A 55,824-nucleotide genomic window follows, 5' to 3' on the forward strand; every position below is an offset into this window, starting at 1 on the left:
GCGCCGCAGGCTGCGGCACAACCGGCACGGCGTGCCGCGCCGGCGTCGCATGCGGCCACGTCGGCGGCGGCGGGCGCAGCGGGCGCAAGCCAACCGAAGCGCGCGGCGGACCCCGATGCGCGTACGCAGAAGGAAGCACCCGCGTCCCGGGGCGCCGCTGCAGGCGGCTACGGGCCGCGTCTCGCGAAGTCGGCCGCCGCCCCGGCGGACAAGCCGGCCGCGAAGCCCGCGCTCGTGCGCCCCGCGCTGAACGGCGAGAAGCCGGCGCTGGCCGCGGCCGGCACGTCCGACGACGACTGGGAGACCTTCTAAGCCATGCCGAACGCGCGCGCGCCGTTTCGACCCGATGCACCGGATGCCTCGCCTCGCGCGGGCGAGCCGGGGCGCGACTTCGCGTTTACCGGCGCGGATTTCGCCCGCATCCGCGCGCTGATCCACCAACGCGCGGGGATCTCGCTGTCCGAGCACAAGCGCGACATGGCGTACAGCCGTCTCGCGCGGCGGCTGCGCGCGCGCGGCCTCGACACGTTCCGCGACTACCTCGACCTGCTCGAGCAGGAAGACGATCCGCTCGAGTGGGAAGCGTTCACCAACGCGCTGACGACCAACCTGACCGCGTTCTTCCGCGAGTCGCATCACTTCCCGATCCTGTCGGCGTTCGTGAAGGGGCGGCCGGCGCCCGTATCGGTATGGTGCTCGGCGGCGTCGACCGGCGAGGAGCCGTACTCGATCGCGATCACGCTGATCGAGGCGCTCGGCGAATCGGCGGCGCGCGGCGCGTCGATCCTCGCGACCGATCTCGACACGCAGGTGCTCGCGAAGGCGGAAGCCGGCATCTATACGTACGACCAGGTCAAGCACCTGGCGCCCGAGCGGCTGAAGCGCTTTTTCCTGAAGGGCACGGGCGCGCAGGCCGGCCGCGTGAAGGTGCGCCCCGAGCTGCGCGCGATGATCCGCTTCGAGCAGCTGAACCTGACCGATGCGGACTACGGGATCGCGAAGCCGTTCGACGCGATCTTCTGCCGCAACGTGATGATCTATTTCGACAAGCCGACGCAGGGGCAGGTGCTGTCGCGTTTCGAGCCGCTCGTGAAGCCGGGCGGGCTGCTGTTCGCCGGCCATTCGGAAAACTTCACGTACGTCACGCAGGCGTTCCGCCTGCGCGGGCAGACGGTGTACGAACTGACTCGCGACGCCGCGCAGGGTGCGCGGCCGCGTGGCGCGCAGGCGCCTGCGGCGGCCGCCATGCCGTCGCGCGTGCCCGCACGGGCCGCGGACGCCGCGCCCGCCTATGGAGATCGCGGATGAGCGCACTGCCGATCGCGACCAATCGCTATTTCGACAACCACTTCGGCCGTCCCGGCGTGAAGCTGTTGCCGAACGAGTTCTACACGACGTCCGAGGACATGGTGCTGATGACCGTGCTCGGCTCGTGCGTCGCCGCGTGCCTGCACGACCCGTACGCGGGCATCGGCGGGATGAACCACTTCATGCTGCCCGACGACGGCGCCGATCCGGGCGCGGCCGCGTCGGAATCGATGCGCTACGGCGCGTACGCGATGGAAGTGCTGATCAACGAGCTGATCAAGGCCGGCGGGCGCCGCGAGCGCATCGAGGCGAAGGTGTTCGGCGGCGCGGCCGTGCTGGCCGGGATGACGACCATCAACATCGGCGATCGCAACGCGGATTTCGTGCGCCGCTACCTCGCGCTCGAACGCATCCGCATCACGGCGGAAGACCTGCAGGGCGTGCACCCGCGCAAGGTCGCGTTCATGCCGCACACGGGGCGCGCGATGGTGAAGAAGCTGCGGCTGCAGGTGCCGGGCGTCACCGAGCGCGAAGCCGCGCTCGCGCGCGAGGCCGAGCGCGCCGCACGGTCGCGCGCGCACGTCGAGCTGTTCGCGGCGAAGCGGCCGGCCGCGCCGCAGCCGGCGCGCCCGCGCATCGAGCTGTTCGGCGCGCGCGGCGCGAGCCCGGGCGGCACCGGCAGCGCGGGCAGTGCCGCCGGCGTGCGGGCGGCGAACCCGTATGCCGGGAGCCCGGGCGCCGGAAGCGCGTACGCGGGGAACCTATCGAAAAAGCAGGAGGCATGACCGCAGTGCAGAAGATCAAAGTATTGTGCGTCGACGATTCGGCGCTGATCCGCAGCCTGATGACGGAGATCATCAACAGCCAGCCCGACATGACGGTGTGCGCGACCGCGCCCGATCCGCTCGTCGCGCGCGAGCTCATCAAGCAGCACAACCCCGACGTGCTCACGCTCGACGTCGAAATGCCGCGCATGGACGGGCTCGACTTCCTCGAGAAGCTGATGCGCCTGCGGCCGATGCCGGTCGTGATGGTGTCGTCGCTGACCGAGCGCGGCTCGGAGATCACGCTGCGCGCGCTCGAACTCGGCGCGGTGGATTTCGTCACGAAGCCGCGCGTCGGGATTCGCGACGGGATGCTCGACTACGCGGAAAAGCTCGCCGACAAGATCCGCGCGGCGTCGCGCGCACGCGTGCGCCAGGCGCCGCAGCCGCAGGCCGCCGCGCGCACGGCGGACAGCCAGCCGGCCGCGCCGATGATCAACAACCCGCTCGTCAGTACCGAGAAGCTGATCATCATTGGCGCGTCGACGGGCGGCACCGAGGCGATCCGCGAGGTGCTGACGCCGCTGCCGCCGGATGCGCCGGCCGTGCTGATCGCTCAGCACATGCCGCCCGGCTTCACGAAATCGTTCGCGCAGCGGCTGAACGGCCTGTGCCGGATCTCGGTGAAGGAAGCCGAGCACGGCGAGCGCGTGCTGCCGGGCCACGCGTACATCGCGCCGGGCCATGCGCACCTGCTGCTCGCGAGAAGCGGCGCGAACTACATCGCGCAACTGTCGGACGAGCCGCCGGTGAACCGTCACCGCCCGTCGGTCGACGTGCTGTTCCGCTCGGCGGCGACGCACGCGGGCAAGAACGCGATCGGCGTGATCCTCACCGGGATGGGCCGCGACGGCGCGGCCGGCCTGCTGGAAATGAAACGCGCGGGCGCTTACACGTTCGCGCAGGATGAAGCGAGTTGTATCGTGTTCGGGATGCCGCGCGAGGCGATCGCGCTCGGCGGTGCGGACGAGGTTGTGCCGCTCGCCGACATGAGCCGCCGCGTGATGGCGCGACTGGCAACGATGGGCGATCGCGTGCAGCGCGTGTGAATGGAATGTCACGGGGCGCGTGCCACGATACGCGTCCCGACGGAAACGAATCTGGAAAGGAACGACGATGGACAAGAGCATGAAAATCCTGGTGGTGGACGATTTCCCGACGATGCGCCGGATCGTCCGCAATCTGCTCAAGGAACTGGGCTACACGAACGTCGACGAAGCGGAGGACGGTGCGGCCGGTCTCGCGCGGCTGCGCGGCGGCGGCTTCGAATTCGTGATCTCGGACTGGAACATGCCGAACCTCGACGGCCTCGCGATGCTGAAGGAAATCCGCGCGGACGCGACGCTCACGCACCTGCCGGTGCTGATGGTCACGGCCGAGTCGAAGAAGGAGAACATCATCGCGGCCGCGCAGGCGGGCGCGAGCGGCTACGTCGTGAAACCGTTCACGGCCGCGACGCTCGACGAGAAGCTGAACAAGATCATCGACAAGATGGCGAAGACCGGGAGCTGACGTGAACGAGCCGATCCATGCGGCGCTCGCCGGCGCGGGGTTCAGCGCCGACAGCCACCCCGAAGGCGCCGATCTCGCGAGCGACCGGATCCTGGCGCGCATCGGCCAGGTCACGCGCGCGCTGCGCGATTCGATGCGCGAGCTCGGGCTCGACAAGCATGTCGAGCGCGCGGCGGAAGCCGTGCCCGATGCGCGCGACCGGCTGCGCTACGTCGCGACGATGACCGAGCAGGCCGCCGTGCGCGTGCTGAACGCGATCGAGATCGCGAAGCCCATGCAGGAGCGCATCCAGAACGAGGCCGAGGCGCTCGACACGCGCTGGGCGCAGTGGTATGCGGCGCCGATCGAGCACGCGGAAGTGCGCGAGCTGATGGACGACACGCGCACGTTCCTGCGCACGTTGCCCGAGTCGGCGTCGGCGACCAGCGCGCAGCTGCTCGAGATCATGCTCGCGCAGGATTTCCAGGATCTGACCGGGCAGGTGATCAAGAAGATCATGGACATGGTCTACCTGATCGAGCAGCAGCTCCTCACCGTGCTCGTCGAGAACATTGCACCCGAGCGGCGCGAGCAGTTCGCGGCCACCGCGGCCGCGCTGGCGGCCGAGCAGATGAGCTCGACCGGCAGCCCCGAGTCGCTGCTGAACGGCCCGCAGATCGCGCCGGAAGGCAAGTCCGACGTGGTCCAGGACCAGGGGCAGGTCGACGACCTGCTCGCGAGCCTGGGCTTCTGAGCTTGCTGCAGTGCATCGGCGCGCTCCGTTCCGCGGGGCCGCCCGATGCGCGTCACGCCGTTCCCGCCACGTTTTCCCACGCTCGCCGCGCACGCGCGCGCTGTTCGGGCTGCGTCGAATTGACACTTAGACACACTCAGCAGGCATACTACGCGTCAGCAGTAATGGAGCGTCATTCGTACGAATTCATATGTTGACCGGTGGCGCGGGCACGATGGCTGCGCCGCCGGCAACGAAGCCAGTCCCTTGGGGGGGAACGTGAAGCTGAAACGCTTGGGCTGGGCCGTCGCACACGCGACGGCTGCAATGGGTGTGCTGTGGACCGTCCACGCACACGCGGAACTGGGCGGCGCGCCGATGTCGCCGCCGGCGGACGATCGGGCTGCAACCGTGCGCGCGATGCAGCGCGCGATGCGTTCGGCCGACGGCGTGCAGACGAGCACGGCCGCCTATACCGTTCGCGAGATCACGCTCGGATCGGGCACCGTCATCCACGAATACACGTCGGCCGCCGGCAGCGTGTTCGGCCTCGCATGGCGCGGGCCGACGATGCCGGATCTCGCATCGCTGCTCGGCAGCTATTTCCCGCAGTACACCGCCGGCGTCCAGGCGGCGCATGCGGCGCGCGGCTGGCGTGCGCCCGTGTCCGTCTACACCAGCGGCCTCGTGATCCGGACGGGCGGCCACATGGGCGCGTTCTCGGGCCAGGCGTGGCTGCCGGCGGCGCTGCCTGCCGGCCTCGCCGGCAACGACATCCAGTGACAGCGGGAGAGCGATCTTGAGAATTCCTCGTACATTCAAGCGCTGGCTCGGCGTGCTGGGCCTCGCGGCCGCGACGGCCGTGCTCGTGACGGCATGCGGCGGCGGCGATGACGGCGGCAGCTCCGGCAACAACGGCGGCAGTAACGGCAACGGTTCGACCGTGTCGGACGGCAATACCGCGAACACGGCCGTCATCACCGTCGGCACCGGCGTTGCGAACGTGATCAACATCCCGACCGTCAACGTGAAGGTCTGCGCGCCGGGCACGTCGAACTGCCAGGTGGTCAGCAACGTGCTCGTCGATACCGCGTCCTATGGGCTGCGGCTCGTCGGCAGCGCGGTGTCGGGCGTGCTCGGCAACCTGCCGCAGGTGACGAGCGGCGGCGCGCCGGTCGCCGAGTGCGGCAAGTTCGTGTCGAGCTACACGTGGGGCTCGGTGCGCACGGTCGACCTGTCGATCGGTACCGAACAGGCGAACTCGCTGCCCGTGCAGATCATCGGCGACCTCGGCACGACGAGCGTGCCGAGCTCGTGCACGAACGGCGGCGCGTCGGCCAACTCGGCGAGCGCGCTCGGCGCGAACGGGATCCTCGGCATCGGGCCGGCGCCGGTCGACTGCGGTACGACCTGCGCGACGTCGACGTCGTCGAACAACAACTACTACGCGTGCCCGAACGGCAATGCGAGTTGCGCGGTCGCGCTCGTGCCGGTCGCGCAGCAGGTGGCCAACCCGGTTCATCATTTCGCGACCGACAACAACGGCGTGATCGTGCAGATGCCGAACATCTCGAGCAGCGGGCAGGCCAGCGCGAAGGGCCTGCTGATCTTCGGGATCGGCACGCAGGGCAACAACGGGCTCGGTGCGTCGACCGTCATGACGTCGACCACGACGGGCGACGTCAGCGCGTCGTTCCTCGGCAGCACGGTGACGGCTTTCTTCGATACCGGCTCGAACGCGTATTTCTTCAACGATTCGTCGCAGACGGTCTGTTCGAGGAACTCGCAGTTCTACTGCCCGTCCTCGACGACCACCTATACGGCGACGCTGACCGGCCAGAACAGCGCGAGCGGCACCGTGTCGATGCCCGTCGCGAACGCGGATACGCTGTTCTCGAACGCGTCGACGTTCGCGTTCAACGACATCGCGGGCCCGTTTGGTTCGCCCGGATGGCTCGACATCGGCATGCCGCACTTCTACGGCAAGACGATCTACTTCGGAATGGACAAGCGCTCGAGCGGCGGCGCGGCGCCTTTCGTCGCGTTCTGACGCGGCACGGCCGCAGGCAGCAAAGAGGGGGGGGCGAGCGATCGCCCCCCTTTTTTTTGTCGGGAGGCCGCGCGCGAACTACGGATCGGATCGCCGCCGTGCGCGCGCGCAGCGCCTACGATGTAAAACCGGCACCGGTGCCGGCACGACATCGAGGAGACAGCGCCATGAGCCCCCGCATACAACGCATCACGCCGTTCCTGTGGTTCGACCGCGACGCCGAGGCGGCCGCCGGTTTCTACGTGTCGGTGTTCGACAACGCGCGCATCGTGCACGTCGCGCGCTACGGCAAGGCCGGCGCGCATGCGTCCGGACAGGCGGAGGGCACGGTGATGACGGTTGCGTTCGAGCTCGACGGGCAGGCGTTCGTCGCGCTGAACGGTGGCCCCGTGTTCCAGATCACGCCGGCCGTGTCGTTCGTCGTCAACTGCCGCGACCAGGACGAGATCGACCGCTACTGGGCGCGCCTGTCCGAAGGCGGCGACGAGCGCGCGCAGCAGTGCGGCTGGCTGCGCGACCGCTTCGGCGTGTCGTGGCAGGTTGTGCCCGTGCAGATGTCCGAACTGATGACGGGCGATCCGGCGCGCGCCGAGCGCGTGATGGCGCAGGTGATGACGATGAAGAAGCTCGATCTCGGCGCGCTGCAGCGGGCAGCGGCCGGCTAGGGCCTGGACCGAAGGCCGGCCGGTGCTTACCGCCGTCGTATGGTCGGGAAAGCGGCGGCCGGGCCCATACGCGGTGCTTTCGATGCGCGCCGAGTCGGCCGGCGCGACGGCGCGCCCGCCGGCATCGACCGACACCGATTCGATCTCGACGACCGGCACGCACCAGGCCGCGCGAGTGCGTTCCGTGGGTTGGCCATGCGCGTCGAAACAGCGGAACGCGAAGCTCGCGGCGACATCCTGTGCGCGCCAGGTTTGCGTCGCCCCGTTCCACGCATATCGCACGACGATCGTGCCGGGATGCGGCGCGTCCGGCGCCTGCGCACCGGGCGGCAGGTCGGGCGTACCCGGCTTGCCCGCGCAGCCGGCGGCGAGCGCGCAGGCGAGCGACAGCAGCGGAGCGAGCGGATGACGGAATACGGTGCGATGCGAGCGGGATCGGGAATGGCGAAGGGTAGCGCGACTGGCGCGCTCGCGTCATGCCGGTTGGCCGGTAAATCGAATGCCGCACGACCGGATCGATTATCGATCGCGTCGGGATTCATTCGGTTGTAATCAAACGCCGGATTATCTGAAGGTGTGGTTTCTGTCAGATTTTCACGATTATTAAAATGACGCGGCATGCAAGCCGGCGGCGCCGCATTACGCTGTGACAGCCGTTCCGAGCCGGTGCGACGGGGTTTCGCTTGGCCGGTATGCGAAAAGAGATGGAGCCTGTCGAAATTCGAACATATAATTCCCGCGTTGTTTCCGGGGTCGCCAATATAAAACAGGAGGGTAATAAAATGAATTTTTCCGAGGCTGTTCGTTCCGTACTCAATCAATACGCGAAATTCGAAGGCCGTGCGCGTCGTGCCGAATACTGGTATTTCGCGCTGCTGAGCTGCATTCTTTCGGTCGCCGCCCAGGTGCTCGGCGCGATCGGCCGCGACGCGGGCCTGATCGCGCTGCTGCTGCTGGGCGCGATCTTCCTGATTTCGCTGGCGCTGATCATTCCGGGCATCGCGGTCAGCGTGCGCCGCCTGCACGATACGGGCCGCTCGGGCTGGTTCCTGCTGCTCGGGCTCATTCCGGTCGTTGGCCCCATCCTGCTGCTCGTGTGGATGTGCTCGCGCGGCACCGCAGGCCCGAACCGCTTCGGCTCGGATCCGATCCCGGCGGCCTGAGCGCCGCCTGCCCCGACGCGCGATGCCGTCGCGTCGGGGCCTGACTTCCTCGTTTTCTCCGCTTCACCGTTCCCCGCTTCACTCCGCCACCGTCCCGTCCGGGAACCTTGCCGGAAACCTCGCTCCACCGTTGCGCCGATCGCCGTGTTTTTCCGCCGCATCGCACCGCGTCGCGCGCCGCTCCGTCCCCCATCCAGCCTCGTTCGCACCGGCTCGCCCGATTCCCCGAAATACCCCCCTTTCCCGGCTTTGCTCGACCGATCGGCGTTTGACGCCTCCATGAATAATCGGTGTCACTGGAAAGCGGCATTCCGCCGTACCCGACTGGAGGCCCCGTGGCAGACGAGAGCGATCTCGACAAGACCGAAGCCGCCACTCCCAGACGCCGCGAGAAGGCGCGCGAGGAGGGGCAGGTCGCGCGTTCGCGCGAACTGGCTTCGTTCGCGCTGCTCGCGGCCGGGTTCTACGGCGCGTGGCTGCTCGCGGGCCCGTCGGGCGCGCATCTGCAGGCGATGCTGCGCGGCGCGTTCACGTTCGATCGTGCAACCGCGTTCGACACGAACCGGATGCTGTCGGCGGCCGGCAGCGCGAGCCTCGAAGGCTTCGCCGCGCTGCTGCCGATCCTCGCGCTCACCGGCCTCGCGGCGCTGCTCGCGCCGATGGCGCTCGGCGGCTGGCTGATCTCGCAGAAAACCTTCGAGCTGAAGTTCGACCGCCTGAACCCGATCTCGGGCCTCGGCCGGATCTTCTCGATCCAGGGGCCGATCCAGCTCGGGATGTCGCTCGCGAAGACGCTGGTCGTCGGCGGGATCGGCGGCATCGCGATCTGGCGCAGCAAGGACGAACTGCTCGGCCTCGCGACGCAGCCGCTCGGCGCGGCGCTGCCCGACGCGCTGCATCTCGTCGCCGTGTGCTGCGGCACGACGGTCGCCGGGATGCTGGTGGTCGCCGCGCTCGATGTGCCTTACCAAATCTGGCAGTACAACAAGAAGTTGCGCATGACGAAGGAAGAAGTGAAGCGCGAGCATCGCGAGAACGAAGGCGATCCGCACGTGAAGGGGCGGATCCGCCAGCAGCAGCGCGCGATCGCGCGCCGCCGGATGATGGCGGCCGTGCCGAAGGCCGACGTGGTCGTCACGAACCCGACGCACTTCGCTGTCGCGCTGCAATACACGGACGGCGAGATGCGCGCGCCGAAGGTCGTCGCGAAGGGCGTGAACCTCGTCGCCGCGCGCATCCGCGAACTCGCGGCCGAGCACAACGTGCCGCTGCTCGAGGCGCCGCCGCTCGCGCGTGCGCTGTATCACAACGTCGAAATCGAACGCGAGATTCCCGGCTCGCTGTACTCGGCCGTCGCCGAAGTGCTCGCGTGGGTCTACCAGCTCAAGCGCTTCCGTTCGGAAGGCGGCGCGTTCCCCGCGGTGCCGGTCGATCTCGACGTGCCGGCCGAACTCGACAAGGGCACGTCGGTGCCCGCCGACGATGAGCGCGAGGAAGCCGAGGACACGCTCGGCACGCAAGGCGCGCAAGGAGCCTCGTGATGATTAGCCCCCACGCTCACATTCGTTCGCTGCCCCCCAAGGGGGCGACTGCCTCCCTTGGGGCGGCCCGGCGGGAGGCAGCATGAGCACCCCGACCGGCCTGTTCGCGAAGCGCACGAACCCGTTCGCGGGCACCAACCTGCGCGCGCTCGCGGGCCCGATCCTCATCTGCATGATCCTGGGGATGATGATCCTGCCGCTGCCGCCGATGCTGCTGGATCTGCTGTTCACGTTCAACATCGCGCTGTCGGTGATGGTGCTGCTCGTCAGCATGTACACGATGAAGCCGCTCGACTTCGCGGCGTTCCCGAGCGTGCTGCTGTTCTCGACGCTGTTGCGCCTGTCGCTGAACGTCGCGTCGACGCGCGTCGTGCTGCTCGAGGGCCACACGGGCCCCGACGCGGCCGGGCAGGTGATCGAGGCGTTCGGCCACTTCCTCGTCGGCGGCAACTTCGCGGTCGGCATCGTCGTGTTCGTGATCCTGATGATCATCAACTTCATGGTGATCACGAAAGGCGCGGGGCGGATCGCCGAAGTGTCCGCGCGCTTCACGCTCGACGCGATGCCCGGCAAGCAGATGGCGATCGACGCCGACCTGAACGCCGGCCTCATTAACGAGGAACAGGCGCGCAAGCGCCGCCTGGCCGTGTCGCAGGAAGCCGAGTTCTACGGGTCGATGGACGGCGCGTCGAAGTTCGTGCGCGGCGACGCGATCGCGGGCCTGATCATCATGGCGATCAACGTGATCGGCGGGCTGATCGTCGGGATGGTCCAGCACGACATGAGCTTCGCGGCGGCCGGCACGAACTACACGCTGCTGACGATCGGTGACGGCCTCGTCGCGCAGATCCCGTCGCTCGTGATCTCGACCGCGGCCGGCGTGATCGTGTCGCGCGTCGCGACCGACGAGGACATCGGCACGCAGATCACCGGGCAACTGTTCACCAACCCGCGCGTGCTGACGATCACCGGCGTGATCATCGTGATCATGGGGCTGATCCCGGGGATGCCGCACTTCGCGTTCCTCGCGCTCGGCGGCGGCGCGATCTGGCTGGCCCGCACGCAGACGAAGCGCGCGGCGGCCCGCAAGGCGGCCGGCGACGTGACCGACATCGCGCCGCCCGCCGCGCTGCCGTCCGACAGCCACGAGGCGACCTGGGACGACGTGCAGCTGATCGACCCGCTCGGCCTCGAGGTCGGCTACCGGCTGATCCCGCTCGTCGACAAGAACAGCGACGGCGAGCTGCTCAAGCGCATCAAGAGCATCCGCAAGAAATTCGCGCAGGAAATCGGCTTCCTGCCGCCGGTGATCCATATCCGCGACAACCTCGAACTGCGGCCGAACGCATACCGGATCGCGCTGAAGGGCGTCGAGATCGGCGTCGGCGAAGTGTTCCCGGGCCAGTGGCTCGCGATCAACCCCGGCCAGGTGACGGCTGCGCTGCCGGGCGCCCTGACGCAGGATCCCGCGTTCGGGCTGCCGGCCGTGTGGATCGACGTCGCGCTGCGCGAACAGGCGCAGGTGTACGGCTACACGGTGGTCGACGCGAGCACGGTCGTCGCGACGCACCTGAACCATCTCGTCGTCCAGCACGCGGCGGAGCTGCTCGGCCGCCAGGAAGTGCAGGCGCTCGTCGAGCGCACCGGCAAGGACGCGCCGTCGCTCGTCGAGGACCTCGTGCCGAAGACGATCTCGCTGACGACGCTGCAGAAGGTGCTGCAGAACCTGCTCGAGGAAGGCGTGCCGATCCGCGACATGCGCACGATCCTCGAGGCCGTGTCCGAACATGCGGGCCGCGGCGACGCGTTCGAGATCACCGCCGCGGTGCGGCTCGCGCTCGGCCGCGCGATCACGCAGCAGTGGTATCCGGGCGCGGGCGAGATGCAGGTGATGGGCCTCGACTCGAATCTCGAGCGCGTGCTGTCGCAGGCGCTCGCCACCGGCGCGAATCCGGGCCTCGAACCCGGCCTCGCGCACAACCTTCTGACCGGCACGCAGCAAGCGATGCTGCGTCAACAGAATCTCGGGCTGCCGCCCGTGCTGCTGGTGCAGCACGCGCTGCGCGCGATGCTCGCGCGTTTCCTGCGCCGCAGCCTGCCGCAATTGAAAGTGCTGTCGTATGCCGAAGTGCCGGACACACGCACGATCAAAGTCGTTAACGTCATCGGGGGTTCCGCTTGAACATTCGCAAATTCACCGGCGCAACGAGCCGCGACGCGCTTCGTCTCGTGCGCGAGGCGCTCGGCGCCGACGCGGTCGTGCTGTCGAACCGCACGCTCGATGACGGCAGCGTCGAAATCGTTGCACTGGCCGATTCGGACCTGGCCGCGGTGACGCCGCCGGCCGCCGCACGGCCGCGGATCGCCGCGCCGCGCGTGCCGGAATCCGTGCCGGCCGCCGCGGTGCCGGGCATCGTGTCGCGCCCGGGCGCCGCGTTCGCGCGCCCGAGCGTCAATCCGTATGCGGCGGGCGATGGCGGGCTGCCGGACGTGTTTTCGTCGGTGTTCGGCGCAAGTGCCGAAGCGAACGAAACGGACGACGCGGACGAGACGGCGGCGCAACCTTCGACGCTCGACGCGGACGCAGCGGCTGCGGCTGCGCCGTCGACCGCCGCACCGGCCCCCGGATGGCCGGCCCCCGGTACGCCGGCCGCCGGATGGCCGGCCGCCGCTTCCGAACCCGCGCCGTGGCTCGTCGAGCACGCGAAGCGCCTGACGCAGCAGCGCGACGCGCTGATCGCGCGCACGCAGGCGACGCCCGCCGCGCCGCAAGCGAGCGCACTCGCGCCGCAGGGTGCCGCGAGCGCATCGTCGCCCGACTGGGCACGCGACATCGTGCGCGATGCCGAACGCCGGATGCCGGCTGCTGCCCCGCGCAAGCCCGACACGAACGCCGCGAACGCCGCGAAAGCGGCCGAGCGCACGCGCCTGTCCGCCGATACCGCCGCCGCGGTGGCCGATGCGGTGAAATCGCGCGTCGAACGAATCGTCAACGACACGGTGATGCACGAACTCGGCGAACTGCGCGGGATGATGGAAGAGCAGTTCGACAGCCTGATGTGGCACGACCGCCAGCGTCGCAGCGCCGTGCACGGCGCGCTGACGAAGCACCTGTTCGCGGCCGGCCTGTCCGCGCAGCTCGTGCGGATGCTCGTCGACAACCTGCCGTCCGGCGACGGCGCGCAGACCTTCGAGCAGGCCGTCGAATGGGCGCAGTCGGTGCTCGCGGCGAACCTGCCGGTGCTCGACAGCGAGGACGCGCTGATGGAGCGCGGCGGCGTGTTCGCGCTGATGGGGCCGACGGGCGTCGGCAAGACCACCACCACCGCGAAGCTGGCCGCGCGCTGCGTGATGCGCTTCGGCGCGAGCAAGGTCGCGCTGCTGACCACCGACAGCTACCGGATCGGCGGCCACGAGCAACTGCGCATCTTCGGCAAGATCCTCGGCGTGCCGGTGCACGCGGTGAAGGATGCGGGCGATCTCGCGCTCGCGCTGTCCGAACTGCGCAACAAGCACATCGTGCTGATCGACACGATCGGCATGAGCCAGCGCGACCGCGCGGTGTCCGACCAGATCGCGATGCTGCACGGCGCGAACGCACCGGTGCAGCGCCTGCTGCTGCTCAACGCGACGAGCCACGGCGACACGCTCAACGAAGTCGTGCAGGCGTACCGCAGCGCGGGCGAGCATCCGGACCTGGCCGGCTGCATCCTCACGAAGCTCGACGAGGCGACCCACCTCGGCGGCGTGCTCGACACGGTGATCCGCTACAAGCTGCCGGTCCATTACGTGTCGACCGGCCAGAAGGTGCCGGAGAACCTGTATGTCGCATCGACCAAGTTCCTGCTGAAGAGCGCGTTCTGTGTGCCGCGCGACGGCTCGCCCTTCGTGCCGCAAGACGAAGACATGCCGACGCTGCTCTCCGCACTGACCGCACGTTCCACCGCCGAGCTGCACGAGGTGCGATTTGGATAAACGAATCATCGACCAGGCCGAAGGGCTGCGGCGCTTGCTGGCCGGGCGCGCGTCGCGCATCGTCGCGGTGACGGGCGGGCCGGCGGGCGTCGGCTGCACGTCCACCATCGTGAACCTGGCGGCGGCGCTCGCGTCGCTCGGCAAGGATGTGCTCGTCGTCGACGAGCGCGCCGACGTGCATTCGGCCAGCGCGACGCTCGCGGGCGCGTGGCTGCGCGACGGCGAGCGCACGCGGGTGGCCGCCGGCTTCGGCCTGTGCGCGGCCGCGCGGCTCGCGCGCGCCGGCTACAGCGACACGCAACTGAGCGACTTCATCGACGGCCCGGCCGACATCGTCCTCGTCGACGCGCAGCTCGGCGCCGACGGCTCGTTCTCGGCGCTCGCACGCGAAGCGCACGACGTGCTGGTCGTCACGCGGGTCGCCGCGCAGGCGATCACCGAGGCGTACGCGTGCATGAAGCGGCTGCATTTCGCGCACGCGTTCGCGCAGTTCCGCGTGCTGACCAATCACGTCGGCAGCCATGCGGATGCGAAGACGGCCTTCGACAACCTCGCGGGCGTCGCAAGCCGCTACCTGACGGTGTCGATTGCCGACGCGGGCTGCGTGAGCGCCGATCCGCTCGTCGAACACGCGCGCGAGCTGACGCATGCGGTGGTCGACGCGTTCCCGTCGGCGGCGGCCGCGCGCGACTACCGGCAGATTGCCGCCGACCTGCTGTACTGGCCGATGCGCCCGCGTTCGGGTGCGGACCGCGCCGTCCACGCGGGCGGCAAGCCGTCGTATCAGGCGGGCGCGGCACACGCCGCGTGAGCGCTACCGGAAGGAGAGAGCCATGATGTACAACGCTCAAGGAAAGATGTCCCAGGCCGACGTGCTCGCGCAATATGCGCCGCTCGTGCGTCGCCTCGGGCTGCAGCTCGTCGCGAAGATGCCGGCGAGCGTCGACCTCGACGACCTGATCCAGGCCGGCATGATCGGCCTGATGGACGCGGCCGGCCGCTACAAGGAAGACCAGGGCGCGCAGTTCGAGACCTACGCGACGCAGCGCATCCGCGGCGCGATGCTCGACGAGCTGCGCAGCAACGACTGGCTGCCGCGCAGCCTGCGCAAGACGTCGCGCGAGGTCGAGCACGCGGTGCACCAGGTCGAGCAGCATCTCGGCCGCTCGGCGAGCGAGACCGAGATCGCGCAGCACCTGAACATGCCGCTCGACGAATACCAGGGGATGCTGCAGGACCTGCACGGCAGCCAGCTCATCTACTACGAGGATTTCGACCGCGCGGCCGACGACGAGCCGTTCCTCGACCGCTATCGCGTCGATCACGCCGATCCGCTGTCGTCGCTGCTCGACGAGCATTTGCGCGAGGCGCTCGTCGAGGCGATCGAGCGGCTGCCGGAACGCGAGAAGCTGCTGATGTCGCTGTACTACGAACGGGGTCTGAATCTGCGCGAGATCGGCGCGGTGCTCGAAGTGAGCGAATCGCGCGTGTGCCAGCTGCACAGCCAGGCCGTCGCGCGCCTGCGCGCGCGGCTGCGCGAACAGGCGTGGGTCGGCGCGGAGTCCTGACCCTTTCCAGACGGCAACGCGCGCCGACGCCGCGCGCTTGCGCATTTTGCGCGCCGATTTGCTACAATCCCTCCCGTTTTCCGAGGAGCGTTGCGACGGACCACTCTGCGTCCGCCAGGCTCGGAAGGCTTCACCAAGCAGCCGTGCGGCGCGCGTTTCGCGACCGTCGCGCCGGCTCCGCTTCCTGAACGGCGCTCACGTCACCAATCTAGAACTTTTTTAGAAAGGAGGGCGTGATGAACGCCATTATCGATTCGCAAGCTTCCAAGGATTACGTCGTCGCCGACATGGCGCTGGCCGGCTGGGGCCGCAAGGAACTGAACATCGCCGAGACCGAAATGCCGGGCCTCGTGCAGATCCGCGACGAATACAAGGCGCAGCAGCCGCTGAAGGGCGCGCGCATTGCCGGTTCGCTGCACATGACGATCCAGACGGGCGTGCTGATCGAGACGCTGAAGGCGCTCGGCGCGGACGTTCGCTGGGCCTCGTGCAACATCTTCTCGACGCAGGACCACGCAGCGGCCGCGATTGTCGAAGCCGGCACGCCGGTGTTCGCGTTCAAGGGCGAATCGCTCGACGAATACTGGGAGTTCTCGCACCGTATCTTCGAATGGCCGAACGGCGAATTCGCGAACATGATCCTGGACGACGGCGGCGACGCAACGCTGCTGCTGATCCTCGGCGCGAAGGCCGAGAAGGACCGTTCGGTGATCGCGAAGCCGACCAACGAGGAAGAAGTCGCGCTGTACAAGTCGATCGCGAAGCACCTCGACATCGACGCGACCTGGTACTCGAAGCGCCTCGCGCACATCAAGGGCGTGACCGAAGAAACCACGACCGGCGTGCACCGCCTGTACCAGATGGAAAAGGACGGCCGCCTGCCGTTCCCGGCGTTCAACGTGAACGATTCGGTCACGAAGTCGAAGTTCGACAACCTGTACGGCTGCCGTGAATCGCTCGTCGACGGCATCAAGCGCGCGACCGACGTGATGATCGCGGGCAAGGTCGCGGTCGTTGCCGGCTACGGCGACGTGGGCAAGGGCTGCGCGCAGTCGCTGCGCGGCCTCGGTGCGACCGTGTGGGTCACCGAAATCGATCCGATCTGCGCGCTGCAGGCGGCGATGGAAGGCTACCGCGTCGTGACGATGGAATACGCGGCCGACAAGGCCGACATCTTCGTGACGGCGACCGGCAACTACCACGTGATCAACCACGATCACATGAAGGCGATGCGCCACAACGCGATCGTCTGCAACATCGGCCACTTCGACTCGGAAATCGACGTCGCGTCGACCCGCCAGTACCAGTGGGAAAACATCAAGCCGCAGGTCGACCACATCATCTTCCCGGACGGCAAGCGCGTGATCCTGCTGGCGGAAGGCCGCCTCGTGAATCTCGGCTGCGCGACCGGCCACCCGTCGTTCGTGATGTCGAACTCGTTCGCGAACCAGACGCTCGCGCAGATCGAGCTGTTCGTGCGCGGCGGCGAGTACGAGAACAAGGTGTACGTGCTGCCGAAGCATCTCGATGAAAAGGTCGCGCGCCTGCACCTCGCGCGCATCGGCGCGAACCTGTCCGTGCTGTCGGACGAGCAGGCTTCGTACATCGGCGTGCAGAAGGACGGCCCGTTCAAGCCGAACCACTACCGCTACTGATGCGCCGCCGCCGCCGTGCCGTGCGCGCCCTGCTTCGGGGCACACGGTGCGGCGGCGGCACGGCGCCGGATCGCCGGCCTTCGCGTTGCGCCTTCGGGTGCGCGCGGCGGCCGGCGGCGGCCACTGATCGCACAGATCGACAACCGAACCGGAGCACTCCATGAGCGTCATCCTCACCTGGGTCATCAACGCGCTCGCGCTACTGATCATCACGTACCTCGTGCCGTCGATCCACATCAAGAGCTTCGGCACCGCGCTGATCGTCGCGGTCGTGCTCGGCCTGATCAACACGGTGATCCGCCCGGTGCTGATCCTGCTGACGCTGCCCGTCACGATCGTCACGCTCGGGGTGTTCATCCTCGTCGTGAACGCGCTGTGCTTCTGGTTCGCGTCGTCGCTGCTGAAGGGCTTCGAGGTGTCGGGATTCTGGTCCGCGTTCTTCGGTTCGATCCTGTACAGCATCGTGTCCTGGCTGCTGTCCGCGCTGATCTTCGGCCAGCGCGACATCGGCTGACTCCTTTCGAATCATGAAACCGATCGAACTCTCGTTTGAATTCTTCCCGCCGAAGACGGCGGACGGCGTCGAAAAGCTGCGCGCAACCCGTGCGCAGCTGCTGCCGCTGAAGCCGAAATTCGTCTCCGTGACGTTCGGCGCCGGCGGCTCGACGCAGCAGGGCACGCTCGATACCGTGCTCGACATGCAGAAGGACGGCCTCGAGGCCGCGCCGCACCTGTCGTGCATCGGCTCGTCGCGCGACAGCCTGCGCGCGATCCTCGACCAGTACCGCTCGCACGGCATCCGGCATATCGTCGCGCTGCGCGGCGACCTGCCGTCGGGGATGGGCGCGGTGGGCGAGCTGCGCTATGCGTCCGAGCTCGTCAGCTTCATCCGCGCCGAGCATGGCGACTGGTTCCACATCGAGGTCGCAGGCTACCCCGAGTACCACCCGCAATCGCGCTCGCCGAAGGCCGATCTCGAGAATTTCGCGCGCAAGGTGAAAGCCGGCGCGAATTCCGCGATCACGCAGTACTTCTTCAACGCCGACGCGTATTTCCGCTTCGTCGACGATGTACGCAAGCTGGGCGTGGACGTGCCGATCGTGCCGGGCATCATGCCGATCACGAACTTCTCGCAGCTGATGCGCTTCTCCGAGATGTGCGGCGCCGAAGTGCCGCGCTGGATCGCGCGCCGGCTCGAGAGCTTCGGCGACGATCGCGACGCGATCCGCGCGTTCGGCGCGGATGTCGTCACCGATCTGTGCCGCCGCCTGATTGACGCGGGCGTGCCGGGGCTGCATTTCTACACGCTGAACGCAGCGACCGCGACGCGGACGATCTGCGAACGGCTCGCCGTGTAAGCGCCGCCGCGCGTTTTGCATGCGCAAAAGCCCCGCCGGTCTTGCCGGCGGGGCTTTTTTTCGATGCTTGCGTCAGCGCTGTGCCTGCATCAGCGGCGGGCGGCGGTCGAACCACGGCCGTGCCTGTTCGAGCTGCCGCGCGAGCCTGAGCAGCAGCGCGTCGTCGGTGTGGCGCGCGGCGAACTGCACGCCGATCGGCAGCCCGCGCGCGTTCCAGTAGAGCGGCACCGACATCGCCGGCTGACCGGTCAGGTTGAACAGCTCGGTGCAGCCGGCCCACGCGAACGCCTTCTCCGACGACTTCGCGAGCATTTCCTTCAGCAGCGGCTTCACCGGCAGCGCGGCGAGCAGCTTCATCTGCGCCGATTCGAACGGCGTCGGCTGCAGTTCGCCGATCTTCACCGGCGGCCCCGCGAGCGATGCGCACAGGATCGCGTCGTAGCGCGACACGAGGCCGGCCACCTGCACGGTCAGCTGGCGCTGCCATTCGAGCACGTCCGGCAGGCGCGTGCGCGCGAGGCGCCGGCCGACCACGGCCATCGCCCACGTCGCCGCTTCGAATTCGCCGCGCCGCGGCGCGCGGCCGGTCAGCGCGCGCGCACCGAGCACCATCTCCTCGGCGATCGTCGCCCACAGCGTGAGAAAGGTTTCGGCCGCGCGCGCGTAGTCGACGTGCAGCGTCGCCGGCTCGACATGGTGGCCGAGCGATTCGAGCAGTGCGGCTGCGTCGTCGAGCGCCGCGCGCGTGTCGTCGGCGAGCGCCGGCGCGAGCATCGGATCGACGACGAGGCCGATCCGCAGCGGGCCGGGCGGCGTATCGAGTTCGCCGAGGAACGTGCCGGGCGCGCCGTGCGGCAGCGTCTGGCCGGTCGTCACGTCGAGCAGCAGCGCGCTGTCGCGCACGCTGCGCGAGACCGCATGCTGGACGACGAGCTCGCCGTTCGACGGCTGGTCGACGAGCATCGGGTTGCGGCTCGGCTTCAGGCCGAACAGCCCGCAGCACGATGCCGGAATGCGGATCGAGCCGCCGCCGTCGGACGCATGCGCGAGCGGCACGATGCCGGCCGCGACGGCCGCCGCCGCGCCGCCGCTCGAGCCGCCGGGCGTGTGGTCGAGATTCCACGGGTTGCGGCACGCGCCGAACAGTTCGGGTTCCGTGTACGGCATCTGGCCGATCTCCGACGTGTTGGTCTTGCCGAACACGTTGAGGCCCGCCGCGCGGCTGCGCGCGATCACCGGCGAATCGTCGCCGGGCACGAAGTACCGGTAGTGCCGGCTGCCCATCGACAGCGGCAGCCCGGCGACCGCCGCGCCGAGATCCTTGACGAGATACGGAACGCCCGCGAACGGTGCGTCGGCGCCGGGTTCGGGCGCGGAGGCCGCACGCTGGCGAGCGGCTTCGTAGTCCTGCAGCACGATCGCGTTGATCGCGCCATTGACCGCTTCGGCCTGGCCGATCGCGGCGTCGAGCAATTCGCGCGGGCTGGCCTTGCGGTCGCGCACGAGCGCGGCGAGGCCGATCGCGTCATGCGCGAGATAGTCCGAGTGCATCGCTGTCACCCCCGTTGTGACTCGTGGCGATGAAGGGAGAATAACGCGGGCCCGGCGCGATGGGCCCGCGGCGGGGCGTTTTTACAGGTGCTCGGCGAGGAACGTCAGCGTGCGGCCGTGCGCGAGCGCCGCCGCGCGCTGGTTGTACGACGCGCGATCGGTGCAATTGAAGCCGTGCTCGGCGCCCGGATACACGTGGAACGATGCGTGGCCGCGGCCGGCGAACGCGGCCTTGACTTGATCGACGGCCGCGAGCGGGATCCCGTGGTCGTTTTCCGCGTAGTGGAACAGGATCGGCTGCGTGACCTTGCCGGCCAGATCGAGCGCGTTCTGGATGCCGCCGCCGTAATAGGCGACCGCCGCGTCGAGCTTGCCGGCCGCGGCCGCACGGTACGCGAGCTGGCCGCCGAAGCAGTAGCCGATCGCGGCGAGCTTGCCGGCCACTTCGGGGCGCGCGCGCAACGCGTCGGCCGCCGCGCCGATGTCAGCGACCGCGAGGCCCACGTCGGTCTTTTTCAACAGCTCGATGCCCTTGTCGCGATCCGCGCCTTCGTAGGTCAGCTCGACACGCGGCTGCGTGCGCCAGAACACGTCCGGCGCGAGCGCGACGTAGCCGTCGGATGCGTACTGGTCGGCGACCGCGCGGATGTGCGAGTTCACGCCGAAGATCTCCTGGATGATGATGACGGCAGGGCCCTTGCCGCGCTTGGGCAGCGCGAGATAGCCGCCGAAGCTGTCGTTACCGGTCGGGATGTCGATCCATTGGGCAGTCACGTTTTGAACTCCTGGCGAACGGGGAGCGCCGCGCGCGCCCCGGGGTGGAAGAGGGCGGCCTAGTGTGCCACCAATCGTCTGGTGTTGCAGGGCACGCGCAACGCGTGCGCCCGCCGCGCACGCCCGCTTCTCGCGCAGCGATCGTTTCGATCTCGATTATTCATTTTTCGGCGACGAGCCGCTTCGATAGAGTCGATGTGCCGGCTTTTACAAAGCGCTTTCGCGCATCGTCATCGAAGGATTCGTCATGCCTGCCTGTCCGTATTCCACGCCCTTTTCCGAACGCTTCGGCCTGCGCCTGCCGCTCGTGCAGGCGCCGATGGTCGGTGCGACCACGGCCGCGATGGTCGTCGCCGCATCGAACGCCGGCGCGCTCGGCAGCCTCGGCGCCGGCGCGTTTGAGCCGGATCGTCTCGCGACCGAAGTCGCGGCGATCCGCGCGGCGACCGATCGCCCGTTCGCGGTCAACCTGTTCGTGCTGCCGGACGCCGCGCCCGACGCGGCGACCATCGCGCGCGCACTCGCGGCGATCGACCCGCTGAACGCGACGCTCGGGCTGCCGCCGGGCGCCGCGCCCGCGCGCTACGCGCCCGACTTCCGCGCACAGCTCGATGCGCTCGTGTCGCTGCGCGTGCCGGTCGCGAGCTTCACGTTCGGCGTGCTCGACGCGGCCGACGTCGCGCGGCTGAAGGCCGCCGGCACCTACGTGATCGGCACCGCGACGCACGTGGCCGAAGGGCTCGCGTGGCAGGCGGCCGGCGCCGACGCGCTGTCCGCGCAGGGCGCCGAGGCGGGCGGCCATCGCGGCACGTTCATCGGCGCCGCCGAAGACGCGCTGATCGGCACGTTCGCGCTCGTGCCGCAGCTCGTCGACGCGACGGGCCTGCCCGTACTCGCCGCGGGCGGCATCATGGACGGCCGCGGAATCGCGGCCGCGCTCGCGCTTGGCGCACAGGGCGCGCAGCTCGGGACCGCGTTCCTCACCTGCACGGAAAGCGCGATCGCGGCGGACTGGAAGGCACGCTTGCTGGCGAGCGCGGATACGTCGACGCAGGTCACGCGCGCGATCACCGGCCGCCATGCGCGCGGGTTGCGCAACGCGCTGATGGCGCGGCTCGGCGAACGCGTGGCCGACGCCGCGCCGTACCCGGTGCAGAACGCGCTGACGCAGCCGCTGCGCCAGGCCGCCGCGCGCGCGAACGACGGCGACTACCTGTCGCTGTGGGCCGGGCAGGGCGCGCCGCTCGCACGGCGGCGCGGCGCTGCGCCGACGACGTCGCAGCTCGTCGCTGCGCTCGACGCCGAATGGCGCGCGTCGGCGGCCTGAACGGGTCGTTTCATCGACCGCCTGAACCGTTCATATCGAACGACGAAACGCGCGTGTTGTCACGCGCGTTTCATTCAATGATCACGGGCACAAAATACCGAATCGAAATGCCTCGGGAATCCTTTGAAGCGACCTTTCGGCGAGCTGCCGAAAATTAGCGGAAACCCTTATCCGGCGGGGCTTGCGGCGGCTTTCGAGTCATCATTCCAAAGTGCGCATATCGGTAGTGTTACCACTACCCCAAAAAAGTCCCACAAATTAATTTGATCACCTACACTTGCGCGCAAGTACGGACGGGCGGTTGCTAAAAGCGGCTGTTTACACGTGCTTGAGGCCAAGTGCATAAACGATGCAACCGGCGAATCGTCCAGTGATTGCAAACACAGGGATGGCAGCGGGGCACCGGGCGATGGCGTTTATTGGGACCGAAACTGGAGACTTACATGAATATCAAAATGCAGAAGCTGTTGCCGATCACCGCAGCGGCGATGCTGTGCGTTGCAGCTGCAAGCAACGCTGCCGCCGATCAAGTCGTCAAGATCGGCCACGTCGCGCCCTTGACGGGCGGCATTGCACACCTGGGCAAGGACAACGAAAACGGTGCGCGTCTCGCAGTCGAGGAGATCAACGCGAAGGGTCTCACGGTCGGCGGCCAGAAAATCACGCTGCAACTCGACCCGCAGGATGACGCGGCCGACCCGCGGCAGGCCACGCAGGTTGCGCAGAAGCTCGTCGACGACAAGGTCGTCGCCGTCATCGGCCACCTGAATTCGGGCACGTCGATCCCGGCCTCGAAGATCTACAGCGATGCGGGCATCGTGCAGATCTCGCCGTCGGCGACCAACCCGGCCTACACGCAGCAAGGCTTCAAGACCACGTACCGCGTGGTGGCGACCGACGCGCAGCAGGGCCCCGCACTCGCGAACTACGCGCACTCGAAGGGCATCAAGAGCGTGGCGGTGGTCGACGATTCGACCGCATACGGCCAGGGTCTCGCGAACGAGTTCGAGAAGAAGGCGAAGGCGCTCGGCCTGAAGGTGATGTCGCACGACGCGACGAACGACAAGGCGGTCGACTTCCGTGCGATTCTGACCAAGATCAAGGGTGAGAATCCGGACGCGATCATGTACGGCGGCATGGACGCCACCGGCGGCCCGTTCGCGAAACAGGCGAAGCAGCTCGGCCTGCGCGCGAAGATTCTCGCGGGCGACGGCGTGTGCACGGAAAAGCTGGCCGACCTGGCCGGCGACGCGACCGACAACGTCGTGTGCTCGGAAGCCGGTGCTTCGCTCGAGAAGATGCCGGGCGGCGGCGCGTTCAAGGCGAAGTACGAGAAGCGCTTCGGCCAGCCGATCCAGATCTACGCACCGTTCACGTATGACGCCGTGTACATCGTCGCCGACGCGATGAAGCGCGCGAACTCGGCGGACCCGGCGAAGATTCTCGCGGCGATGCCGGCGACGAACTACACGGGCGTGATCGGCACGACGACCTTCGACTCGAAGGGCGACCTGCAGCACGGCGTGATCTCGCTGTACAACTACAAGGGCGGCAAGAAGTCGCTGCTCGACGAAGTGAAGATGTAACGCAACAGGCGGTCAACAGTAGGGGCGAAAGCGCGCATGCGGCAACGCATGCGCGCTTTCTTTTTGGCCGACGGGCGCGATGCCGTCAGATCTTCAGGTGCGCGAGCACCTTCGGTGCGACGGCCGCGACGAGCGCCGCGCACAGCGCGACGACCGACAGGCCGATCGTCAGGTTCGCGGCCTGGGCGACCGCGCCGATCACGACCGGACCGAACAGCAGTCCGAAATACGCAAGCCCGGCCACATGCGCGAGCCCTTCGGCCGCGTGGATGCCTTTCACGCGCGCGGCGGCCGCGAACAGCACGGGCATCATGTTCGCGAGGCCGAGGCCCATCAGCGTGAAGCCGGTCAGCACGGTGACCGGATAGGGCAGCAGCAGCGCGCCGATCATCCCCGCGCACGCGAGCGACGCGCTCGCGAACACGAGTTGCGGCGCGCCGAAGCGGGCACGCACGGCGTCGCCCGCGAAGCGCGCGATGGCCATCCCGCCCGAGAACGCCGCGTACGCGGCGCTTGCGAGCGCGGGGCTCGCCGCGACGACGTCGCGCATGTAGACCGTCGCCCAGTCGTACATCGCGCCTTCGGCGATCAGCGCGACGAGCGCGATGCCGCCGAGCATCCACAGCGCGGGCGAGCGCCAGCGGTTGCCGCCGCCGTGCGCGTGTTCGTGGTGCGGCACATGCGGCAGCACGGCCGGGCTCGCGGCCACGAGCACCGCGGCGCTCGCCGCCGCCGCGAGCGCGAGATGCACGGCCGGCGCCATGCCGGCCGACAGCAGCGCGCCGCCGGCCGCCGCGCCCGACATCCCGCCGATGCTGAACATGCCGTGCAGCGACGACATGATCGGCTTGCCGAGCGCGATCTCGACCGCGCTGGCCTCGGCGTTCATCGCGACGTCGAGCGTCGCCATCGAGAAGCCGAACAGCGCGAGCACGCCGAGCAGCATCCAGTAGTCGGGCACGACGAGGATCAGCGCCGCGCACGCGGACATCACGAGCCCGCCGGCGAGGCACGCGGTGCGCGAGCCGACGCGCGCGATCCAGCGCGCGATGGTCAGCATCGCGGCGATCGAGCCGCCGGCGACCGCGAACAGCGCGATCGACAGCAGCCCGGGGCTCAGCGCGAACTTGTCGCGCACGGTCGGCACGTGCACGCCCCACGACGCGTACATCATGCCGGCGACGAAGAACAGCGCCATCGACGCCGTGCGCGCACGCTGGCGGGCCGGGAGCGGCAGCACGCGATGCGCGTCGGGCGGCGCGGCGAACGGGGACGACGATTCGGGGGAGGCGGATTCGGACACGGAAGGCTCGTCAAAGGATGCATGGACGCACGCGGCGTCCGTCGGATTCGTCCGATTCTATCGAACCGCTTACGATCCTGCCGGGCGCTGCCCGTTCGGTGGATGAACCGGCGATCCGGCGAACCGGCGATCCGGCGATCCGGCGAACCGGCGATCCGGCGAACCGGCGAACCGGCGAACCGGCGAACCGGCGAACCGGCAACCGGCAACCGGCAACCGGCAACCGGCAACCGGCAACCGGCAACCGGCAACCGGCAACCGGCAACCGGCGAACCGGTCACGTCGCGGAAGCGCGCCGTCCGTCCGGTGCCTGGCGCCGTATAGGCCGTTCGGCCGATACGCGGCGCGCGGCGCCCGCGGGTAACATCGAAGGGCACGCGGCGTGCCCGAAGCGCCGCCCTTCGACCGCAGGAGTCCTCTTGAACATCGATCCCGCCTTCGCCCTGCATCTGCTGCACCGCTGCGCGCTCGGCACGCTTGCCACCCATGCGCGCGATCCGCAGGGCTTCCCGTATCCGACGGTCGTCCCGTTTGCGCCCGATGCAAGCCATCGGCCCGTGATTCTCGTGAGCGGCCTCGCCGAACACACGCGCAATCTCGCCGCCGATCCGCGCGCGGGCTTCCTCGTCGTCGATGCGCCCGACGGCGACGTGCTGAACGCCGAACGCGCGACGCTGCTCGGCCGCTTCGTGCCGCTCGGCGACGATCCGCACGTCACCGCGCGATACCTGCGCTACGAGCCGGACGCCGCGCGTTATCTCGCGCTCGGCGATTTCACGTTCCGGGCGCTCGATATCGAGCGGCTGCGCTATATCGGCGGCTTTGGGCGCATGGGCTGGGTCGACGGTACGCATCTCGATGCGCTGCCGCCGCTCGGGTTCGACGAGGAACAGGCACTGTGGGACGCGTACGATGCCGGCGACGCGCGCCGCGACGGGCTCGACCTGCTCGGCGTCGATCGCCATGGCGCCGACTGGCGGTGCGACGGCCGCCGCGTACGCACGCCGTTCGACGCGCCGCTGGCCGATGCCGGCGCGCTGCGCGACCGGCTGATTGAATGCGCGCTGGATGTGGCGTGACGTCGCGGGTTGCCGGTTTGTCCGTTCAGCAAGTCGAGCCATCCGATTTTCACAAACCTGTCGTCCTATGAAAGCTTTGATTTTTCTTATGCAGGGTAATTGCGTATATTGATAGATCTAATCGGCAATCGCTAATGTCCTAATCTCTGTGTAGGAACGTAAAAATTTGAGAAAAGGCCGCGGCCGGTCAAAATGACATGTGCGAATTACAATTGATCTCGGGATTTTCATGAATCTCGCTTCTATCAAATCTTTTTTGTGCTAATCTCTGCCTTCGAAAATCCGAGGCACATATATTTCATGAATGGTGAGCTGGCTGCAGACCGGCGCCATTAGTCAGATAGAAAGGGAAACTATGTCTTCTTACAAGGACCTGCTGGCCCAGCGGGAGAAGCTGGAGAAGCAAATCGAAGAAGCGAAGTCGCGTGAATACGCTGAAGTGCTGAATGACGTGAAGCAGAAAATTGCCGACTACGGCTTTTCGCTCGCCGAACTCGGCCTCAACCGCGCGAAGGCAGGTAAGGTCGGCCGTCCGCGCGCAGGCGTGGCCGCGAAATACCGCGATCCGGAAACGGGCGCGACGTGGTCGGGCCGCGGCAAGCCGCCGCGCTGGATCGCCGGCAAGAACCGCGAACAGTTTTCGATTTAAGCGCCTGTTTAAGTCGTCTGCCTCAAAAGAGCCGCGTGTCCGTTCGGGAGCGCGGCTTTTTTGTTTCCCGACACTCGTCGGTGCGCGGGGATTTGTCATGAAAATGTAACAATCCAGCGTGAATGAAAATGCGACACGTTCGTATAAGCGATTGATTTGAATGAGAAATTTGTTGATATTGGCGAGTCTCGCGGGGCGCTTTTGATAGAATTGCGTATCGCACACCGATATCTCATATTTCATGTCCACGTTTTCCGGCGACGCGCAAAGCGCAGATAAGCACGCAGTTGCGCGCAAGAGCACGCTCGTCAGTATTGTGCTGAATGTCGTGCTTGCGACATTTCAGATCGTCGTCGGCACGATTGCGCATTCGCAGGCGTTGATTGCCGACGGTGTGCATTCGATTTCCGATTTGATCTCGGATTTCGTCGTGCTGGTTGCGAATCGGCATAGCGGTGCATCGCCGGACGCCGACCACAATTACGGACACAGCCGCTACGAGACGGTCGCGTCGCTGTTTCTCGGCGCTATCCTGATTGCGGTCGGAATCGGCATGCTCTGGCGCGCCGGCGACCGCCTCGTTAATCTCGAAAACATCCCGGCCGTGCATTTTTCCGCACTGGTCGTCGCGCTGACGGTGCTCGTGTCGAAAGAAGCGCTGTTTCGCTACATGTTGCGCGAGGCGCGGCGCGTGCGCTCGGCGATGCTCGTCGCGAACGCATGGCATGCGCGTTCGGACGCCGCGTCGTCGCTCGTCGTCGCGATCGGCATCGTCGGCAGCCTGGCCGGCGTGCGGCTGCTCGACCCGATCGCGGCGGCGATCGTCGGCTTCATGGTTGCGCGGATGGGCTGGACGTTCGGCTATGACGCGCTGCAGGACCTGTCCGACCGCGCGCTCGACACGGCCGACACGGCCGAGATCCGCGCGCTGCTCGCGGCGACGCCCGGCGTGCGCGACGTGCACGACCTGCGCACACGCAAGATGGGCGATGCCGCGCTCGTCGATGCGCACATCCTCGTCGATCCGAAGATCTCTGTCTCCGAAGGGCATTACATCGCCGAGACCGCACGCGCACGCGTGCTGACCGACCCGCGCGTGCTCGATGCGCTGATCCACGTCGACCCCGAGAACGACGCGGCGCGCCGTCCGGCGCTCGCGCTGCCGCCGCGCGGCGAGATCGCGGCGCGGCTCGAAGCCGCGCTCGCGCAGCGCGGGCTGCGCGCGGCGGCGATCAACCTGCATTACCTGAGTACCGGGCTCGAGATCGACGTGACGCTCGCGAGCGATCCGGGCGACACCGATGCGGCGCTGGCCGGCCGGCTCGACGCCGACGCGCTCAAGCGCGAGTTCGGTGCGCGCCGGATCGACTTCACGCGCGCGATGCCCGCGCAGGCGTGACGCGATGCCCGCGAGCGCGGGCCGTCCGCACGGGGCCGCGCGTTACAGCGGCAGTTGCGTGTCGAACTTGATTTCGCGCAGCACGACGCTCGTGCGCACCTGCGACACGGCCGGGATCTTGAAGATGCGTTCGTGCAGGAACACGTCGTAGGCCTTGATGTCGGGCGCGACGATCTTGAGGATGTAATCGGCTTCGCCGGTCGTGCTGTAGCACTCGGTGACTTCCGGGCAGGTCGCGATCTCGCGCTCGAATTGCTCGACGCCGCCTTCGTTGTGGCGGGTCAGGTGCACGTGCGCGAGCGCGCACACGTGCAGGCCGAGCTTCTCGCGATCGAGCAGCGCCGTATAGCGCTGGATCACGCCCGACTGTTCCATGTCCTTGATGCGGCGCCAGCACGGCGTGCTCGACAGCCCGACCTGGTCGGAGATTTCCTGTACGGAACGGCGCGCGTCGAGCTGCAACAGGCGAAGGATTTTTTGCGAAAAGGAATCGAGCGTCACCTGCGCCTCCATGCGGCAGCTACAACACGCTGAATGTTAGAGGTCCGGGAAAGGAAAGGCAATCTGGCGCGGCGCTGTTGAGCGGGATTCGCTAATTTGCTCGCGGATCCGTGGGGTTTTGTCCCGTCCCCGCGTTTTCCGACCGATCGGTATCCGACACGGCGAGGCCCGCGAGCGCGGCTTGCTGCCGGCGCAGGTCGGCGAGCATGTTGCAGAACAGCGCGCCTTGCTCGATCGCGTCGTCGAGCGCGACGTGCGTATGCGGATGGTCGTCGAACCAGTGCTTCGGAAAGCGCGGCTTGATCGCCTTGCGGTACGGCAGGCCCGTCATCGCGAACGCGAGCGTCTTGATGTCGAGCGCCGACCACGAGAACGGGCAGCGCCCCGCGAAGCGCATCATGTACCAGAACATGAACGTGAAGTCGAAACCGGCCGGCATCGCGACGAACACGGGCTTGCCGGGCAGCGCCTCGACCCAGTCGACATACGCGACCAGCGCCGCCTCTGGCGCCTGCAGGTCGCGCCGGCACGCGGCCCACGCTTCGGGTTCCGTCTTCCACCATGCTTCCTGCACCGGATGCGCCTGTGCGCCCGGCAGCGTCTCGAGGTTCGCCGAGAACGTCGCGATCAACTGCTTGTCCTCGGTATAGGCGGCCGATGCGAAGCTCAGCATCGAGTGCGGGCCCGGAATCGGGCCGTCGGCCTCGACGTCGGTGCTGACGTAGATTTCCTGGATGGCGGTCTGGTTCATCCGAATACCTTGTCGGACACGAACGGGTTCGTGCGGCGCTCGTCGCCGAACGTCGACACCGGGCCGTGGCCCGGCACGAACGTGACGTCGTCGCCGAGCGGCCACAGTTTTTCCTTGATCGAACGGACAAGGTCTTCATGATTGCCGCGCGGGAAATCGGTACGGCCGATCGAGCCCGCGAACAGCACGTCGCCGACGATCGCGACGCGATGCGCGCGGCTGAAGAACACGACATGGCCGGGAGTATGGCCCGGGCAGTGATAGACCTCGAGCGTTTCGTCGCCGAACCGCACGGTGTCGCCGTCGTTCAGCCAGCGATCCGGTTCGAAGGCTTCGGCGGCCGGAAAACCGAAGCGCTCGCTCTGCGTCGGCAGCTTCTCGATCCAGAAACGCTCTTCTTCCTGCGGCCCCTCGATCGGCACGCCGTAGTGCGTCGCGAGCGTCTTCGCGCCCGCGCAGTGATCGATGTGCCCATGCGTGAGCAGCACCTTTTCGACCTGCACGTTCTGCCGCGCGACTTCCTGTTCGATCCGGTCGAGATCGCCGCCCGGATCGACGACGGCGGCACGGCCCGTCTTCTCGCAGACGAGCAGCGAGCAGTTCTGCTGGAACGGCGTGACCGGAATGAGCGTGACTTTCATGGAGGCACCGGCGGCTAAAAGGAGCGATTGTACCGGTCGCGCGCGCTGCCTGCCGCCCATGCGGCGCACCGCGCGACGCGCGTCTGCGGGCAATCCCGGAGCATATCGATTGTTACCGCCATAGTGAGAATCAATGGTCCGGCCGGGCCGCCTTTCGAGATGGTGTTTTGATTTATGTATAATGCGCTCCATTGCGCGTGAGTTTCACGCAATTCGCTGGTGTTTCGACCCCGTTAAAAGAGGCGTCGAATTCACCGTCAAGCATCAGCCGCCGGGGAGTCCGGCGGTGTATCCAGCACCGAGCATTCGGTGCTCACGTCTTGTCCGGCCGGGTGCTGCGCGCCCGCCTGCGGCCCTGCTGCCGCGCCGCCGGATGAGGCCTGTGCCGCCGTTCCTGTGCGTTGGTCGTATCGACGCGCGCGAACGTGAAGCCATGTTCGATGGCGGCATGTGGGGTCTGGTCAGGCTGTTGGGGACAGGTTGCGCCAGACGTGAAAGCTAATCAGGACGGTTGCGGCATAGACGAAAGCCGCGCCCATGCTAGCCGCCTGCTCGCATTCGAGCGGGGCGTGCACGCATTTGCCGTCCGGGCCGCGTATGTGCGCTGTGAAACAGCGTCGTGAAGGAGCGGCCCGAACCAGAAGGCGACACGTCGATGAACGTACGATTTCCGAGTCGATTCGGGACCATTGCATTATTTTTTGCGCTGACGGGCTGTGCGGTGCCACCCAGCCAGACCACCGGAAGCGCGAACCAGAAGAACGCGGTCGACAAGACGGCCGCTGCCGCGAAGGCGGACAACAACAAGCAGCAACTGAATTTCGATTCCGCACTGGCGTCGATGCCGGCCGCCGACAGCAAGGACGCGAAGAAGCCGTCGCTGGCGGACGCCGAGCCGATCGACGGCAAGGATGTGTCCGACTTCCGCCAGACGGGGCGCGCCTCCTGGTACGGGAGGGATTTCCACGGCCGCCGCACTGCGAACGGCGAGCGTTTCAACATGAACGCGCTCACCGCCGCGCACCGCACGCTGCCGCTGTCGTCGTACATCAAGGTGACGAATTCGTCGACCGGCAAGTGGGTCGTCGTGAAGGTCAACGATCGCGGGCCGTTCAAGCGCGGCCGTGTGCTCGACCTGTCGTACGCGGCCGCCAAGGTGATCGGCCTCGTGCACGCCGGTACGGGCCGCGTGAAGATCGAAGGGCTGTCGCCGCAGGAAGCGCGCGACGCGCGCGACGAAATGCTCGCGTCGGTCTCGGCGAAGTAACGCGGCGGATCGTCCGCTCATGCACAAAGGGCTGCCTTCCGGCAGCCCTTTGTCGTTTCCGCGCGGCGCCGTCGCGCGTCAACCTTCCTTCAGCGCGAGCGCGCGCGCATACAGCGCGTTGCGCGACGCGCCCGTCAGCGCGGCCGCGAGCTTGGCCGCGCTCTTCACCTGCACTTCTTCCAGCAGCAGCCTGAGCAGCGCGTCGTGCGCAGTGTCGTCGGCTTCGCCGCTCGCCGCCGGCGCGCCTTCGACGACCAGCACGAATTCGCCGCGCTGCCGGTTCGCATCGCCGGCGAGCCAGGTCTGTCCTTCGGCCAGGGTGCCCTGGAACAGTTGCTCGTGTAGCTTGGTGAGTTCGCGCGCGATCAGCAGCCGGCGCGCGGGGCCGAACGCGTCGGCGAGTGCAGCGACGGTTTCGGCGATCCGGTGCGGTGCTTCGTAGAACACCAGCGCGTACGGGTGCGATACCAGCGCCTGCAGCGCGGTCGCGCGCTGTTTGGCCTTCGGCGGCAGGAAGCCCGCGAACGTGAACGCGCCGGCCCAGCCGCCGGCCACGCTCAGCGCGGTCACGGCCGCGCTCGCGCCCGGCAGCGGGATCACCGCGAAGCCGGCCTCGCGCACTGCATCGACGAGCCGCGCGCCGGGGTCCGAAATACCGGGTGTGCCGGCGTCCGATACGTAGGCCACGCGTTCGCCGGCGCGCAGCAGTTCGATCACGCGCTGCGCGGCTTCGCGTTCGTTGTGCTCGTGCACGGCGACGAGCGGCTTCGAGATCCCGTAGCGGGCGAGCAGCTGGCCCGTGTTGCGGGTGTCTTCGGCCGCGATGCGGTCGACGAGGCCGAGCACGTGCAGCGCGCGCAGCGTGATGTCGGCGGTGTTGCCGATCGGCGTGGCGACCACATAGAGCGCGGCGCTCGGGTAGTGCTGCGTATGCGCGAGTTCGAGGAGGGCAGTCATGGCAGGCAATGCGCGCAATCGCGGCGCAGGCGGAACAAGGACGGCATTGTGCCACGCGGCGCCGGCGCGGCCGGATGGCGTGCGCGGTTTGCCGCGCGCGGGCGACAACTTTTCCGGTGCGGCGCGATCCAAACCGGTCGGCGCGGCATTCGAGCAGCGTGCGCGGCAGTTTCTCGAACGCCGCGGCCTCGTGTGCGTGGCGGCGAACGTGACGATGCGCGGCGGCGAGCTCGATCTCGTGATGCGCGAGCCCGACGGCGTGCTCGTATTCGTCGAAGTGCGCGCGCGGCGCAGTGTCCGGCATGGCGGCGCGGCCGCGAGCGTCGGCTGGCGCAAGCGGCGGCGTCTGGTTGCCGCGGCGCTCCAGTTCTGGGCGCGGCACGGTGCCGGCGCCGCGTGCCGTTTCGACGTCGTCGCGTTCGAGGCCGGGCGGCTCGCGTGGCTGCGCGACGCATTTCGTACCGACGATGCGTAGCGGCGAGCTGTGACGAGATGTAAAGAGTTCTTGCCGGACCGCTGGAGAGGGTGCCGGAGTACGGTAAACTCGCCGCACCCACGATGTCGCGCGATGCGTGCCACGCGCCCAGTTCACCAGGAATCGATGTCAGTCGAACGTATTCAGCAACAATTTCGCGACAGCGCCGCGCTTCATGCCGAAGCGGCCGACGCGCTGTCGTTGCCGATCGCAGCCGCGGTCGACGCGATGTTCGCCGCGCTGGCGAACGGCAACAAGATCGTCGCGTGCGGCGACGGCCCGTCGGCCGCCGCCGCACACTATCTCGCGGTGTCGCTCGTCGGCGGCTTCGAGCGCGAGCGTCCGGGCCTGCCCGCGATCGCGCTGGCCACCGATGCGTCGCAGGCCGGCCTCGCGGGCGCGGCGGCGGCCGGGCAACTGTTCGCGCAACAGGTGCGCGTGCTCGGCCAGACCGGCGACATCCTGCTGGTGCTCGACCCGACCGGCGCGTCGCCGCGCGTGCTGGCGGCCATCGACGAAGCGCACGAGCGCGAGATGACCGTCGTCGCGCTGACGGGCGGCAACGGCCACGCGGTCGCGGCCGCGCTGTCCGACACCGATATTCCGATCAGTGTGCCCGCCGTTCGCGCGGCGCGCATCCACGAAGTCCATCTGCTGACCATCCACTGCCTGTGCGACGGCATCGACGCGATGCTGCTGGGTGAGGATTGAACGAAGGAGAGCCGTCGATGAATCAAAGCCGCGTCAAACAGACGCTCGTCAGAACCACGCTGCTCGCCGCGCTGACGGCGGGCCTCGCCGTGTCGCTGCAGGGGTGTGTGCTCGGGGTCGTGGGTGCAGCGGCCGGCGGCGGCGCGCTGATCGCGACCGATCGCCGTACGCTCGGTGCGCAGACGGAAGATCGCGAGATCCAGGTCAAGGCGCTTTCGCAGATCAACAACGGGCTGCCCGACCAGTCGCACGTGAACGTGACGGTGTTCAACCGCCGCGTGCTGCTGACGGGCGAAGTGCCGAACAATGCGTCGAAGCAGCGCGCCGAGGAAATCGTGCGCGGCATCAACAACGTGAACGGCATCGTCAACGAGCTGTCGGTCGAGCCGGCGGCGTCGCTGTCGTCGCGTGCGAACGACTCCTACCTCGAAGGGCGCGTGAAGTCAGAGCTGATCGCGACGAAGGGCATTTCGGCGAACTACTACAAGGTCGTCAGCGAGCGCGGCAACCTTTACCTGATGGGTCTCGTGACGGTCGACGAAGGCAATCGCGGCGCCGAAGCCGCGAGCCAGGTGCCGGGCGTCGAGAAGGTCGTGAAGGTGTTCCAGTACGTCAAGCCGCAGGACGCGCAGGCGCTGCAGGCCGCGTCGCCCGCGAGCGGCGCATCCGGCACGCAGGCTGCCGCCGCGCCGGCGGACACCGCGACGGTCGGTGCGGTGCCCGACGCGTCGGTGCAGTCCACGCCGCTGCAGCCGCCCGCGCCGATCTCGAATTCGTCGAACGTGCACCCGGGCAACCCGAAGGCCCCGTCGCAATGAAGACCGCGCAGATGAGGCAGATGAAACAGTGGATCGTGCAGGGCGCCGCGGCGGTGGCGCTCGTGGCCGGCCCGCTGGGCGCCGCGCACGCGGACGTCGGCGACGGCTTGAAGGTGGCGCGCGGCAACGCATGCATGGGCTGCCACGCGGTCGACCGCAAGCTGGTCGGCCCGTCGTTCAAGGATATCGCCGCCCGCTACAAATCCGATCCGCAGGCCGTGGCGAAGCTGTCGAAGAAGGTGAGGGAAGGCGGTTCCGGCGTCTGGGGGGCAATTCCGATGCCTGCGCACCCGCGCATGAGCGACGCCGACGTCCGTTCGGTGGTCGAATGGGTGCTGGCCGGCGCGCCGTCAAAGTGACGCTTCGGGGCTGCGCGAAGCCCCTATTGCCAAGCGCGGAAATGCGTGTGTATGATGGTCGCCTGTTGGGGCGGTAGCTCAGCTGGGAGAGCGTCGCGTTCGCAATGCGAAGGTCGGGAGTTCGATCCTCCTCCGCTCCACCAACGAAATTCGAAGGGCTCGGTCGCAAGATCGAGCCCTTTTTGTTTTTTTTTGCGTCCCCGGCGACGCGTGCGTACCGCCTACGACGTGTCGCGGCGACTGCGGCTAGGTCGCCAACTCGTGGATGAACCGGAATGCCGGCACCGACAACGCGGCGAACCCCACCGTGATGACCGCGAGAATCGCCGTTCTCTTGCGCAGCAGCGCGAAGATCACGAGCGACAGCGTATAGAACGCGCAGGTCAGCAGGATCACCCACCAGAACGTCGCATACCCCGCGCCGCCTTCGAAGTTCGACACGTTGCGCGTCATCCTGGGCGCGACATAGCCTGCGACGGTCATGCTCGCGGGCAGGCACAGCACCGAATACAGAACGAAGAGGATGACCTGTCGCGGCGTCGGGTCGGGAGACGTCATGGCGAGCGTTTCTTTTTGAGTGGCGGGGGCGCTGAACCGTTCGCCGCGCGGGCAGGTTCAGGCAGCCGGCAGGATGCGGCTGTTTTCGGCGTTTGGCAACCGCCGGCGCGACGCGGCATGCGGTCCGGATCGCGCCCACCGCCCACCGCCCGCCGCCTGCCCTCCCGTCACCCCCGCCCGAAACTCGGCCGCTTCGGATCGTACGTCCACCCCGGCACGAGATAGCGCATCGCGACCGCGTCATCACGCGCGGTGCCGCCCACCTCGTTGTACAGCGCATGCGCGGCCTCGACCTGCGCCATGTCGAGTTCGATCCCGAGCCCCGGCCGCTCCGGCACGGCCACCTTGCCGCCGACGATCGCGAGCGGCTCGCGCGTGAGCCGCGCGTCGCCTTCCTGCCAGATCCAGTGCGTGTCGATCGCGGTGATCGTGCCGGGCGCGGCCGCCGCCGCATGCGTGAACATCGCGAGCGACACGTCGAAGTGGTTGTTCGAGTGCGAGCCCCACGTGAGCCCCCAGTCGCGGCACAGCTGCGCGAGCCGCACCGAGCCCTGCATCGTCCAGAAATGCGGATCGGCGAGCGGGATGTCGACCGCCTGCAGCCGCACCGCGTGATCCATCTGCCGCCAGTCGGTCGCGATCATGTTGGTCGCGGTCGGGATGCCGGTCGCGCGGCGGAATTCGGCCATCACCTCGCGGCCCGAATACCCGCCTTCCGGCCCGCACGGATCCTCCGCGTACGCGAGCAGGTGGCCTTGCCCGCGGCACAGCGCGACGGCCTCGTCGAGCGACCATGCGCCGTTCGGGTCGAGCGTCGTGCGTGAGTCCGGGAAACGCGCCTTGATCGCCGCGATCGCCTCCATCTCTTCGGCACCGGCCATTACGCCGCCCTTCAGCTTGAAGTCGGCGAAGCCGTAGCGCTCGACCGCGGCCTCGGCCTGCCGCGCGATCGCGGCCGGCGTGAGCGCCGCTTCGTTGCGCAGCCGGAACCACGCGTCCGATGCGTGCGTCTCGTCGCGATACGGCAGATCGGTGCGGCGCCGGTCGCCGATGTAGAACAGATACGCGAGCATCGGCACCGCGTCGCGCTGCTGGCCTTCGCCGAGCAGCGCCGCGACCGGCACGTCGAGATGCTGGCCGAGCAGGTCGAGCAGCGCGGCCTCGATCGCGGTGATCACGTTGTCGAGCCGCAGGTTGATCTCGTGCGGCTGGCGCAGCACGGCCGCTTCGCCGGCCGACGTCACCTCGTGCCGGATCGTGCGGCCCGCACTCGCACTCGCGCCCGCGCCGGACAGCGCCGCGCGCACCGCGTTGAGCGTCGCCTGGTAGCGTCCGATCGACTGGCCGACCACGAGATCCGTCATGCGCTCGAGCGCGTGGCGGATCCCTTCGCCGCCCGGCACCTCGCCGACGCCGGTATGCCCGCTGCTGTCGTCGAGGATCACGAGGTTGCGCGTGAAGCAGGGTGCGTGTGCGCCGCACAGGTTGAGCAGCATGCTGTCGCGGCCGGCAACGGGAATCACCTGCATGCGCGTGACGCGCGGGGTGCCGGCACGGCGGGATTCGGACATCGGTTCGCTCCTGGTTCCGGTGGCGCGCGGGCTGCCGGACGCGCCGGCGCGGCCCGCGCCGTTCAATGAAGCTCGACGCGGCGGATCTCGCCGACGACGAACAGGTAGCAGATCACGGCGACGAGCGCGTGCGCGACGACATAGACAAGCGCGCCGTTGAACGAGCCGCTGCGGTCGACGATATAGCCGATCGCGATCGGCGTCGTGATGCTCGACAGATTGCCGCACGTATTGAGCAGCGCGCCGCTCAGCCCCGCGATCTGGCGCGGCGCGGTGTCCGCGTTGACGGCCCAGCCGAGCGCGCCGAGCCCCTTGCCGAAGAACGACAGCGCCATGAACAGCACGACGAGCACGTGCGAATCGGTGTAGTTGCAGACGATCATCGACATCGACAGCAGCATGCCGACCACGATCGGCACCTTGCGCGCGACCGACAGCGACCGGCCCTGCCTGAGCAGCGCGTCGGACACGACGCCGCCGAGAATCCCGCCGAGGAATCCGCACACGGCCGGGATCGACGCGACGAGCCCCGCGTTGAGGATCGACATCCCGCGCGCCTGCACGAGATAGACCGGAAACCACGTGATGAAGAAGTAGGTGAGCGCGTTGATGCAGTACTGCGCGACATACACGCCGATCAGCATCCGGCTCTTCAGCAGCGCCTTCACGTGACGCATCGACGGGCCGCCGCCGTGCTCGCCCGTCGCCTGATCGATGTTGACGAGCGCGCCGCCTTCGGCAAGGTAGTCGAGTTCCGCGCGATTGATGTTCGGGTGGTCCTTCGGGTCGTACATCGTGCGGTTCCACACCGCGACGAACGCGATGCCGAGCACGCCCATCACCGCGAACACCGACTGCCAGCCGAACGTGTGCACGAGCCAGCCCATCAGCGGCGCGAACACGACGGTCGCCGCGTACTGCGCGGCGTTGAAGATCGCCGACGCGGTGCCGCGCTCGGCGGCCGGAAACCACGCGGACACGATCCGGCTGTTGGCAGGAAACGACGGCGCCTCGGCCGCGCCGACCAGGAAGCGCAGCCCGAACAGCAGCGCGAACGCGGCCGCGCCGCCGAAGAAGCCGATCGCGCCCTGCAGCAGCGTGAACAGCGACCAGAAGAAGATGCTGAACGCGTAGACGATGCGCGACCCGTAGCGATCGAGCAGCCAGCCGCCCGGCAGTTGCGCGACCACGTACGACCAGCCGAACGCCGAGAAGATGAAGCCGATCTGCACGTGGCTCAGGTGCAGCGCGCGGGCGAGGCTTGGGCCGGCGATCGCGATCGCCGCACGATCCGCGTAGTTGATCGTCGTGACTGCGAACAGGACGGCCAGCACGAGCCAGCGCACGCGCGTGCGCCGGGCCGTTGCCGACGCGGACGCCGGCAGCGCTTGAAGCGGATTCATGACTGTCTCCTCCGAAAGGCGGAAGGTTGCCGTCGTGCGGCAGGCGCGTCGGGTGCGCGCGTTATGTGTTCAGGCGCCGCCGGCCGAGGGCCGGGCGCCGGACGCCGATGCGGGCAGGGCGTCCGGGCCATTCTGTCATGTCGATATTTGCACTTTCATGCCAATTGCTGACTTGATCGATTCAGCATTTGAATCGATCAAGTCATTCGATCGCTCGGGCATGCGCGTCGTCCGCCCCGACTCGATGATGGCGCGCCACGTGCCGCGCGAGAAACTCGACGGTGGTGCGCACGCCGGGCAACTGGCCGCGCCGGTGCGGCATCAGCAGCGTCGTCGTGACGGTGCCTGCCCGCCAGCCGGGCAGCACGCGTGCGAGCGCGCCGGACGCAAGCGCATCGCCTGCGATCCAGTCGGGCAGGCAAGCGATGCCGAGGCCGGCCGTCGCAGCCTGCAGCAGCAGAGTCGATTCGTCGGCCTGCAGCCGGATGCGCGGCGCCACTTCGACGGTGTCGCCGCCGCGCTGCAGCCGCCACGGCTGCTGACCCGGGTGGAGCCCGTCGTGCCGCGCGAGGTCGGCCGGCTCGTCCGGTACGCCGGCGCGCGCGAGATAGCCCGGCGACGCAACGACGATGATCGGCGACGTCGCGAGCGGCCGTTGCACGAGCGCGGAATCGGGGAGCGGGGCGAAATGGCTGCGCACCGCGATGTCGAAACCTTCCTGCGCGATGTCGACGAGGCGATCGCTCGCATGAATCTGCAGCAGCAGCTTCGGGTGCGCGATGGCCAGCGCCGGCAGGCATGGCGCGAGGATGTGCTGCGCAATCGGCACCGAACTCGTGATCCGCACGATGCCGGCCGGTTCGGCGGCCTGCCGCAGCACCGCGTCGCGCGCGCTTTCGGCCTCGATCACGGCCGCGCGCGCATGCTCGAAGAATTCGGCGCCCACCGGTGTCAGCCGGAAGCTGCGCGACGTCCGATGCACGAGCCGCGCGCCGAGCGTGCGTTCGAGCTCGGCAACGCGCTTGCTCACCGTCGATTTCGGCAGGTCGAGCCGGCGCGCGGCCGCCGACATGCTGCCCGCGTCGACCGCCTGCACGAACAGATAAAGATCGTTCAGATTCACTGTCAGCGTCCACAAAAAGAAACGACGGGTTTCGATTCTAGCGGCTACCGCATCATCGTTCGCCATGGGAGCATGATCGCTCGTTCAACTTCCGCGGAATACCACGATGTCCCCGATCCTTCTCTACGGCATTCCCGCCGGCTGCTCGTTCGGCTCGATCGTCGCGCTCGAATGGGCCGGCCACCCGTACCGGCTGTCGCGCATCACGATGCCGGGCCTCGTGACGAGCGACGCGTTCCTCGCGCTGAACCCCGTCGCCGAGACGCCGGCGTTCGTGACCGCGAACGGCGACGTGCTGACCGAAAGCCTCGCGATCCTCGGCCACGTCGGCGCGCAGGCGCTCGACAGCGGCCTCGCGTTCCGCCAGGGCAGCGCGGATTTCGACCGGCTGAACCGGATGCTGGCCTGGTTGAACACGACGTTCTTCAACGCGTTCGGCGCGCTCTGGCATGTGTACGAACACGGCAGCGAAGGCGCCGAGAAAGCGGCCTTGCAGGCATACGGTCGCGGCAAGGTGCTGAAGGCGCACCGGCAGCTCGAGGCGCTGCTCGCACGAGGCGAGGGCCCATGGCTGCTGGGCGCGCGTCGCACGCTGGCCGATGCGTACTTCGCCGGGATCGCCCGCTGGGCCGACTATCACGCGGTGTTCGAGCGCGACGCGTTCCCGCGCATCGCTGCGCTGCGCGCGCGGCTCGCCGACGACGCGGGCGTGCGCTTCGCACACGCAGTCGAGGAAAACCTGCCACTGCCGGCGTCGTCGGCGTTCGAAGGCCATGTCTCGCTCGACGACGTGCTCGCAAGCGCGCGCGGCCTGGCGATTCCGGCCCGGACGATCTGACCGCGCAACGCGGTCGCCCAACGGGCGGGATGCGGGCGATATTTTTTACCCGGGTGATATTGACATTCAATTTATACCCGGATAAAAATAACGCCATTCCGATTCCTGCCTGCGGGCGACCACGATGACAACCTCCACGTTTCTTCCTTCGTACACGGCCTTCGACGGCCACCGGCGGCTCGCGTCGGGCCCGCTCGCGACGGTCGCGCTCGCGGTCCGGCAGGCTGCCGGCGACGCAATGTCCGGTGCGATCCTGATCTTCGACGACGCGACGGGCCGCTCGATCGACCTCGACCTGCGCGGCACGGCGGACGATATCCGCGCGCGCTATGCGCCGCCGCCGGGCGACGCGTCCGGTGCCGCCGGCGAGCCGGCCGGCGCGGGCGAGCAGCGCGGCCGCGGCCGGCCGAAGCTCGGCGTCGTGTCGCGCGAGGTCACGCTGCTGCCGCGTCACTGGGAATGGCTCGGCGCGCAGCCGGGCGGTGCGTCCGTCGCGCTGCGCAAGCTTGTCGAGGACGCGCGGCGCACGCATGCGGCGGCCGACCGGCGCCGCGACGCGCAGGCGCGCGCGTACCACTTCATGTCGGCGATGGCGGGCGACCTGCCCGGTTTCGAGGAGGCCGCGCGGGCGCTGTACGCGAACGACGCGGTACGGCTGGCCGAGCTGGTCGCCGGATGGCCTGACGACGTGCGCGACCATGCGCTCGCGTTGGCGCGCGGCGACCTGCCGCCGTCCACCGAAGACTGCTGACGGAACGCGCGACGCGATGACCACATTCGATCTGAACCGCGGCGCGATCGCGCCGGTTGCCGACGAAGTCGACGTCGTCGACCTGCGCGTGACCGGCGCCATCCCGCGCGAACTCGACGGCACGCTGCTGCGCAACGGCCCGAATCCGCCGGGCGGCCGCTTCGAAGGGAACGACGTGCTGTCGTGGTGGCCGGAAGCCGCGATGCTGCACGCGATCGCGTTCGAACGCGGCCGCGCGGCCGGCTACCGGAACCGCTGGGCACGCACGCGCCGCTGGGCCGCCGTGCATGCGCCCGCGCAGGCGCCGCATCTGCCCGACACCAATCCGAACGTGAACGTGCTGCAGCACGCCGGCGAATTGCTCGCGCTGGCGGAGGGCGGCGCGCCGTTCGCGATCACCGCCGCGCTCGATTCGCTCGGCGTGCCGGAGCGGCATGCGGGTTTCGATGGCGGGATGACCGCGCATCCGAAGGTCGATCCGGAAACGGGCGAACTGATCGCGTTTCGCGCGGACTGGCGCGCGCCGTGGCTGCGCTATGGCGTCGTCGACGCGCAGGGCGTGCAGCGCGTCGACCTCGCGCTCGACGTGCCCGCGCCGTCGATGATGCACGACCTCGCGATCACGGCAACCCGCAGCCTGCTGCTCGACCTGAACGTCGGCTACGACTTCTCGATGCTGAAGCAGGGTCACCGGATGCCGCTGCGCTGGCACGACGACCGGGCCGCGCGCATCGGCGTGATCGCGCGTCACGGCGGCGACGTGCGCTGGTTCGGCATCGAGCCGTGCTTCATCCAGCACGTCGTGAACGCGTACGACTGCGACGCATCGTGCATCGTGCTCGATGCGGTGCGCTATCCGTGGTACCTGCGGCTCGACGCGCGCACGGGCCGCTTTGCCGACAACCCGGTCGGCGAGCTGTGGCGCTACGTGATCGATACGGCGAACGGGCTGATCGACGAAGGGCCGCTCGCCGACGGCGGCATCGAACTGCCGCGCATCAACGAAAGCCGGACCGGGCGCCGCTACCGCTATTTGTATGCGGCCGAGCAGCCGAACAATACGGAAATGCGCGGCGTGATGCGCTTCGACCACGTGCGCGGCACGACGACGCGCTACGCGGTGCCGGCCGGCGACCAGAACGGCGAGCCCGTGTTCGTGCCGCGCCCGGGCGGCGTCGACGAGGACGACGGCTGGCTGCTGGTGATGGTCTACCGCGCGGCGACGGATACGAGCGACGTCGTGATACTCGATGCGCGCGCGATCGATGCGGGGCCGGCCGCGACCGTGCACCTGCCGCGCCGCGTGCCGGCCGGCTTCCACGGCGCGTGGGTGCCGCGCGTGCGCTGAGCGGCCGTGCGCGTCACTGCGCGCGCAGCGCGTCGACGATCTTCAGCCGCGCGGCGCGCATCGCCGGCAGGAACCCGCCGACGAGCCCCATCACGAGCGAGAACAGCAGCGTCTTCACGACGATCGCGGGCGTCAGCACGAAACGGAACGACAAGTCCGCGAAAGTCTGGAAGTTGGTCGTCGAGAACGACGCGAACTGCATCAGCGACGCGCACGCGAGCCCCGCGACGCCGCCGACGAAGCCGAGCAGCAGCGCTTCCAGCAGGAACGCGGCGAGCACGTTCATGCGCTTGAAGCCGAGCGCGCGCAGCGTGCCGATCTCGGCGACGCGGTTCGCGACCGACGCGTACATCGTGATCATCGCGCCGATCATCGCGGCGATCGAGAAGATCGTCGACAGCGTGATGCCGAGGATGTTGATGAACTTCGACAGCGCCTTCGACTGGTCGCCGTAGAAGGTCTGCTCGCGCTTCGCCTCGTCGGTCAGCCGAGGGTCGACGTCGATGTCGGCCTTGAAGCGCGCGAAGCCGTCGGCGCTCGGGATGCGCAGCACCATCGACGAATAGCTGGTGCGCCGGAACGACTGCATCAGCTGGTCGACGTCGCCCCAGATCTCCGAATCGAAGCCGCTGCCGCCCGCGTCGAAGATGCCGACGATGGTCCAGTCGCGCTGCGCGAAATGCAGGCGGTCGCCGAGCTGCGTGCTGCTGAAGCCTTTCGCGATCGCGCTGCCGACGATGATTTCCGACGAGCCGGGCACGAACATGCGGCCGGCCACCAGCTTCACGTGCGGCCGCAGCGCGAGGCCGGACGGCGACACGCCGCGGATCACGACGTTCGACGGCTTGCCGCTCGACGTCTTCACGAGCGAGATCAGCACCACGGCTTCCTTCGACACGAGCGGCCGGCCGTCGGGGCCGAGCGCGACGGCCGGGTGCATCTCGAGCGCGTTGGCCTGCTGGTGGTCGATCGAACTCTGAATCTCGGTTTCGGCGCCCTTGCGGATCACCACGGCGTTGTCGGGTTCGCCGGTCGACACGAGCGTCTGCGTGAGCCCCGCGTCGAGCATCTGCACCGTCGCGAACACGAAGATCACGAGCGCCATCCCGCCCGCGGTGAGCGCGGTGGTGAGCCGCCTGGTCCACAGGTTGCGCGCGATGTAGGTGAGCGGGATCGTCATTAGGGTCTGTTTCCATATGGAACGTGCATGCGTTGCCACGAGAACGGCCGCTCGCGAGGCGCGCGACGCCGCGAATACTGGACGTATCGCCAAGGAGCGCAACGCGGCGAGCGGCCGTTCTCGTGGCAACCCCAAATTAAAAAAATCATGTCACGGGAATGCCCGGAATCGCCCGTATGGCGGCGTTGTTCGTCGCTTGTTTGGCGCGGCCAAACGGCGCTCCTCACTCCTTGCCCTACGAGCGATTTCGGGCATTCGCATGCACGTTCCATATGGAAACAGACCCTAACCTACCCGATCGCCCGCAGGCCTTCGACGACGCGCACGCGCGCCGCCTGCCACGCCGGCACGATCGCGGCCGCGACGCCGACCGCGACCGAGCACGCGGCCTGCAGCGCGACCGTCTCGGCCGACACCCTGAACACCGGGAAGATGCTGCCGGCCGCCTGCTTGAACAGGCTCGCGGCGGGCGGCGTCGCGAGGATCCCGAGCCCGCCGCCGGCCACCGCGATCACGACCGATTCGCCGAATACGATCAGCGCGAGGAAGCCGGGGCCGAAGCCGAGCGCCTTCAGCGTCGCGTATTCGGCCGTGCGTTCGCGCGCGCTCATCGCCATCGCGTTGGCCATCACGGCCATGATGATCAGGATCACCACGTACGACACCAGGCGGATCGCCGCGATGATCTGGTTCGACATCGCGACGAAGCCGAGCTGGAACGCCTGCTCGGTCTCGGTCAGCGTTTCGGCGAGCGAGTTCTTGAAAACGGCGTCGACGTTGCGCGCGATCGCCGCGCCGTCGTCGGGATTCGCGACGCCGAGCACGAATACGCCGACCTGGTCGGCCTGCTTCGGCGTGCGCTGCCGCACCGTCTCGTTCAGGTAGTCCCAGTGGAACACCAACTGGCGCGTGATCGTCGAATCGTCGCGGCCGTCGAGGATCCCGCGCACGACGAAGTCCCACGTGCCGGGATAGATCGTGCCCTTCAGCGGGATCACGTCGCCGATCCTGAAGCCGAACTGCGTCGCGAGCTGTCGTCCGACCAGGCAGCCGCGGCGGTCGCGGTTATAGTCGGCGCGCTGCTGCGCCGGGATGATGAATTCCGGATACAGGTCGAGATAGTTCTCCGACACCGCGAAGCTCGCGAAGAAGTTCTTCGGGTCGCGGTAGATGCCGCCGAACCAGTTCGAGCGGACCACGGCCGTCACGCCTTCGATGCCGCGTATCCGGTTCTCGTAGCTGACCGGCAGCGGAAACACGAGCGAGATCGCATTGCGCGTGACGAGCCGTCCGCTGGACGCGGCGGCCGCGCCCGCGTACCACGCGTCGACGACCGTGTGCAGCAGCCCGAACGCCAGCACCGCGATGGTCAGCCCGAGCACGGTCAGCAGCGTGCGCAGCCGGTGCCGCAGCGCGTTGCGCGCGATCAGCTTCAGCACGTACATCGCGCGCGCTCCCGCAGCCGGTCAGCCGGCGTACCCATCGATCAGCTCCCCTTTTTCCAGATGCACGAGCGACCGCGCGGCGCCGGCCGCGTGCGCGTCGTGGGTCACCATGATGATCGTCTTGCCGAGCTCGGCGTTCATCCGCTGCAGCATCGCGAGCACGTCGGTGGCCGACACGCGGTCGAGGTCGCCGGTCGGCTCGTCGGCGACGATCAGCACGGGATCGGTGATCAGCGCGCGCGCGATCGCGACGCGCTGCTGCTGGCCGCCCGACAGCTCGGACGGGTAATGGGTCATCCGGTCGCCGAGGTTCACCATGTCGAGCACGAGCTCGACGCGCTCGCGCCGCTCGCGGCGCGACAGGTGCGTGAGCATCAGCGGCAGCTCGACGTTCTCGAACGCGGTGAGCACGGGCATCAGGTTGTAGAACTGGAAGATGAAGCCGACGTTCGCCGCGCGCCATTCGGCCAGCTGCGCCTCCGCGAGCTGCGAGATGTCGAGGCCGCCCACGCGCAGCTCGCCGCTGTCTGGCCGGTCGATGCCGGCCACCAGGTTCAGCAGCGTGCTCTTGCCGGAACCCGACGGCCCCATCAGCGCGACGAAGTCGCCTTCGCCGATATCGAGCGTGATGTCGGTCAGCACGGGCACGATCTGGCTGCCGCGCCGGTACGACTTCGCGACGTGGCTGATCTCGACGAGGGGCGGCGGCGCGTCGTTCACGCTGGCGCTACTTCTTCGCGACGGCCACTTTCGCGCCGTCCTTCAGCTTCGCGCCCGGCGCGAGCACGACCGTATCGCCGGGTTTCGCGCCGCGGATCGCGACCAGCTCGCCGATTCGCATGCCGGTGGTCACGGCCGCTGCGCGCACGGTGTCGTCCTGCACGACGAACACGACCGGCCGGCCGTCGCGCTCGACGACCGCGCTCGCCTGCACGGCCGTCACGGGCTGCCGGTCCGGCGCCGACACGGGCTTCGACAGGAACGCGATCTTCGCGCTCATGTCGGGCAGCACGCGGTCGTCGCGGTCGACGAAGCGCACCTTCACGAGCACGGTGGCCTTCGAGCGGTCGACGGTCGGCACGATGCGCGACACGCGGCCCGCGAAGCGCAGGTCGGGCAGCGCGTCGAGCTGGATCTCGCACGGCTGCTCGGCGCGGATCTTCGCGATGTTCGATTCGGCGACGTCGGCCTCGACTTCGAGCGTGTCCATGTCGGCGATCGTCACGACCGCACCCTTGCTGTCCGACGCGGACGAGAACGGCGTGATGTTGTCGCCGACGTTCGCATGCTTTGCGAGCACGATGCCGTCGAACGGCGCGCGGATCACCGTCTGGTCGACCGCGACCTGCGCGGCCTGCGCATTGGCGTCGGCGGACGCGATCGCGGCCTCGCCGCTGCTGAGCGACGCGCGCGCCTTGTTCACGCGGGCCGTGTCGATGTCGAGCTGCGCGGCCGGCACGGCGCCCTTCGGCGCGAGCGCCGCGGTGCGGCGCAACGCGATTGCGGCGTCCTTCAGCTCGGCCTGCTGCACGCCGAGGTTCGCGCGGGCGACCTTCGCCTGCGCGAGCGCCTGTGCCAGCGACGCCTCGACGTCGCGGCTTTCGAGGCGCGCGATGATCTCGTCCTTCTTCACGCGCGTGCCCTCGAGCACGCCGAGCCATTCGACGCGCCCCTGGCCCTTCGACGCGACCGCGGCCTTGCGCTGCGGCACGACGTAGCCGGTCGCATTGAGTTGCGTGTCGTTCTGGTACGGGTAGGCGGACGTGACGGACGTGGTTTCGACCGTCGGCCGGCCGGTGAGCGCGACGCCGGCGACGATCGCGACGATGACGAGCGCGGCGGCGACCGCATAGCGGACCCACCGGCGCCGCCGTGGCACCGGCGCGATCGGACGCCGGTCGATTTTCAGTTTGTCCAGATTGTGATCGGGCAATTTGAGCGCCTCGCGACGGCGGCGGTCTGGCGACCGGCCGCGATCCGGTTTCCGGGGAAAGGGACGGATGGACGCCCAGTATAGCGTCGCAGGGCAGCGCGCGAGAGCCGGTTTGCCGGGCCGCCGCGGCCGCCGGCGGACGGGCCGCGCGATGCCGGATATGCATGCCGGGGCGGCCGGAAACCGGCGTCGTCGGGGAAAACCCGAGAGGCGCAAGCCGCGTGTCAACTTGCCGCGAAGGCGGCGCGTTATGGAGCCAGTACGTCAGTCTTTGTCGCGGCGAAACGGCGCAAGCCGGCCGCCCGGCGGCGACCGGAAACCCCGGCGCGACTGGCGTTCCGATGCGAATGCCTCGCATCTCTTACCGGTACGTTTGACTTTTTCTCCGCTAAAGGAAGAACAATGAAGAAGACGCTCGCTTCGATCATGACCGCAGCATTCGCACTCGCATCGGTTTCGGCATTCGCACAGGAGACGGCATCGGCGCCGGTGGGCGACGCGATGGCTCCCGCTTCGGCACCGATGAAGAAGGATCACAGCAAGCCGAAACACCAGCTGAAGACCCACGGTTCGGCGAAGGGCAAGGCAAAGGCCGCTGCCGCTTCGGCTGCTGGCACGAACGACAAGGGCACGCAGAACTAAGCGATTCGCCCGGGGCCGGTGCTGCCGGCCACCCGTCGAAAAACCCCGCATGCTTCGGCATCCGGGGTTTTGTTTTTTCAGGCGTCGCCGGGGCTGGCCGGCGGCGCCGGCGCGCGCATCTCGTCGACCACCGAACGCATGCGCCGCCAGTGCGAGCCTTCCCAGAACACGCGCCGGCAGACGTCGCACGCGGCAAAGCGCCGGTGCCGCTGCCGGACCCCGTCCGGCACGCGCGGCGCGGCGGCCTCCGCGTCGAGCGGATGCAGCGGCGCATTGCAGCGCAGGCACAGCCGGAACGGCCGCATGTGCGGCGCGAGATCGAGCCGTTCGAACAGTTCGCGCAACTGGTCGGCCGGCTGCACCGCGTGCAGGTAGCAGCCGCGCGCGACCGCGCGCCGCTTGAGCAGCTCGCGGTCGCGGGTCAGTACGACCCGGCCCTCGCGGCCGGCGAGCGCCGCGAGCTCGTCGTCGCGGTAGTGGTTGTCGTAGCAGGTATCGAAGCCGGCGAGGCGCAGCAGTTGCGCGAGGCCGCCGAGATGTGCGTCGGCGACGAAGCGCCATTGTTCCGGTTGCGGCGCGGTTGCACCGTTGGCCGGCTGCGCGCGTTCCGGAAAGGCTTCGACACGGTCGCCGTCGTCGAGCGGCCGGTCGAGCGCGGCCGGCGCGTCGTTCACGCGGAGCCGGCCGATTTCGGTATGCGGGACGCCAAGCGCCTCGATCGCATGCTTCACCGTCGCATCGCGCGCACACGCGTGCCCGAACGCGCGGTCGCGCTGCGCGTGCGGGAGAAAGGCGTTCAGTTCGCCGTGGAAGCGGAAGGTCGCGGTCGTCATCCGTGCAGTATCGCACCGCGCCCGGCCGGCGGCAGGCGCTGCAGACGGCCGGCATCTGTGTTTAACTCGCGGCTTCACCGAACGAAGGAGCGGGCAATGGATCTCGGGTTTATCGGGCTGGGCGAAATGGGGCAGGCGATCGCGACGAACCTGCTGAAGGCGGGGCACACGGTGCGGGTCTGGAACCGGTCGCGCGAGCGGGCCGAGCCGCTCGCGGCATTCGGCGCGCAGATCGTCGACACGCCGGCCGACGCGTTTCGCGGCGACGCGGTGTTCTCGATGCTCGGCGACGACGCGGCCGCGCGTGCCGTGTTCGACGATGCGCTGCTCGCGCAGGCGCCGCGCGGCCTGATCCACGTGAACATGGCGACGGTGTCGGTCGCGCTCGCCGAATCGCTCGCGCATGCGCACGCGTCGCGCGGCATCGACTACGTCGCCGCGCCGGTGATGGGGCGTCCCGACGTCGCGGCCGCCGCGCGCCTGACGATCATGGCGGGCGGTCCGGCCGAGGCGATCGACCGCGTGCAGCCGTTGTTCGACGCGATCGGCCAGAAGACCTGGCGGTTCGGTTCGCTGCCGCAGCACGCGAACGTCGCGAAGATCGCGGCGAACTTCACGCTTGCGTCGGCGATCGAGACGCTCGGCGAGGCGTCCGCGCTGCTGGGCGCGCATGGCGTCGCGATGCGCGACTTCCTCGACGTGATCACGAGCAGCGTGTTTCCGGGGCCCGTCTACGAAGGCTACGGCTCGATGATCGCCGAGCGCCGCTACGAGCCCGCGCGCTTCAAGGCCCGCCTCGGGCTGAAGGACGTCCGGCTCGCGCTGGAGGCCGGCGACGCCACATCGGTGCCGCTGCCGGTGGCGAGCGTCGTGCGCGACAGCCTGCTCGATGCGCTCGCGCACGGCGGCGGCGAGCAGGATTTCGCGGTGCTCGGCGAAGTCGCGCTGCGCCGCGCGGGCCGCTGACCCCGGGCGAGACAGAAGCGCGGCGCGCACGGCATAATCGGCGTTTCGTCTTTCTACCTTCTTTCACGCAGAGGCGGGCATGAACTTGCATACGTGGTGGCTTTTCGTGGCGACGGTGTTCGTCGTGTCGGCGATTCCGGGCCCGAACATGCTGCTCGTGATGACGCATGGCGCGCGGCACGGGCTGCGGCGCTCGTCGTCGACGATGGCCGGCTGCCTCACCGCGCTGGTGCTGATGCTGTCGGTGTCGGCGGCGGGTCTCGGCGTGTTTCTCGAAGCGTGGCCGGCGATGTTCAACGCGCTGCGCTTCGCGGGCGCGGCCTACCTGATCTATCTCGGCGTGAAGGCGTGGCGCGCGCGCGTCGACGAAGCGCCGTCGGCCGCCGACGTCGAAACCGTGTCGCGCCAGGCTGCGGCGGCATCGCGCTGGGTGCTGTTCCGCAACGGCTTCCTGGTCGCGGGCAGCAACCCGAAGGCGATCCTGTTCGCGGCCGCGCTGCTGCCGCAGTTCATCAACGCGGCCGAGCCGACGCTGCCGCAGTTCGGCGTCCTCGTCGTCACGTTCGCGGTGATCGAGGTGAGCTGGTACCTCGTTTATGCATCGTTCGGCACGCGCATCGGCGCGACGCTGAAGAGCCAGAGCGTCGCGAAGATCTTCAACCGGCTGACGGGCGGGCTGTTCGTCGGCTTCGGCGCGATGATGGCGCTGGTCCGTCACTGATTCCGGACTGATTCAGGCGTTCGTCTTTTTGCGTCCGCTTCACGTTCGCTCATGCACGCGGGCCAGTCGGCGCCGTCGCGCCGGCCCGGCGCCCGGACGAGAGGCCGAACGCGGCCGCCGCACCGGCGAACGCGAACCCGACGCCGCACACCGCGCTCCATCCGCCCCATGCCCACGCGCTGCCCGCCAGCGCCGCACCGAGCGCGCCGCCGACGAAGAACAGCCCGACGAACAGCCCGTTCAGGCGCCCGCGCGCGGCCGGGTTCAGCAGGTTGATCTCGCGGCGGCCGATCGTCTGGTCGACGATGACCCCCGCGTCGAGTAGCGCCGCGCCGCCGGCAAGCAGCGCCAGGCCGAGGCCGCGATGCGCGTGCGCGTCGAAGCCGAACCAGCCGGCGCCCGCAATCCCGAGCACGACGAGCGCCGCGAGCATCGTGCCGTGCGCGATCCGCTGCGCGGCCGGGCCGTATCCGCGATCGCCGGCGCGGCCGGCGAGCGGCGTGACGATCGCACCGCTGGCGCCGGCGAACGCGAACAGCGCGATGCCGTGCAGGTCGAGGCCGAACGGCGGCTGCGCGAGCCGCAGCCCGACGGCGGTCCAGAACGCGCTGAACGCGGCCATCGCGAGCGCGGCTGACAGCGCATGCCGGCGCAGTACCGGTTCGTCGGCGAGCAGGCGCCCCATCGACGCGAGCAGCGCGCGGTAGCCGGCCGTGGTCGATGGCGTGCGCGACGGCAGGCGCAGCGCGAGCACGACGGCGATCGCCGCGTTCGCGAGCGCGGCCAGCGCGTAGAACGCGCGCCAGCCGGCCGAGCCCGCGATCAGGCTCGCGAGCGGCCGCGACAGCAGGATGCCGAGCATCAGCCCGCTCATCACGTTGCCGACCGCGCGGCCGCGCAGCGCTTCGGGCGCCATCGACGCGGCCATCGGCACCAGCATCTGGATCACGCTCGACGCGGCGCCGGCGGCGAGCGTCGCCAGCAGGAACACGGTGCCCGACCGCGTGAACGCGGGCAGCGCGAGCGCAGCCGCGCATGCGACGAGCGTCGTGACGATCAGGCGGCGGTTTTCGAGCAGGTCGACCAGCGGCACGAGCAACACCAGCCCGGCCGCGTAGCCGAGCTGCGGCAGCATCGCGACGAGGCCGGCGAGGCCGGGGGGCAGGTGCAGGTCGGCGCTGATCGGGCCGGTCAGCGGTTGCGCGGCGAACAGGTTCATCACGATCACGCCGACCGTCGCGGCGAAGAACAGCGTCATGCCCGCGCTCAGCGCGGGCGGCGCGTCGGCGGGCGTGCGAACGGCGGCGGGACAGGAGTCGGCAGGGCAGTTCATCGGAAGCCTGGGGGGGCGGGTCGAGGGAATTCCCATCGTAGGCGGCCGATGTTTATGCGACAATTGAAATATGTCTAACATGATTATGCGAGTTTGTTTTGAATACGCGTGATCTCCTGGCGTTCGTCGCGGTGGTTGACAGCGGGTCGATGGTCGCCGCGGCCGCAAAGCTCCACCTGACGCAGCCGGGCCTGACGCGGCGTGTGCAAAACCTCGAAACGCTGCTCGGCATGCCGCTGCTCGAACGGCAGAGCAAGCCGCTGAAGCCGACCGCCGCCGGGCGCGACGTCTATGCGCTCGCGCGCAACGTGCTGGGCGCGGTCGATGAACTGATGGCGGCGGGCGCGCCGGACAGCGAGCCGTCGGGCGAGCTGCGCATCGGCGTCCCGCCGTTCCTGTCCGAGCTGGCGCTCGAGCGGCCGATCGACCGGCTGCGCGACGCGTTCCCGCGCCTGACGCTGCGCGTGACGGCCGGCTGGTCGCCGGCGCTGATGCAGGGCATCGAGCGCGGTGCGCTCGACGTCGCGGCCGTGATGGTGCCGGCGAGCGCGGCGCTGCCCGACGCGTTCACCGCGACGCTGCTCGCCACGCAGCCGACGGTGCTCGTCGCCGCGCGCGACTTTCCGCTGCCGGACGGTCCGCTGTCGCTCGACACGCTGTCGGGTTTTCCGTGGGTGCTGAGCCAGGACGGCTGCGGGATGCGTTCGGCGCTGAGCCGCGCGCTCGGCGCGGCCGGGCTGCCGTTCGACGTCGCGGTCGAGGCGTTCGGCTCGGAGCTGCAGCTGTCGCTCGTCGCGCGCGGCGCCGGCATCGGGATCGCGGCGCCGAACGCGCTGGCGCGCAGCGCGCATCGCGATGCGCTGAGGGTGGTGGAAACGGCGGGGCTGGAGACGCGGATCAACGTATGGATCGTGCACGGCGCGCTGCCGGGCCGCCTGGTGCGGCCCGTCGCGCTGCTGCGCGATGCGCTGGCCGAAGTGCTGGAAGGGGAGACCGGGAAGGGGTCAGAAGCAAACGAAGCGAGTTAGAGCGGGTGTTCGAGGGAAAATCCTTATTTTCTCTACGGAAATGTTGCGTTGCGGAAATTGATTCGCTATAGTGGCACCTGTCTCCTCCATGTCTCCTCTGATATGGATTCAGCCCGCCTCTTAGGCGGGCTTTTTTTTGCCTGCGATTTTGCCGCGGCGTTCCATTCGTCGTCCGTCGCCGGGCTCAGAACTTGTACGTCATCCCGACGTAGCTGATGATCGGGTCGGCCTTCAGGTCCGATTTCGACTCGGCGAGCACCGAACCGTCGGCCGCCTTGATCGTCACCGTCGACGTCGTCTTCAGCGGGATGTACGTCACCGACGCGATCAGCCCGAAATGCTCGGTCATGTTGTACTGCAGGCCCGCGTTGAACACCGGCTGCCATGACGACGACGCCTTTGCCTCCACCGATGTCGTACCCGGCTTGCCCGCGCCCGCCGCGAGAATCGCGCCGAGGTTGTCCTGCGTCTGCTTGATGAAGTTCGTGTTGAGCTGCAGGTCGCTGAACCAGTTGTACGACACGCCGAGGCCGAGGAACGGCCGGAACTTCGCGGTCGCCTGCCCGAAGTAGTACTGCAGCAGCACGGCCGGGCTCCACTGCCGCACGCTCTTCACGATCGGGTTGACCGACGCCAGCCCGATGTTCTGCGTGCCGAGCGCGCCGGCCGGGCCGGGCGGCTTGATCGTGCCCTGGCCCGACACCTTGAACACCGGCGGCACGCCCGCCACCGACGTGACCGCGATATGGTCGGTCAGGAAGTGGCTGATCGTCAGGCCGACGGTGTCGGCGCCGCTCGTGCGCAACCCGGTGCCCGGCGACGTGAACGACGGCGGCAGCCGCAGCGGCGTGTTGATCGGCGTCGGCGCGACGTTGGTCGTCATCGGCGTGCTGCTCTGCTGCGGCATCACGTGGAACCAGCCCAGCGTGACGACGTTGCTGCCGGCGCTCTGCGCGTGCGCCGCGAGCGGCGCCAGTGCGGCGGCGCCGGCCGCCGTGCAGAGAAGGGTTTTCTTCATCACGGCTTCCCCCGCTTACTGGACGAACGCGCCGATCGTGAAATACGGCGTCGATCCCGCGTTATCGAGGAAACCGAACACGCCACCCGAGAAGATGAACTTGCCGGTCGGCGACGTGCTGCCCGAACCCGTGTGGGTCGTCGTGACCGTGCCCGGCACCTTCTGCGTGTAGTCGAGGTCGAGCACTCTCGTGAGCGACGCCTGGGACGGCTGGAACGGATCGAGCAGCGTTGCCTGGGTGTTGATCAGCGCGGTGGTCCGGTAGTTGAACTCGCTGTCGACGCCGATGTACTCGCCGTTCTGCGAGCCGGCCGCGACCGCCGTCTGCGGCGCGAGGATCGAGATGCTCGATTCGTCGTCGGCGGTGAGGCCCGGCACGCCGTTGCTGTCCGGTGTCGGGTTCGGGTTCGCGACGCCCGTGCGCACGAGGATCGGCACGAGCTGGTTGCACAGCTTGCCGACGATCATGAAGCCCTTGCCCTGCGGCGTCGCCGACAGCGTCGGCTTCAACTGGCTGCTGTAGTTGTTCGACTGGAACGCGCCGCTACCGTCCGCGGACTGCACGAAGTTCGTGCCCTGCTGCGTGCACGCGCCGCCGGCGAACTGGCCGGTCGTGTCGCACTTGGTCCACGAGCCGTCCGCATTGATCGTCACCTTCGCGTCGATCGACGCGGGCGCGAAGTTCTGCGACGGCACTTCGCCGAAGCCGACATGGCTGTACGTGCCCGCGACTTTCGCGATGTCGGTCTCGATCGACGAGAAGCCGATGAACGGGTAGTACGGGAATTTCGTGTCGGGCACCGCGGCCTGGCCGAGCACGCCGCCGAACTGGATTTCCTTGCCGGGAATCGTGCCGCCGGCGACGCCGAAGCCGACGAAGATCCGTGCCGGGCGCGTCGAGTCGAGGCTCGCGCCGTTCAGGCGGAACGCGCACTGGTTCAGCTTGTTGGTCGGCAGCAGCGTTTCCTGTGTGAGCGTGCCGCTGTCGACGGTGCCCGCGCGGGTCGGCGTGACGGTGCCGGTCGTGCGCGGTACCGCCGATTCGACATACGTGACCTGCCAGGTCATCTTGGTCGTGTCGAGCTGGACCTTGGCGAGTTCGCCGCTGCCCGCGCCGCCGGTAAACACGGTGCTGTAGTCGAGCGACGCGGGACAGAGCCGGTCTTCGACGAGCGGGGGCGGGTTGTCGCTGCCGCCGCCGCAGGCGGAAAGAAGGGGGGCGGCAAAGGCCGCCGCCAGAATGAGGTTGCGCTTCATGTTGCTCCTCCAGATTTGTCTTGTGTGGCGGCCAGCTCCCTGTCGGCCGCTTCTGTTGCTTGTGCTCGTCCTGCGTGCGCGGTGCCGCGCGCTTCGTCCGCCGCGCGGCGGCGGGTGTGCCGCCGCCGCGTCCTCGATCGCTACTTGCTGATCTGCGCGCCCACGCCGAAGTACGGTGTCGACGAAGTCGTCGAGTTCGCCGACGTCGACGTGACGCCGCCGTTCACCGTGCCCTGCACGAGTGCCGCGTACAGCCCGCCCGTCGCGATCACCACGCCCGATGCGGACGGGTAGGTCGCGCCGCTCGGCGGCGTCGTCTTCGCGTTCAGCAGGCCCGGTGTCGCCTGGCCGTAGTCGAGCGTGAAGCCGTCTTCCTCGGCCTGCGTGGTCGGGTTGATGAACGATGCGTTGCTGCCGCGGATCAGGGCGGCCGTGTACTTGAAGTTCGAATCCGCGCCCGCGTAGCCGCCGTCGATCGAGCCCGACGTGATCGCCGTCGCCGCGCCGAGCACCGCGATGCCCGATTCGTCGTCGACCTGCGCGTCGGTGTGCAGCGGCGGCGTGCCGAGCTTCACGTTGCCCGTGCGCACGATCACCGGCACCGTCGCGCCGTTGAGCTGGCCGATCACCATGTGCGCGGTCGCCGATTTGCCGGTCGCGCCGACGATCGGCAGTTGCGTTTGCGGCAGCGTCTGCGGTGCCTTCGTGCTGTCGAAGTAGCCGCCGTTCGCGCTCGCCTTCCACGGATCGCCGGTCGTCTGGCAGCCGCCCGAACCGGTCGACGTGCACGCGCCGTTCGCATCGAACGTCTCGCTCGAGTTCGATCCCTTCGTCGCGTAGTTGCCCGATGGCACGAGGTGGTAGATCAGCGCGTTGTACGTGCCCGGCAGCTTCGACAGGTCGGTCGTCGTGTTCGCGAAGCCGAGGAACGGATAGAAGTCGAAGTGGCGGTTCGGCACCTGGCCGACGTTCTGCACGACGCCCGGGATGATCGTCAGCCCGTCGTACTGGATCGTCGCGCCCGGAATGCCGCCGCCCGCGACGCCCATGCCGACGAGCAGCATCGGCGGGTTCGCCTGGTTGAAGTCGGCGGCCGTCGAATAGGTCGAGCCGTCCGGCGCGGGGCCCGTGCCCGGCGTGAGGACGAACGCGCAGCGCGTCTGCTCGGCGGTCGGCAGCGCACCGGTCGGCGGGTGGATGACCTTGCCGGTGATCGTCGTGCCGACGCGGCTGGGCGTAACGGTGCCCGTCTTCAGCGGAATCGGCGATTCGAGCCACTTGAGCGTGTACGTCATCGCGACCGCGTCGATGTTGACGCTGACGATCTCGCCGCTACCGGCACCGCCGAGATACGTGCTCTTCACGATGTCGGCGTTGGCCGGACACAGCGAACCGTT

At 68.5% G+C, this 55,824-nt stretch carries 54 protein-coding genes, 1 tRNA gene, 1 pseudogene and 1 riboswitch (1 of these 57 only partly in view); of the genes and pseudogenes, 36 read left to right on the forward strand and 20 right to left on the reverse strand.

Going from position 1 to position 55,824, the window contains the following annotated elements; all coding sequences use genetic code 11:
• The 18 genes and pseudogenes from AC3WLY_RS34185 to metF form a co-directional block, all read left to right on the forward strand.
• Nucleotides 1-312, forward strand: a pseudogene (locus AC3WLY_RS34185) (methyl-accepting chemotaxis protein); the annotation flags it as partial.
• A 3-nt stretch (nt 313-315) separates the two neighbouring features.
• Nucleotides 316-1,308: a CheR family methyltransferase gene (locus AC3WLY_RS34190; RefSeq protein ID WP_425133552.1), complete on the forward strand. Its 993-nt coding sequence runs from the start codon at nt 316-318 to the stop codon at nt 1,306-1,308.
• Nucleotides 1,305-2,093: a chemoreceptor glutamine deamidase CheD gene (gene cheD / locus AC3WLY_RS34195; protein ID WP_492310484.1), complete on the forward strand. Its 789-nt coding sequence runs from the start codon at nt 1,305-1,307 to the stop codon at nt 2,091-2,093. The genes AC3WLY_RS34190 and cheD overlap by 4 nt, the downstream gene beginning before the upstream one ends.
• Entirely contained in the window at nt 2,090-3,181 is a 1,092-nt protein-coding gene (locus tag AC3WLY_RS34200) for a protein-glutamate methylesterase/protein-glutamine glutaminase (protein ID WP_175962770.1), read from the forward strand. Before cheD ends, AC3WLY_RS34200 begins: the two co-directional genes overlap by 4 nt.
• Before the next feature lie 67 nt (nt 3,182-3,248).
• Nucleotides 3,249-3,644 carry a chemotaxis response regulator CheY gene (cheY, locus tag AC3WLY_RS34205; protein WP_034183905.1) on the forward strand — a complete coding sequence of 132 codons (396 nt, stop codon included), beginning with the start codon at nt 3,249-3,251 and terminating at the stop codon, nt 3,642-3,644.
• 1 nt (nt 3,645) lies between these two features.
• Nucleotides 3,646-4,377: a protein phosphatase CheZ gene (gene cheZ, locus AC3WLY_RS34210; RefSeq protein WP_175962771.1), complete on the forward strand. Its 732-nt coding sequence runs from the start codon at nt 3,646-3,648 to the stop codon at nt 4,375-4,377.
• Nucleotides 4,378-4,635: 258 nt separating this feature from the next.
• Nucleotides 4,636-5,139 (forward strand): DUF2844 domain-containing protein, encoded by a 504-nt coding sequence (locus tag AC3WLY_RS34215; RefSeq protein ID WP_492310483.1) that lies wholly within the window; start codon nt 4,636-4,638, stop codon nt 5,137-5,139.
• Nucleotides 5,140-5,155: 16 nt separating this feature from the next.
• Nucleotides 5,156-6,406 (forward strand): DUF3443 domain-containing protein, encoded by a 1,251-nt coding sequence (locus AC3WLY_RS34220; RefSeq protein WP_175962772.1) that lies wholly within the window; start codon nt 5,156-5,158, stop codon nt 6,404-6,406.
• A 167-nt stretch (nt 6,407-6,573) separates the two neighbouring features.
• Nucleotides 6,574-7,071, forward strand: coding sequence for a VOC family protein (locus tag AC3WLY_RS34225; protein ID WP_034183909.1), 498 nt, complete (start codon nt 6,574-6,576; stop codon nt 7,069-7,071).
• A 782-nt stretch (nt 7,072-7,853) separates the two neighbouring features.
• Nucleotides 7,854-8,234, forward strand: coding sequence for a DUF805 domain-containing protein (locus AC3WLY_RS34230; protein ID WP_175962788.1), 381 nt, complete (start codon nt 7,854-7,856; stop codon nt 8,232-8,234).
• A gap of 335 nt (nt 8,235-8,569) precedes the next feature.
• Nucleotides 8,570-9,775 (forward strand): flagellar biosynthesis protein FlhB, encoded by a 1,206-nt coding sequence (gene flhB / locus AC3WLY_RS34235; protein ID WP_310139432.1) that lies wholly within the window; start codon nt 8,570-8,572, stop codon nt 9,773-9,775.
• Between the two features lie 82 nt (nt 9,776-9,857).
• The gene (gene flhA, locus AC3WLY_RS34240) at nt 9,858-11,957 is read left to right on the forward strand and encodes a flagellar biosynthesis protein FlhA (protein WP_175962775.1); all 2,100 of its coding nucleotides are present in this window, start codon (nt 9,858-9,860) and stop codon (nt 11,955-11,957) included.
• Nucleotides 11,954-13,750: a flagellar biosynthesis GTPase FlhF gene (flhF, locus tag AC3WLY_RS34245; protein WP_492310482.1), complete on the forward strand. Its 1,797-nt coding sequence runs from the start codon at nt 11,954-11,956 to the stop codon at nt 13,748-13,750. The genes flhA and flhF overlap by 4 nt, the downstream gene beginning before the upstream one ends.
• Nucleotides 13,743-14,561, forward strand: a complete 819-nt coding sequence (locus tag AC3WLY_RS34250; RefSeq protein ID WP_492310481.1) for a MinD/ParA family ATP-binding protein — start codon at nt 13,743-13,745, stop codon at nt 14,559-14,561. Before flhF ends, AC3WLY_RS34250 begins: the two co-directional genes overlap by 8 nt.
• Nucleotides 14,562-14,583: 22 nt before the next feature.
• The gene (locus tag AC3WLY_RS34255) at nt 14,584-15,318 is read left to right on the forward strand and encodes an RNA polymerase sigma factor FliA (RefSeq protein ID WP_085041358.1); all 735 of its coding nucleotides are present in this window, start codon (nt 14,584-14,586) and stop codon (nt 15,316-15,318) included.
• 76 nt (nt 15,319-15,394) lie between these two features.
• Nucleotides 15,395-15,522: riboswitch (S-adenosyl-L-homocysteine riboswitch) on the forward strand.
• A 32-nt stretch (nt 15,523-15,554) separates the two neighbouring features.
• Nucleotides 15,555-16,973 (forward strand): adenosylhomocysteinase, encoded by a 1,419-nt coding sequence (ahcY, locus tag AC3WLY_RS34260; protein WP_310139441.1) that lies wholly within the window; start codon nt 15,555-15,557, stop codon nt 16,971-16,973.
• Nucleotides 16,974-17,133: 160 nt separating this feature from the next.
• The gene (locus AC3WLY_RS34265; RefSeq protein WP_011882923.1) at nt 17,134-17,487 is read left to right on the forward strand and encodes a phage holin family protein; all 354 of its coding nucleotides are present in this window, start codon (nt 17,134-17,136) and stop codon (nt 17,485-17,487) included.
• A 13-nt stretch (nt 17,488-17,500) separates the two neighbouring features.
• Complete coding sequence (gene metF / locus AC3WLY_RS34270) at nt 17,501-18,331, forward strand: methylenetetrahydrofolate reductase [NAD(P)H] (protein WP_072443130.1); 831 nt, start codon at nt 17,501-17,503, stop codon at nt 18,329-18,331.
• A 72-nt stretch (nt 18,332-18,403) separates the two neighbouring features.
• Here the strand turns inward: metF and AC3WLY_RS34275 are convergent, their stop codons facing one another.
• A complete protein-coding gene (locus AC3WLY_RS34275) occupies nt 18,404-19,882 on the reverse strand; it encodes an amidase (protein WP_111017775.1) in 1,479 nt (492 codons plus the stop codon).
• A gap of 81 nt (nt 19,883-19,963) precedes the next feature.
• Nucleotides 19,964-20,656, reverse strand: coding sequence for a dienelactone hydrolase family protein (locus AC3WLY_RS34280; protein WP_175964141.1), 693 nt, complete (start codon nt 20,654-20,656; stop codon nt 19,964-19,966).
• 247 nt (nt 20,657-20,903) lie between these two features.
• On the opposite strand from AC3WLY_RS34280, the gene AC3WLY_RS34285 reads away from it, so the two are divergent.
• Nucleotides 20,904-21,983: an NAD(P)H-dependent flavin oxidoreductase gene (locus AC3WLY_RS34285; protein WP_175964140.1), complete on the forward strand. Its 1,080-nt coding sequence runs from the start codon at nt 20,904-20,906 to the stop codon at nt 21,981-21,983.
• A 443-nt stretch (nt 21,984-22,426) separates the two neighbouring features.
• Nucleotides 22,427-23,569 carry a branched-chain amino acid ABC transporter substrate-binding protein gene (locus AC3WLY_RS34290; protein ID WP_034183922.1) on the forward strand — a complete coding sequence of 381 codons (1,143 nt, stop codon included), beginning with the start codon at nt 22,427-22,429 and terminating at the stop codon, nt 23,567-23,569.
• A gap of 85 nt (nt 23,570-23,654) precedes the next feature.
• Here the strand turns inward: AC3WLY_RS34290 and AC3WLY_RS34295 are convergent, their stop codons facing one another.
• Nucleotides 23,655-24,872, reverse strand: a complete 1,218-nt coding sequence (locus tag AC3WLY_RS34295; RefSeq protein WP_492310480.1) for an MFS transporter — start codon at nt 24,870-24,872, stop codon at nt 23,655-23,657.
• A gap of 419 nt (nt 24,873-25,291) precedes the next feature.
• Between AC3WLY_RS34295 and AC3WLY_RS34300 the strand changes: the two genes are divergently transcribed.
• The 3 genes from AC3WLY_RS34300 (at nt 25,292) to AC3WLY_RS34310 (ending at nt 27,999) form a co-directional block, all read left to right on the forward strand.
• Nucleotides 25,292-25,951, forward strand: a complete 660-nt coding sequence (locus tag AC3WLY_RS34300; RefSeq protein ID WP_492310877.1) for a HugZ family pyridoxamine 5'-phosphate oxidase — start codon at nt 25,292-25,294, stop codon at nt 25,949-25,951.
• Between the two features lie 355 nt (nt 25,952-26,306).
• The gene (locus tag AC3WLY_RS34305; RefSeq protein WP_175964145.1) at nt 26,307-26,600 is read left to right on the forward strand and encodes an H-NS histone family protein; all 294 of its coding nucleotides are present in this window, start codon (nt 26,307-26,309) and stop codon (nt 26,598-26,600) included.
• 241 nt (nt 26,601-26,841) lie between these two features.
• Entirely contained in the window at nt 26,842-27,999 is a 1,158-nt protein-coding gene (locus tag AC3WLY_RS34310) for a cation diffusion facilitator family transporter (RefSeq protein ID WP_492310876.1), read from the forward strand.
• A gap of 42 nt (nt 28,000-28,041) precedes the next feature.
• Here AC3WLY_RS34310 and AC3WLY_RS34315 read toward each other — a convergent pair whose 3' ends face one another.
• The 3 genes from AC3WLY_RS34315 to AC3WLY_RS34325 all read right to left on the reverse strand — a co-directional run bounded on the left by AC3WLY_RS34315 (nt 28,042) and on the right by AC3WLY_RS34325 (nt 29,892).
• Entirely contained in the window at nt 28,042-28,512 is a 471-nt protein-coding gene (locus tag AC3WLY_RS34315; RefSeq protein WP_006477376.1) for an Lrp/AsnC family transcriptional regulator, read from the reverse strand.
• Between the two features lie 79 nt (nt 28,513-28,591).
• Nucleotides 28,592-29,251 carry a 3'-5' exonuclease family protein gene (locus AC3WLY_RS34320; protein WP_034183926.1) on the reverse strand — a complete coding sequence of 220 codons (660 nt, stop codon included), beginning with the start codon at nt 29,249-29,251 and terminating at the stop codon, nt 28,592-28,594.
• Nucleotides 29,248-29,892, reverse strand: coding sequence for an MBL fold metallo-hydrolase (locus tag AC3WLY_RS34325; RefSeq protein WP_034183927.1), 645 nt, complete (start codon nt 29,890-29,892; stop codon nt 29,248-29,250). The genes AC3WLY_RS34320 and AC3WLY_RS34325 overlap by 4 nt, the downstream gene beginning before the upstream one ends.
• Before the next feature lie 655 nt (nt 29,893-30,547).
• Here AC3WLY_RS34325 and AC3WLY_RS34330 point away from each other — a divergent pair.
• A complete protein-coding gene (locus AC3WLY_RS34330; RefSeq protein WP_072443142.1) occupies nt 30,548-31,159 on the forward strand; it encodes a septal ring lytic transglycosylase RlpA family protein in 612 nt (203 codons plus the stop codon).
• A 78-nt stretch (nt 31,160-31,237) separates the two neighbouring features.
• Here the strand turns inward: AC3WLY_RS34330 and rsmI are convergent, their stop codons facing one another.
• Nucleotides 31,238-32,116 (reverse strand): 16S rRNA (cytidine(1402)-2'-O)-methyltransferase, encoded by an 879-nt coding sequence (gene rsmI / locus AC3WLY_RS34335; protein ID WP_492310875.1) that lies wholly within the window; start codon nt 32,114-32,116, stop codon nt 31,238-31,240.
• A 46-nt stretch (nt 32,117-32,162) separates the two neighbouring features.
• Here rsmI and AC3WLY_RS34340 point away from each other — a divergent pair, with 46 nt between their 5' ends.
• The 5 genes from AC3WLY_RS34340 (at nt 32,163) to AC3WLY_RS34360 (ending at nt 34,622) form a co-directional block, all read left to right on the forward strand.
• Nucleotides 32,163-32,591, forward strand: a complete 429-nt coding sequence (locus AC3WLY_RS34340; RefSeq protein WP_175964144.1) for a YraN family protein — start codon at nt 32,163-32,165, stop codon at nt 32,589-32,591.
• 126 nt (nt 32,592-32,717) lie between these two features.
• Nucleotides 32,718-33,302: an SIS domain-containing protein gene (locus AC3WLY_RS34345; RefSeq protein ID WP_105392357.1), complete on the forward strand. Its 585-nt coding sequence runs from the start codon at nt 32,718-32,720 to the stop codon at nt 33,300-33,302.
• 17 nt (nt 33,303-33,319) lie between these two features.
• The gene (locus AC3WLY_RS34350) at nt 33,320-34,120 is read left to right on the forward strand and encodes a BON domain-containing protein (protein WP_175964134.1); all 801 of its coding nucleotides are present in this window, start codon (nt 33,320-33,322) and stop codon (nt 34,118-34,120) included.
• Nucleotides 34,117-34,479, forward strand: coding sequence for a c-type cytochrome (locus AC3WLY_RS34355; RefSeq protein ID WP_492310874.1), 363 nt, complete (start codon nt 34,117-34,119; stop codon nt 34,477-34,479). Before AC3WLY_RS34350 ends, AC3WLY_RS34355 begins: the two co-directional genes overlap by 4 nt.
• Before the next feature lie 67 nt (nt 34,480-34,546).
• Nucleotides 34,547-34,622 (forward strand) — tRNA-Ala (locus AC3WLY_RS34360).
• Nucleotides 34,623-34,725: 103 nt separating this feature from the next.
• Here AC3WLY_RS34360 and AC3WLY_RS34365 read toward each other — a convergent pair.
• From AC3WLY_RS34365 to AC3WLY_RS34380, 4 genes are all read right to left on the reverse strand, one after another.
• Entirely contained in the window at nt 34,726-35,037 is a 312-nt protein-coding gene (locus tag AC3WLY_RS34365) for a hypothetical protein (protein WP_492310873.1), read from the reverse strand.
• Between the two features lie 167 nt (nt 35,038-35,204).
• A complete protein-coding gene (locus AC3WLY_RS34370; protein WP_492310684.1) occupies nt 35,205-36,608 on the reverse strand; it encodes an enolase C-terminal domain-like protein in 1,404 nt (467 codons plus the stop codon).
• A 62-nt stretch (nt 36,609-36,670) separates the two neighbouring features.
• Nucleotides 36,671-38,011 carry an MFS transporter gene (locus tag AC3WLY_RS34375; RefSeq protein ID WP_492310685.1) on the reverse strand — a complete coding sequence of 447 codons (1,341 nt, stop codon included), beginning with the start codon at nt 38,009-38,011 and terminating at the stop codon, nt 36,671-36,673.
• Nucleotides 38,012-38,213: 202 nt separating this feature from the next.
• Nucleotides 38,214-39,200, reverse strand: a complete 987-nt coding sequence (locus AC3WLY_RS34380) for a LysR family transcriptional regulator (RefSeq protein ID WP_492310686.1) — start codon at nt 39,198-39,200, stop codon at nt 38,214-38,216.
• Between the two features lie 40 nt (nt 39,201-39,240).
• On the opposite strand from AC3WLY_RS34380, the gene AC3WLY_RS34385 reads away from it, so the two are divergent.
• The 3 genes from AC3WLY_RS34385 (at nt 39,241) to AC3WLY_RS34395 (ending at nt 42,071) form a co-directional block, all read left to right on the forward strand.
• Nucleotides 39,241-39,972 carry a glutathione S-transferase family protein gene (locus tag AC3WLY_RS34385; protein WP_492310687.1) on the forward strand — a complete coding sequence of 244 codons (732 nt, stop codon included), beginning with the start codon at nt 39,241-39,243 and terminating at the stop codon, nt 39,970-39,972.
• 124 nt (nt 39,973-40,096) lie between these two features.
• Complete coding sequence (locus AC3WLY_RS34390; protein ID WP_492310688.1) at nt 40,097-40,723, forward strand: DUF2239 family protein; 627 nt, start codon at nt 40,097-40,099, stop codon at nt 40,721-40,723.
• A 16-nt stretch (nt 40,724-40,739) separates the two neighbouring features.
• Nucleotides 40,740-42,071, forward strand: a complete 1,332-nt coding sequence (locus AC3WLY_RS34395; RefSeq protein ID WP_492310689.1) for a carotenoid oxygenase family protein — start codon at nt 40,740-40,742, stop codon at nt 42,069-42,071.
• Nucleotides 42,072-42,084: 13 nt separating this feature from the next.
• Here the strand turns inward: AC3WLY_RS34395 and AC3WLY_RS34400 are convergent, their stop codons facing one another.
• The 4 genes from AC3WLY_RS34400 to AC3WLY_RS34415 all read right to left on the reverse strand — a co-directional run bounded on the left by AC3WLY_RS34400 (nt 42,085) and on the right by AC3WLY_RS34415 (nt 46,629).
• Nucleotides 42,085-43,251 (reverse strand): ABC transporter permease, encoded by a 1,167-nt coding sequence (locus AC3WLY_RS34400; protein WP_492310690.1) that lies wholly within the window; start codon nt 43,249-43,251, stop codon nt 42,085-42,087.
• Between the two features lie 290 nt (nt 43,252-43,541).
• On the reverse strand, nt 43,542-44,696 hold the full coding sequence (locus AC3WLY_RS34405; protein ID WP_492310691.1) for an ABC transporter permease: 1,155 nt from the start codon (nt 44,694-44,696) through the stop codon (nt 43,542-43,544).
• Nucleotides 44,697-44,717: 21 nt separating this feature from the next.
• Complete coding sequence (locus AC3WLY_RS34410; protein ID WP_175964123.1) at nt 44,718-45,416, reverse strand: ABC transporter ATP-binding protein; 699 nt, start codon at nt 45,414-45,416, stop codon at nt 44,718-44,720.
• A gap of 7 nt (nt 45,417-45,423) precedes the next feature.
• Entirely contained in the window at nt 45,424-46,629 is a 1,206-nt protein-coding gene (locus AC3WLY_RS34415; RefSeq protein ID WP_492310692.1) for an efflux RND transporter periplasmic adaptor subunit, read from the reverse strand.
• Between the two features lie 402 nt (nt 46,630-47,031).
• Here AC3WLY_RS34415 and AC3WLY_RS34420 point away from each other — a divergent pair, with 402 nt between their 5' ends.
• Nucleotides 47,032-47,271, forward strand: coding sequence for a hypothetical protein (locus AC3WLY_RS34420; protein ID WP_175964122.1), 240 nt, complete (start codon nt 47,032-47,034; stop codon nt 47,269-47,271).
• A gap of 77 nt (nt 47,272-47,348) precedes the next feature.
• Here AC3WLY_RS34420 and AC3WLY_RS34425 read toward each other — a convergent pair whose 3' ends face one another.
• Complete coding sequence (locus AC3WLY_RS34425; RefSeq protein WP_425132864.1) at nt 47,349-48,104, reverse strand: Mut7-C RNAse domain-containing protein; 756 nt, start codon at nt 48,102-48,104, stop codon at nt 47,349-47,351.
• Here AC3WLY_RS34425 and AC3WLY_RS34430 point away from each other — a divergent pair.
• Together AC3WLY_RS34430 and AC3WLY_RS34435 are read left to right on the forward strand one after the other, a co-directional pair.
• Nucleotides 47,994-49,070: an NAD(P)-dependent oxidoreductase gene (locus AC3WLY_RS34430; protein ID WP_425132863.1), complete on the forward strand. Its 1,077-nt coding sequence runs from the start codon at nt 47,994-47,996 to the stop codon at nt 49,068-49,070. The genes AC3WLY_RS34425 and AC3WLY_RS34430 overlap by 111 nt on opposite strands.
• 79 nt (nt 49,071-49,149) lie before the next feature.
• A complete protein-coding gene (locus tag AC3WLY_RS34435) occupies nt 49,150-49,791 on the forward strand; it encodes a LysE family translocator (protein ID WP_492310693.1) in 642 nt (213 codons plus the stop codon).
• Between the two features lie 49 nt (nt 49,792-49,840).
• Here AC3WLY_RS34435 and AC3WLY_RS34440 read toward each other — a convergent pair whose 3' ends face one another.
• Nucleotides 49,841-51,124, reverse strand: coding sequence for an MFS transporter (locus AC3WLY_RS34440; protein WP_492310694.1), 1,284 nt, complete (start codon nt 51,122-51,124; stop codon nt 49,841-49,843).
• 98 nt (nt 51,125-51,222) lie between these two features.
• On the opposite strand from AC3WLY_RS34440, the gene AC3WLY_RS34445 reads away from it, so the two are divergent.
• Nucleotides 51,223-52,152, forward strand: a complete 930-nt coding sequence (locus AC3WLY_RS34445; protein WP_175964117.1) for a LysR family transcriptional regulator — start codon at nt 51,223-51,225, stop codon at nt 52,150-52,152.
• Between the two features lie 184 nt (nt 52,153-52,336).
• Here AC3WLY_RS34445 and AC3WLY_RS34450 read toward each other — a convergent pair whose 3' ends face one another.
• The 3 genes from AC3WLY_RS34450 to AC3WLY_RS34460 all read right to left on the reverse strand — a co-directional run.
• Nucleotides 52,337-53,170 carry an OmpW/AlkL family protein gene (locus AC3WLY_RS34450; RefSeq protein WP_492310695.1) on the reverse strand — a complete coding sequence of 278 codons (834 nt, stop codon included), beginning with the start codon at nt 53,168-53,170 and terminating at the stop codon, nt 52,337-52,339.
• A gap of 15 nt (nt 53,171-53,185) precedes the next feature.
• Entirely contained in the window at nt 53,186-54,427 is a 1,242-nt protein-coding gene (locus tag AC3WLY_RS34455; RefSeq protein WP_492310696.1) for a DUF2957 domain-containing protein, read from the reverse strand.
• 140 nt (nt 54,428-54,567) lie between these two features.
• On the reverse strand, nt 54,568-55,824 hold the 3' portion of the coding sequence (locus tag AC3WLY_RS34460; RefSeq protein ID WP_310139520.1) for a DUF2957 domain-containing protein. The gene runs 165 nt beyond the window's last position; 1,257 of the gene's 1,422 nt are visible here — the last part of the coding sequence; the start codon falls outside the window, past its right edge — the gene reads right to left on this strand; it ends in the stop codon at nt 54,568-54,570.

The organism is Burkholderia sp. FW306-1C-G01B (genome assembly GCF_058781685.1).

What these genes read in the sequence shown, in the direction of transcription:
- AC3WLY_RS34190 (WP_425133552.1), top strand. Translation starts at nt 316, where the DNA reads ATGCCGAACGCGCGCGCGCCGTTTCGACCCGATGCACCGGATGCCTCG.
- cheD (WP_492310484.1), top strand. Translation starts at nt 1,305, where the DNA reads ATGAGCGCACTGCCGATCGCGACCAATCGCTATTTCGACAACCACTTC.
- AC3WLY_RS34200 (WP_175962770.1), top strand. Translation starts at nt 2,090, where the DNA reads ATGACCGCAGTGCAGAAGATCAAAGTATTGTGCGTCGACGATTCGGCG.
- cheY (WP_034183905.1), top strand. Translation starts at nt 3,249, where the DNA reads ATGGACAAGAGCATGAAAATCCTGGTGGTGGACGATTTCCCGACGATG.
- AC3WLY_RS34225 (WP_034183909.1), top strand. Translation starts at nt 6,574, where the DNA reads ATGAGCCCCCGCATACAACGCATCACGCCGTTCCTGTGGTTCGACCGC.
- AC3WLY_RS34230 (WP_175962788.1), top strand. Translation starts at nt 7,854, where the DNA reads ATGAATTTTTCCGAGGCTGTTCGTTCCGTACTCAATCAATACGCGAAA.
- flhA (WP_175962775.1), top strand. Translation starts at nt 9,858, where the DNA reads ATGAGCACCCCGACCGGCCTGTTCGCGAAGCGCACGAACCCGTTCGCG.
- AC3WLY_RS34255 (WP_085041358.1), top strand. Translation starts at nt 14,584, where the DNA reads ATGATGTACAACGCTCAAGGAAAGATGTCCCAGGCCGACGTGCTCGCG.
- ahcY (WP_310139441.1), top strand. Translation starts at nt 15,555, where the DNA reads ATGAACGCCATTATCGATTCGCAAGCTTCCAAGGATTACGTCGTCGCC.
- AC3WLY_RS34265 (WP_011882923.1), top strand. Translation starts at nt 17,134, where the DNA reads ATGAGCGTCATCCTCACCTGGGTCATCAACGCGCTCGCGCTACTGATC.
- metF (WP_072443130.1), top strand. Translation starts at nt 17,501, where the DNA reads ATGAAACCGATCGAACTCTCGTTTGAATTCTTCCCGCCGAAGACGGCG.
- AC3WLY_RS34275 (WP_111017775.1), bottom strand. Translation starts at nt 19,882, where the DNA reads ATGCACTCGGACTATCTCGCGCATGACGCGATCGGCCTCGCCGCGCTC.
- AC3WLY_RS34285 (WP_175964140.1), top strand. Translation starts at nt 20,904, where the DNA reads ATGCCTGCCTGTCCGTATTCCACGCCCTTTTCCGAACGCTTCGGCCTG.
- AC3WLY_RS34290 (WP_034183922.1), top strand. Translation starts at nt 22,427, where the DNA reads ATGAATATCAAAATGCAGAAGCTGTTGCCGATCACCGCAGCGGCGATG.
- AC3WLY_RS34305 (WP_175964145.1), top strand. Translation starts at nt 26,307, where the DNA reads ATGTCTTCTTACAAGGACCTGCTGGCCCAGCGGGAGAAGCTGGAGAAG.
- AC3WLY_RS34310 (WP_492310876.1), top strand. Translation starts at nt 26,842, where the DNA reads ATGTCCACGTTTTCCGGCGACGCGCAAAGCGCAGATAAGCACGCAGTT.
- AC3WLY_RS34315 (WP_006477376.1), bottom strand. Translation starts at nt 28,512, where the DNA reads ATGGAGGCGCAGGTGACGCTCGATTCCTTTTCGCAAAAAATCCTTCGC.
- AC3WLY_RS34320 (WP_034183926.1), bottom strand. Translation starts at nt 29,251, where the DNA reads ATGAACCAGACCGCCATCCAGGAAATCTACGTCAGCACCGACGTCGAG.
- AC3WLY_RS34325 (WP_034183927.1), bottom strand. Translation starts at nt 29,892, where the DNA reads ATGAAAGTCACGCTCATTCCGGTCACGCCGTTCCAGCAGAACTGCTCG.
- AC3WLY_RS34330 (WP_072443142.1), top strand. Translation starts at nt 30,548, where the DNA reads ATGAACGTACGATTTCCGAGTCGATTCGGGACCATTGCATTATTTTTT.
- rsmI (WP_492310875.1), bottom strand. Translation starts at nt 32,116, where the DNA reads ATGACTGCCCTCCTCGAACTCGCGCATACGCAGCACTACCCGAGCGCC.
- AC3WLY_RS34345 (WP_105392357.1), top strand. Translation starts at nt 32,718, where the DNA reads ATGTCAGTCGAACGTATTCAGCAACAATTTCGCGACAGCGCCGCGCTT.
- AC3WLY_RS34350 (WP_175964134.1), top strand. Translation starts at nt 33,320, where the DNA reads ATGAATCAAAGCCGCGTCAAACAGACGCTCGTCAGAACCACGCTGCTC.
- AC3WLY_RS34355 (WP_492310874.1), top strand. Translation starts at nt 34,117, where the DNA reads ATGAAGACCGCGCAGATGAGGCAGATGAAACAGTGGATCGTGCAGGGC.
- AC3WLY_RS34365 (WP_492310873.1), bottom strand. Translation starts at nt 35,037, where the DNA reads ATGACGTCTCCCGACCCGACGCCGCGACAGGTCATCCTCTTCGTTCTG.
- AC3WLY_RS34370 (WP_492310684.1), bottom strand. Translation starts at nt 36,608, where the DNA reads ATGTCCGAATCCCGCCGTGCCGGCACCCCGCGCGTCACGCGCATGCAG.
- AC3WLY_RS34375 (WP_492310685.1), bottom strand. Translation starts at nt 38,011, where the DNA reads ATGAATCCGCTTCAAGCGCTGCCGGCGTCCGCGTCGGCAACGGCCCGG.
- AC3WLY_RS34380 (WP_492310686.1), bottom strand. Translation starts at nt 39,200, where the DNA reads ATGGCGAACGATGATGCGGTAGCCGCTAGAATCGAAACCCGTCGTTTC.
- AC3WLY_RS34385 (WP_492310687.1), top strand. Translation starts at nt 39,241, where the DNA reads ATGTCCCCGATCCTTCTCTACGGCATTCCCGCCGGCTGCTCGTTCGGC.
- AC3WLY_RS34390 (WP_492310688.1), top strand. Translation starts at nt 40,097, where the DNA reads ATGACAACCTCCACGTTTCTTCCTTCGTACACGGCCTTCGACGGCCAC.
- AC3WLY_RS34395 (WP_492310689.1), top strand. Translation starts at nt 40,740, where the DNA reads ATGACCACATTCGATCTGAACCGCGGCGCGATCGCGCCGGTTGCCGAC.
- AC3WLY_RS34400 (WP_492310690.1), bottom strand. Translation starts at nt 43,251, where the DNA reads ATGACGATCCCGCTCACCTACATCGCGCGCAACCTGTGGACCAGGCGG.
- AC3WLY_RS34405 (WP_492310691.1), bottom strand. Translation starts at nt 44,696, where the DNA reads ATGTACGTGCTGAAGCTGATCGCGCGCAACGCGCTGCGGCACCGGCTG.
- AC3WLY_RS34420 (WP_175964122.1), top strand. Translation starts at nt 47,032, where the DNA reads ATGAAGAAGACGCTCGCTTCGATCATGACCGCAGCATTCGCACTCGCA.
- AC3WLY_RS34430 (WP_425132863.1), top strand. Translation starts at nt 47,994, where the DNA reads ATGCTTCACCGTCGCATCGCGCGCACACGCGTGCCCGAACGCGCGGTC.
- AC3WLY_RS34425 (WP_425132864.1), bottom strand. Translation starts at nt 48,104, where the DNA reads ATGACGACCGCGACCTTCCGCTTCCACGGCGAACTGAACGCCTTTCTC.
- AC3WLY_RS34435 (WP_492310693.1), top strand. Translation starts at nt 49,150, where the DNA reads ATGAACTTGCATACGTGGTGGCTTTTCGTGGCGACGGTGTTCGTCGTG.
- AC3WLY_RS34440 (WP_492310694.1), bottom strand. Translation starts at nt 51,124, where the DNA reads ATGAACTGCCCTGCCGACTCCTGTCCCGCCGCCGTTCGCACGCCCGCC.
- AC3WLY_RS34450 (WP_492310695.1), bottom strand. Translation starts at nt 53,170, where the DNA reads ATGAAGAAAACCCTTCTCTGCACGGCGGCCGGCGCCGCCGCACTGGCG.
- AC3WLY_RS34455 (WP_492310696.1), bottom strand. Translation starts at nt 54,427, where the DNA reads ATGAAGCGCAACCTCATTCTGGCGGCGGCCTTTGCCGCCCCCCTTCTT.